53 protein-coding genes and 8 pseudogenes (2 of these 61 running past the window's edge) are annotated in these 56,981 nt (G+C 62.7%); 17 read left to right on the forward strand and 44 right to left on the reverse strand.

The features are described from left to right. From RCP80_RS25420 to RCP80_RS25445, 6 genes and pseudogenes are all read right to left on the reverse strand, one after another. Positions 1-954, reverse strand: the 5' portion of a protein-coding gene (locus RCP80_RS25420) for an MCE family protein (RefSeq protein ID WP_308483018.1). 360 nt of this gene lie to the left of the window's left edge; the window shows 954 of its 1,314 coding nt (coding positions 1-954); the start codon lies at positions 952-954; its stop codon lies beyond the left edge, outside the window. Further along, on the reverse strand, positions 951-1,979 hold the full coding sequence (locus RCP80_RS25425; RefSeq protein ID WP_308480325.1) for an MCE family protein: 1,029 nt from the start codon (positions 1,977-1,979) through the stop codon (positions 951-953). Before RCP80_RS25425 ends, RCP80_RS25420 begins: the two co-directional genes overlap by 4 nt. A 34-nt stretch (positions 1,980-2,013) precedes the next feature. After that, positions 2,014-3,411, reverse strand: a complete 1,398-nt coding sequence (locus tag RCP80_RS25430) for an MCE family protein (protein ID WP_308480326.1) — start codon at positions 3,409-3,411, stop codon at positions 2,014-2,016. A gap of 4 nt (positions 3,412-3,415) precedes the next feature. Further along, on the reverse strand, positions 3,416-4,288 hold the full coding sequence (locus RCP80_RS25435; RefSeq protein ID WP_373693412.1) for an ABC transporter permease: 873 nt from the start codon (positions 4,286-4,288) through the stop codon (positions 3,416-3,418). Between the two features lie 7 nt (positions 4,289-4,295). Then, on the reverse strand, positions 4,296-5,009 hold the full coding sequence (locus RCP80_RS25440) for an MlaE family ABC transporter permease (RefSeq protein ID WP_308483019.1): 714 nt from the start codon (positions 5,007-5,009) through the stop codon (positions 4,296-4,298). Positions 5,010-5,470: 461 nt separating this feature from the next. Beyond that, positions 5,471-5,664: pseudogene (locus RCP80_RS25445) on the reverse strand (IS3 family transposase); the annotation flags it as partial. 346 nt (positions 5,665-6,010) lie between these two features. Here RCP80_RS25445 and RCP80_RS26025 point away from each other — a divergent pair. Beyond that, complete coding sequence (locus tag RCP80_RS26025; RefSeq protein WP_373693560.1) at positions 6,011-6,301, forward strand: helix-turn-helix domain-containing protein; 291 nt, start codon at positions 6,011-6,013, stop codon at positions 6,299-6,301. A 1,038-nt stretch (positions 6,302-7,339) separates the two neighbouring features. Here the strand turns inward: RCP80_RS26025 and RCP80_RS25450 are convergent. The 3 genes from RCP80_RS25450 to RCP80_RS25460 all read right to left on the reverse strand — a co-directional run bounded on the left by RCP80_RS25450 (position 7,340) and on the right by RCP80_RS25460 (position 10,746). Next, positions 7,340-8,344, reverse strand: a complete 1,005-nt coding sequence (locus RCP80_RS25450; RefSeq protein WP_308480328.1) for a ketopantoate reductase family protein — start codon at positions 8,342-8,344, stop codon at positions 7,340-7,342. Next, complete coding sequence (locus RCP80_RS25455; protein ID WP_308480329.1) at positions 8,344-9,321, reverse strand: dihydrodipicolinate synthase family protein; 978 nt, start codon at positions 9,319-9,321, stop codon at positions 8,344-8,346. Before RCP80_RS25455 ends, RCP80_RS25450 begins: the two co-directional genes overlap by 1 nt. A 675-nt stretch (positions 9,322-9,996) precedes the next feature. Continuing rightward, entirely contained in the window at positions 9,997-10,746 is a 750-nt protein-coding gene (locus RCP80_RS25460) for an IclR family transcriptional regulator (RefSeq protein ID WP_308480330.1), read from the reverse strand. A 73-nt stretch (positions 10,747-10,819) separates the two neighbouring features. Between RCP80_RS25460 and pcaH (RCP80_RS25465) the strand changes: the two genes are divergently transcribed. From pcaH (RCP80_RS25465) to RCP80_RS25475, 3 genes are all read left to right on the forward strand, one after another. Beyond that, entirely contained in the window at positions 10,820-11,614 is a 795-nt protein-coding gene (gene pcaH / locus RCP80_RS25465; protein ID WP_308480331.1) for a protocatechuate 3,4-dioxygenase subunit beta, read from the forward strand. Next, the gene (gene pcaG / locus RCP80_RS25470; RefSeq protein WP_308480332.1) at positions 11,614-12,183 is read left to right on the forward strand and encodes a protocatechuate 3,4-dioxygenase subunit alpha; all 570 of its coding nucleotides are present in this window, start codon (positions 11,614-11,616) and stop codon (positions 12,181-12,183) included. The genes pcaH (RCP80_RS25465) and pcaG (RCP80_RS25470) overlap by 1 nt, the downstream gene beginning before the upstream one ends. Before the next feature lie 196 nt (positions 12,184-12,379). Continuing rightward, positions 12,380-12,883, forward strand: coding sequence for a cupin domain-containing protein (locus RCP80_RS25475; protein ID WP_308480333.1), 504 nt, complete (start codon positions 12,380-12,382; stop codon positions 12,881-12,883). A 432-nt stretch (positions 12,884-13,315) separates the two neighbouring features. On the opposite strand, the pseudogene RCP80_RS25480 reads toward RCP80_RS25475, so the two are convergent. The 5 genes and pseudogenes from RCP80_RS25480 to RCP80_RS25500 all read right to left on the reverse strand — a co-directional run. Next, positions 13,316-13,438 (reverse strand): annotated as a pseudogene (locus tag RCP80_RS25480) (IS3-like element ISMyma8 family transposase); the annotation flags it as partial. Further along, positions 13,411-14,312, reverse strand: a pseudogene (locus RCP80_RS25485) (IS256 family transposase); the annotation flags it as partial. The pseudogenes RCP80_RS25485 and RCP80_RS25480, both read right to left, overlap by 28 nt. A gap of 350 nt (positions 14,313-14,662) precedes the next feature. Continuing rightward, on the reverse strand, positions 14,663-15,658 hold the full coding sequence (locus RCP80_RS25490) for an AraC family transcriptional regulator (RefSeq protein WP_308480334.1): 996 nt from the start codon (positions 15,656-15,658) through the stop codon (positions 14,663-14,665). A 415-nt stretch (positions 15,659-16,073) separates the two neighbouring features. After that, complete coding sequence (locus tag RCP80_RS25495; protein ID WP_064961518.1) at positions 16,074-17,393, reverse strand: IS256 family transposase; 1,320 nt, start codon at positions 17,391-17,393, stop codon at positions 16,074-16,076. Between the two features lie 89 nt (positions 17,394-17,482). Next, positions 17,483-17,779 (reverse strand): annotated as a pseudogene (locus RCP80_RS25500) (ATP-binding protein); the annotation flags it as partial. Positions 17,780-18,141: 362 nt separating this feature from the next. Between RCP80_RS25500 and RCP80_RS26030 the strand changes: the two are divergent. Together RCP80_RS26030 and RCP80_RS25510 are read left to right on the forward strand one after the other, a co-directional pair. After that, positions 18,142-18,405 (forward strand): tyrosine-type recombinase/integrase, encoded by a 264-nt coding sequence (locus RCP80_RS26030; RefSeq protein ID WP_373693561.1) that lies wholly within the window; start codon positions 18,142-18,144, stop codon positions 18,403-18,405. A 686-nt stretch (positions 18,406-19,091) separates the two neighbouring features. Further along, positions 19,092-19,810, forward strand: a pseudogene (locus RCP80_RS25510) (integrase core domain-containing protein); the annotation flags it as partial. Between the two features lie 839 nt (positions 19,811-20,649). Here the strand turns inward: RCP80_RS25510 and RCP80_RS25515 are convergent. The 10 genes from RCP80_RS25515 to hcaB (RCP80_RS25560) all read right to left on the reverse strand — a co-directional run bounded on the left by RCP80_RS25515 (position 20,650) and on the right by hcaB (RCP80_RS25560) (position 29,113). Further along, positions 20,650-21,891, reverse strand: coding sequence for an NAD(P)/FAD-dependent oxidoreductase (locus RCP80_RS25515; protein WP_308480336.1), 1,242 nt, complete (start codon positions 21,889-21,891; stop codon positions 20,650-20,652). Next, a complete protein-coding gene (locus RCP80_RS25520) occupies positions 21,888-22,097 on the reverse strand; it encodes a ferredoxin (protein ID WP_308480337.1) in 210 nt (69 codons plus the stop codon). The genes RCP80_RS25515 and RCP80_RS25520 overlap by 4 nt, the downstream gene beginning before the upstream one ends. A 28-nt stretch (positions 22,098-22,125) precedes the next feature. Next, the gene (locus RCP80_RS25525; protein WP_308480338.1) at positions 22,126-23,589 is read right to left on the reverse strand and encodes an aldehyde dehydrogenase family protein; all 1,464 of its coding nucleotides are present in this window, start codon (positions 23,587-23,589) and stop codon (positions 22,126-22,128) included. 74 nt (positions 23,590-23,663) lie between these two features. After that, positions 23,664-24,599 (reverse strand): dihydrodipicolinate synthase family protein, encoded by a 936-nt coding sequence (locus RCP80_RS25530; protein WP_308480339.1) that lies wholly within the window; start codon positions 24,597-24,599, stop codon positions 23,664-23,666. A gap of 139 nt (positions 24,600-24,738) precedes the next feature. Continuing rightward, positions 24,739-24,939: a dihydrodiol dehydrogenase gene (locus RCP80_RS25535; protein WP_308480340.1), complete on the reverse strand. Its 201-nt coding sequence runs from the start codon at positions 24,937-24,939 to the stop codon at positions 24,739-24,741. A gap of 65 nt (positions 24,940-25,004) precedes the next feature. Beyond that, on the reverse strand, positions 25,005-25,523 hold the full coding sequence (locus tag RCP80_RS25540; protein WP_308480341.1) for an aromatic-ring-hydroxylating dioxygenase subunit beta: 519 nt from the start codon (positions 25,521-25,523) through the stop codon (positions 25,005-25,007). A 61-nt stretch (positions 25,524-25,584) separates the two neighbouring features. Next, positions 25,585-26,991: an aromatic ring-hydroxylating dioxygenase subunit alpha gene (locus RCP80_RS25545; RefSeq protein ID WP_308480342.1), complete on the reverse strand. Its 1,407-nt coding sequence runs from the start codon at positions 26,989-26,991 to the stop codon at positions 25,585-25,587. Between the two features lie 182 nt (positions 26,992-27,173). Further along, positions 27,174-27,302 (reverse strand): hypothetical protein, encoded by a 129-nt coding sequence (locus RCP80_RS25550; RefSeq protein WP_308480343.1) that lies wholly within the window; start codon positions 27,300-27,302, stop codon positions 27,174-27,176. Between the two features lie 61 nt (positions 27,303-27,363). Beyond that, a complete protein-coding gene (locus RCP80_RS25555) occupies positions 27,364-28,254 on the reverse strand; it encodes a VOC family protein (protein ID WP_308480344.1) in 891 nt (296 codons plus the stop codon). Positions 28,255-28,267: 13 nt separating this feature from the next. After that, entirely contained in the window at positions 28,268-29,113 is an 846-nt protein-coding gene (hcaB, locus tag RCP80_RS25560; RefSeq protein WP_308480345.1) for a 3-(cis-5,6-dihydroxycyclohexa-1,3-dien-1-yl)propanoate dehydrogenase, read from the reverse strand. Between the two features lie 159 nt (positions 29,114-29,272). Here hcaB (RCP80_RS25560) and RCP80_RS25565 point away from each other — a divergent pair, with 159 nt between their 5' ends. The 3 genes from RCP80_RS25565 to RCP80_RS25575 all read left to right on the forward strand — a co-directional run bounded on the left by RCP80_RS25565 (position 29,273) and on the right by RCP80_RS25575 (position 31,783). Continuing rightward, positions 29,273-29,554 (forward strand): hypothetical protein, encoded by a 282-nt coding sequence (locus tag RCP80_RS25565; RefSeq protein ID WP_308480346.1) that lies wholly within the window; start codon positions 29,273-29,275, stop codon positions 29,552-29,554. Between the two features lie 270 nt (positions 29,555-29,824). After that, a protein-coding gene (locus tag RCP80_RS25570) for an IS3 family transposase (RefSeq protein ID WP_308483020.1) occupies positions 29,825-31,230 on the forward strand; the annotation gives its coding sequence in 2 pieces (ribosomal slippage) (positions 29,825-30,191 and positions 30,191-31,230; 1,407 coding nt in all). A gap of 205 nt (positions 31,231-31,435) precedes the next feature. Beyond that, positions 31,436-31,783 (forward strand): 2Fe-2S iron-sulfur cluster-binding protein, encoded by a 348-nt coding sequence (locus tag RCP80_RS25575; RefSeq protein WP_373693413.1) that lies wholly within the window; start codon positions 31,436-31,438, stop codon positions 31,781-31,783. A gap of 58 nt (positions 31,784-31,841) precedes the next feature. Here the strand turns inward: RCP80_RS25575 and pcaDC are convergent, their stop codons facing one another. The 4 genes and pseudogenes from pcaDC to pcaH (RCP80_RS25595) all read right to left on the reverse strand — a co-directional run bounded on the left by pcaDC (position 31,842) and on the right by pcaH (RCP80_RS25595) (position 35,391). Continuing rightward, positions 31,842-32,996 carry a bifunctional 3-oxoadipate enol-lactonase/4-carboxymuconolactone decarboxylase PcaDC gene (pcaDC, locus tag RCP80_RS25580; protein WP_308480347.1) on the reverse strand — a complete coding sequence of 385 codons (1,155 nt, stop codon included), beginning with the start codon at positions 32,994-32,996 and terminating at the stop codon, positions 31,842-31,844. Further along, positions 32,993-34,040: pseudogene (locus tag RCP80_RS25585) on the reverse strand (lyase family protein). Before RCP80_RS25585 ends, pcaDC begins: the two are co-directional and overlap by 4 nt. Continuing rightward, on the reverse strand, positions 34,037-34,606 hold the full coding sequence (gene pcaG / locus RCP80_RS25590) for a protocatechuate 3,4-dioxygenase subunit alpha (protein ID WP_168140572.1): 570 nt from the start codon (positions 34,604-34,606) through the stop codon (positions 34,037-34,039). The pseudogene RCP80_RS25585 and the gene pcaG (RCP80_RS25590) overlap by 4 nt, the downstream one beginning before the upstream one ends. Continuing rightward, the gene (gene pcaH / locus RCP80_RS25595; RefSeq protein WP_308480348.1) at positions 34,603-35,391 is read right to left on the reverse strand and encodes a protocatechuate 3,4-dioxygenase subunit beta; all 789 of its coding nucleotides are present in this window, start codon (positions 35,389-35,391) and stop codon (positions 34,603-34,605) included. Before pcaH (RCP80_RS25595) ends, pcaG (RCP80_RS25590) begins: the two co-directional genes overlap by 4 nt. Before the next feature lie 74 nt (positions 35,392-35,465). Between pcaH (RCP80_RS25595) and RCP80_RS25600 the strand changes: the two genes are divergently transcribed. Both RCP80_RS25600 and RCP80_RS25605 read left to right on the forward strand, forming a co-directional pair. After that, positions 35,466-36,215, forward strand: a complete 750-nt coding sequence (locus tag RCP80_RS25600) for an IclR family transcriptional regulator (RefSeq protein ID WP_168140574.1) — start codon at positions 35,466-35,468, stop codon at positions 36,213-36,215. A 61-nt stretch (positions 36,216-36,276) separates the two neighbouring features. Beyond that, positions 36,277-37,062 (forward strand): annotated as a pseudogene (locus RCP80_RS25605) (IclR family transcriptional regulator). A gap of 20 nt (positions 37,063-37,082) precedes the next feature. On the opposite strand, the gene phtC reads toward RCP80_RS25605, so the two are convergent. From phtC to RCP80_RS25645, 8 genes are all read right to left on the reverse strand, one after another. Continuing rightward, on the reverse strand, positions 37,083-37,811 hold the full coding sequence (gene phtC / locus RCP80_RS25610) for a 3,4-dihydroxyphthalate decarboxylase (protein ID WP_168140576.1): 729 nt from the start codon (positions 37,809-37,811) through the stop codon (positions 37,083-37,085). A 2-nt stretch (positions 37,812-37,813) separates the two neighbouring features. After that, entirely contained in the window at positions 37,814-39,061 is a 1,248-nt protein-coding gene (locus tag RCP80_RS25615; RefSeq protein ID WP_308480349.1) for an NAD(P)/FAD-dependent oxidoreductase, read from the reverse strand. After that, on the reverse strand, positions 39,058-39,252 hold the full coding sequence (locus RCP80_RS25620; protein WP_308480350.1) for a ferredoxin: 195 nt from the start codon (positions 39,250-39,252) through the stop codon (positions 39,058-39,060). Before RCP80_RS25620 ends, RCP80_RS25615 begins: the two co-directional genes overlap by 4 nt. A gap of 47 nt (positions 39,253-39,299) precedes the next feature. Beyond that, on the reverse strand, positions 39,300-40,109 hold the full coding sequence (hcaB, locus tag RCP80_RS25625; RefSeq protein WP_168140579.1) for a 3-(cis-5,6-dihydroxycyclohexa-1,3-dien-1-yl)propanoate dehydrogenase: 810 nt from the start codon (positions 40,107-40,109) through the stop codon (positions 39,300-39,302). Beyond that, entirely contained in the window at positions 40,106-40,378 is a 273-nt protein-coding gene (locus RCP80_RS25630; protein WP_234904165.1) for a dihydrodiol dehydrogenase, read from the reverse strand. The genes hcaB (RCP80_RS25625) and RCP80_RS25630 overlap by 4 nt, the downstream gene beginning before the upstream one ends. 32 nt (positions 40,379-40,410) lie before the next feature. Next, complete coding sequence (locus RCP80_RS25635; protein WP_168140580.1) at positions 40,411-41,034, reverse strand: 3-phenylpropionate/cinnamic acid dioxygenase subunit beta; 624 nt, start codon at positions 41,032-41,034, stop codon at positions 40,411-40,413. Further along, complete coding sequence (locus tag RCP80_RS25640) at positions 41,031-42,431, reverse strand: Rieske 2Fe-2S domain-containing protein (protein WP_308483022.1); 1,401 nt, start codon at positions 42,429-42,431, stop codon at positions 41,031-41,033. Before RCP80_RS25640 ends, RCP80_RS25635 begins: the two co-directional genes overlap by 4 nt. Before the next feature lie 209 nt (positions 42,432-42,640). Beyond that, a complete protein-coding gene (locus tag RCP80_RS25645; protein WP_308483023.1) occupies positions 42,641-43,747 on the reverse strand; it encodes an IS110 family RNA-guided transposase in 1,107 nt (368 codons plus the stop codon). 39 nt (positions 43,748-43,786) lie between these two features. On the opposite strand from RCP80_RS25645, the pseudogene RCP80_RS25650 reads away from it, so the two are divergent. Further along, positions 43,787-44,461, forward strand: a pseudogene (locus tag RCP80_RS25650) (IS3 family transposase); the annotation flags it as partial. A 26-nt stretch (positions 44,462-44,487) separates the two neighbouring features. Here the strand turns inward: RCP80_RS25650 and RCP80_RS25655 are convergent. After that, entirely contained in the window at positions 44,488-44,742 is a 255-nt protein-coding gene (locus tag RCP80_RS25655; protein ID WP_308480351.1) for an IS110 family transposase, read from the reverse strand. A 137-nt stretch (positions 44,743-44,879) separates the two neighbouring features. After that, entirely contained in the window at positions 44,880-45,389 is a 510-nt protein-coding gene (locus RCP80_RS25660; protein ID WP_308483024.1) for a transposase, read from the reverse strand. Between RCP80_RS25660 and RCP80_RS25665 the strand changes: the two genes are divergently transcribed. Continuing rightward, the gene (locus RCP80_RS25665; RefSeq protein WP_308480352.1) at positions 45,388-46,707 is read left to right on the forward strand and encodes an IS256 family transposase; all 1,320 of its coding nucleotides are present in this window, start codon (positions 45,388-45,390) and stop codon (positions 46,705-46,707) included. The two genes, RCP80_RS25660 and RCP80_RS25665, sit on opposite strands and share 2 nt — an antisense overlap. Positions 46,708-47,421: 714 nt before the next feature. On the opposite strand, the gene RCP80_RS25670 is transcribed toward RCP80_RS25665, so the two are convergent. The 3 genes from RCP80_RS25670 to RCP80_RS25680 form a co-directional block, all read right to left on the reverse strand. Continuing rightward, positions 47,422-48,921, reverse strand: a complete 1,500-nt coding sequence (locus RCP80_RS25670; protein ID WP_308480353.1) for an aldehyde dehydrogenase family protein — start codon at positions 48,919-48,921, stop codon at positions 47,422-47,424. A 189-nt stretch (positions 48,922-49,110) separates the two neighbouring features. Beyond that, positions 49,111-50,148, reverse strand: coding sequence for a dihydrodipicolinate synthase family protein (locus tag RCP80_RS25675; RefSeq protein ID WP_168140588.1), 1,038 nt, complete (start codon positions 50,146-50,148; stop codon positions 49,111-49,113). 27 nt (positions 50,149-50,175) lie between these two features. Further along, positions 50,176-51,186, reverse strand: coding sequence for a cupin domain-containing protein (locus tag RCP80_RS25680; RefSeq protein ID WP_373693414.1), 1,011 nt, complete (start codon positions 51,184-51,186; stop codon positions 50,176-50,178). A gap of 595 nt (positions 51,187-51,781) precedes the next feature. Between RCP80_RS25680 and RCP80_RS26040 the strand changes: the two genes are divergently transcribed. After that, positions 51,782-52,276, forward strand: a complete 495-nt coding sequence (locus RCP80_RS26040; protein WP_417852380.1) for a helix-turn-helix domain-containing protein — start codon at positions 51,782-51,784, stop codon at positions 52,274-52,276. A gap of 512 nt (positions 52,277-52,788) precedes the next feature. On the opposite strand, the gene RCP80_RS25690 is transcribed toward RCP80_RS26040, so the two are convergent. Further along, a complete protein-coding gene (locus tag RCP80_RS25690) occupies positions 52,789-53,592 on the reverse strand; it encodes an IclR family transcriptional regulator (protein ID WP_308480354.1) in 804 nt (267 codons plus the stop codon). Between the two features lie 146 nt (positions 53,593-53,738). Between RCP80_RS25690 and RCP80_RS25695 the strand changes: the two genes are divergently transcribed. The 3 genes from RCP80_RS25695 to RCP80_RS25705 all read left to right on the forward strand — a co-directional run bounded on the left by RCP80_RS25695 (position 53,739) and on the right by RCP80_RS25705 (position 55,831). Continuing rightward, positions 53,739-54,047, forward strand: a complete 309-nt coding sequence (locus RCP80_RS25695) for a transposase (protein WP_308483026.1) — start codon at positions 53,739-53,741, stop codon at positions 54,045-54,047. Positions 54,048-54,410: 363 nt separating this feature from the next. Further along, positions 54,411-54,902, forward strand: coding sequence for a DDE-type integrase/transposase/recombinase (locus RCP80_RS25700; protein ID WP_308480355.1), 492 nt, complete (start codon positions 54,411-54,413; stop codon positions 54,900-54,902). Between the two features lie 140 nt (positions 54,903-55,042). Next, entirely contained in the window at positions 55,043-55,831 is a 789-nt protein-coding gene (locus RCP80_RS25705) for an NAD-binding protein (RefSeq protein WP_308480356.1), read from the forward strand. Between the two features lie 2 nt (positions 55,832-55,833). Here the strand turns inward: RCP80_RS25705 and RCP80_RS25710 are convergent, their stop codons facing one another. Together RCP80_RS25710 and RCP80_RS25715 are read right to left on the reverse strand one after the other, a co-directional pair. After that, the gene (locus RCP80_RS25710) at positions 55,834-56,373 is read right to left on the reverse strand and encodes a TrkA C-terminal domain-containing protein (protein WP_308480357.1); all 540 of its coding nucleotides are present in this window, start codon (positions 56,371-56,373) and stop codon (positions 55,834-55,836) included. Positions 56,374-56,383: 10 nt separating this feature from the next. Continuing rightward, positions 56,384-56,981, reverse strand: partial view of a potassium channel family protein gene (locus RCP80_RS25715; RefSeq protein WP_308480358.1) — the 3' portion only. Its footprint extends 545 nt past the window's final position; the window shows 598 of its 1,143 coding nt (coding positions 546-1,143); its start codon lies off the right edge, out of view; its stop codon occupies positions 56,384-56,386.

Genomic DNA, 56,981 nt, shown 5'->3' on the forward strand with positions numbered 1-56,981 from the left:
TTGGACGAACTGCCCCGGCAGAAGATTCGCCACGTAGACCTTGAAAAAGGGTCCACCCGCGATTGTCTCGTTCAGCTGCATGACGTAGCGATTGAGACCTTTGATGGCTGCTTGCACCTCCTCTTTGCGGTTGTCGATGATTGCGAGAACCCCGTTCAGCTTGTCGAGAGCCGGCTTCAACTGCTGTCGGTTGTCGGCGATGAATCCCTTTAGTTGTTGCGACACTGCCGAAACATTGCCCCAGACCTGGTCCAATGCCGCGCTTTGGGTACGCAGTTGTGCCAGCAGAGCGTTCGTGTCCTTCACTAGGCTGACAATCTGATCAGTGCGGTTGGCCAGCACTCCCGTTGCCTTGGCCGCGTTGTCGAGCAGGTTGCGAAGGTGAGCGTCTCGGTCGTTCAGCGTTTGCGAAAATCGGGACAGCCCGCGTACCGCGCGCTGTAGATCCGGTGCGGTGGTAGAAAAGGTCTGCGCTACGGTGGCCAGCGAGTCGCTCAGCTGATTGGTGTTGAGCCCACCGATCGTGGTCGCCAAGTCGCCGAGTGCGTCGGGCAGTTGATAAGGCGACGTCGTTTGGTCAAGGGGGATGGCGCTCATGAGTTGGACCTCGCCCCGGGGCGTGATGTCAAGCACCTTGGCGCCCAACAGGCTTTCCGTTTTGATTGCCGCTTCGGTGTGGTCCCCGAGGTGAATGTCTTCGGGGACCTTGAACGTTACGAGCACTCCAGGGCCCTCGAGTGCGATGCTGGACACCTTTCCCACCGGATAACCAGAAACTTCGACGGTGGCATCGGGGCGCAGTCCGCCCGCGTCGGCGAAATATGCTGAATAGGTGGCTCCCCGGTTGAAGAACGGCAAGTTTTGATACTGCAGTGCGGCCACCGTAATGGCGACAGCTGCCCCGGCGCCGGCGGCGCCGATGATCAACGGGTTGCGTTGTGAGAAGGGTTTCATTTTGGTGCACACCGTCCCGAGCTTTGGCCGGCAACCTTGACATACACGGGCTGGCCCCCTTTCCCATTGAGCTTCAATACGACATTGCAGAGGTAGAAGCTGAAGTAATCGCCGTAGATCCCTTGGCGACCCATCGCTCGGTATTTGTCTGGCAGCGTTTTGAGCAGATTGTCTAAGTAGTCGCGGTCTGCATCGGCGATGCCCGCGGCCCGGTCGGTCTCATGGACCACTTTCTTGAATGGTTCTCGAGCCTGTACGAGCAGGTCGGCGACGGAGTTCGTTGCGGCGTTTGTATAGGCAATCGTGTTGGAGATGTCGACTTTACGATCAGACAGTCCTTGGATTAGCTCTGAGAGCGACATCACCGCCTTGTCGAGTTGGTCGCTTTGGCTGCCCAACGTTCCCAGCACCACGCTGAGGTTGTCGATGACTTGTCCGATCAGGAGATCGCGGTCGGCCAACGTATTGGTCAGTGCCGCGGCCTGGTCCAGGAATGATCCGATGGTCGGGCCTTGGCCCTGGAACGCCTGTATCAACTGACCGCTCAGCGTATTGACCTGCTCCGGATTCAGCGCGCGAAAAAGGGGCCGGAAACCGCCTATCAGCGCATCCAGATCTAGCGCGGGTTTGGTGCGGACAAGTGGAATGGTCTGGCCGTGGCCCAGCACCTTTCCCCCCCCTGCGCCTTCTACGAGAGCTAGGTAGCGGTCACCAAAGGCGTTGTCGTAACGGATCGCGGCCCCTGATCCCTCGGTGAGGATGACCGAATCAGCGGCAGAGAACGCAACGCGCACGGTCGCATCAGGGTTGATCGAGATGTCCTGCACTTTCCCAACTTCCACCCCGGCTACTCGAACGGTATTACCGATTTTCAGACCCGAAACGTTGGTGAACTCAGCGCTGTACGTCGCACCCTCATTGAAGCGAGCCTGACCATAGATTGTCAGCAACGCGAATGCGCCTAGCACCGTGACCGTCAAAAAGATTGCGACGCGCCAAGCAGCGCCTCTCAGGTCGTATGTCATGGTTTGTCTCCCCAGATCTGTCGATCGTCAAGGGTCATGGTGGAGGTTGCGGACCCGGACTGGGCTCGGCTGCCAGCTGATCAGAGATAGTCGATGACGGGGCGGGCTGGGCGGGCGGTATGCCGGGCCACAACGGCACCCCGTCGGGCCCGTACAGTGGAGCGCCATAAGGGGGTGCCCCGGGATAGGGGATCGGTCCTGGCGCCGGACCGGGAAGGCACTGTCGGATGCTGGGCGGCTTCGGTACGGCGCGGGTCACCGGCAAGTAGTCCGCATAGCACGGGTGCCCGATCCCAGGATTGGGCCGGATGTCCAGGCCGGTTCCCCAACCGGTGTCGGTGACCAGTTGGCGCACCGGGAAGTTCTTGGTGACGTCCGGCAGTGATCCGCATCCCGGTTTTCCTCCGGGTCCTCCCTTGGCAGCGACAACGGGAAGGTTGTCGGGGTAGATGTAAGGGTCGTTACCCAGCGACAGTCCGAAGTCGAGCTGGATGGTGCTGCCGTCGGCTCCCCCCCAAGCGTCACGACCTCCATGGTCCAGATACCACTGAGCGCCCTGCATGAAGCACGTGTACACCGGGTTGTACTTGAGGAGCAGGTTGGTCGTCGGCTCGAGAGTGTTGACTGCTGTGATGAGACTGTCCTTGCTCGTGGCTAGAAGATTCGCACCAGCTTCAGAGAAGCCGATGGCGTTGAGCAGTAAGGTGTCCAGCTCGGTCGAATGATTAACGATGGTTTCGCTAGTCGTGCTGGCAGTATCGAGGACGGTGAGAATGTCTTGCGCGGCCGAATCATAGGTGTTGCCGAAGTCTTTCAGTGAGCGCAAGTTCTGATGGATGGTGTCGCTGCGCTCGTTGAGTGCTAACAGCACCTGATTGAGGTCAGTAGCTGCCTCGCCGATCCGCGCGCCTTGTCCGCGCACGGCATCGGCCACCGCGGTCAACACGCCGTTGAGCTTGACGGGGTCCACCATATTCAGCAGGTCGACCACGTTCTGAAAAACGGTGTTGACCTCCGTGCTGACATTCTTCGAGTGCAGCACCGCACCGGACTTCAGCCGTTCCGCAATCGGATCCTGCGGGTACACCAATTCAACGAACTTCTTACCGAATACCGTGGTGGCCTTGATCTCTGCCTGCACGTTTGCCGGGATGTGTCGAATCTGATCAGGATCGATCTCAAGCCTCAAACTGGCACCGTTCTGGCTTCCGTTGATCTGACTGACCCGTCCTACTTGGACGTCGCGTAACTGGACCTTGGCGCCGGGCTCCAGCACCAGCCCCGCTCGATCTGATGTCAATGTCACCGGTACGGAAGACTTGTACGCGCCGACGAAGAACACTCCTGTCGTAAACACAAACGCGCCGATTACCACTAGGAGGACCAGCGTCAACCACGCGGAATGGATGCGGCGTTCTCTTTCGCGGTTCATCTCTTCAGCCGCCGGCCAAGTGAATATTGCCGGACTGCCCGTAGATTGCAAGCGTAAGCAACACAAGCACGGTGCCCGAAACCACCAACGAGCTACGGACGGACCGGCCCACGGCCTCACCAACTCCGGAGGGCCCACCGGCAGCGTTGAACCCGTAGAAAGTGTGCAACAGCATGACGATAACCGTGAGCGCGACCGACTCAATAAAGGACCAGATCACGTCGGTGGGATTGAGAAACGTGTGGAAGTAGTGGTCATATACACCGGCGGCCTGGCCATAGATCACCGTGGTCGTGACGCGGGCGGCGAAGAACCCCATTATTGCCGCCACGCAAAACAGCGGAATCACCACGACCGTCCCGGCGATGACCCGGGTGGACGCCAAATACGCAATGCTGCGTATGCCCATCGCCTCGAGTGCGTCGATTTCCTCGTTGATTCGCATCGCCCCCAACTGAGCAGTGGCGCCAGCACCGATGGTCGCCGACAACGCGACCGCGGCGGTTCCCGGCACGATGAAGCGGATGTTGACAATCCCCCCCGCGAGCCCGGTCAACGCCTCAACACCGATCGACGCAAATTGGTTATATCCCTGCACGCCCACGAGGGATCCCGTCGCGCCCAGGAGGAGAACGAAGACCCCGACAGCTCCTCCGATGACAGCCAGCGCCCCGGAGCCCATTCCCATCTGTGCGATCACTCGCATTGTCTCGGTCGGGTACTGCCGGGCAGCGACTGGAACAAGTCGAATTGCCGTCAAGTAGAAGCGCATCTGCTCGCCGAGCCGATTCCACTCGCCGACAACGTTTTCGGTCATTCGCCGAGACCGCAGGAAGTATGCGCTCGGATGGATGGTTGCAGGCTTCAGCGCTGTCATGAGGCGGTCACGACACGGTTATCTGGATACCGACCGCGGTCACGATCGTATTGATCGCGAACAAGGCCACGAACGAGAACACCACGGTCTCGTTGACGGCGGTGCCGACGCCAGCTGGACCGCCGCCAGCGGTGACACCCTTGTAGCAGCCGATCAAGCCAGCCGTGAGCCCGAAAAACATTGATTTGACCATCGAGACGACGACGTCACCCGTGCCGGTCAGCAACGTCAGGTGGTCAACGAAGGCTCCCGCCGACACGTTCTGGACGAACACAGAGAAAGCGAAGGTGACGATCAGACCGAAGATGATCACCGAGGAGCCCAGCGCCAATGCCACTGTCGTTGCCGCGGCCACCCGGGGAAGGACTAGCGTCCGAATGGGATCGATGCCCATAACCCGCAGCGCGTCGAGTTCTTCTCGGATATTCCGCGCGCCCAGATCTGCGCAGATTGCGGTGGCGGCGGCGCCAGAGATTACCAATACTGTGCCGACAGGGCCGATTTGGCTGACAACAGCTATCGAGGCGCCAGTGCCGGAGAAATCTGCAGCACCAATTTCTGTCAACAACGAATTAATGGTGAACGTCAGGAGAACCGCGTAGGGAATCGTCAGCACCAACGCAGCGAGAGTCGATACTCGCGCTATGAACCACGTCTGCACAACGTATTCGCGCCAGGCGAACGGCGGCTGTAGCACCGCCAGCAAGGTGTCCAGCGACATTGCGAAGAAACCGCCCAGCGCGCGGATCGGCTTAGTGGCTGGGTGCGTCGTAGTCAGCAAAGCTTTGTCCACCCGCGGTCGTGGCTGCCAAGCATGACCGCATCGATGACTCGTCTCAGGCGGCGACCAATGTCACAGGGGTGGGCCCTTCTGATCATCGGTGATTTCATCCAGTCCTCAATCACTATCGGGCGTGCATACAGCGTTTGCTGAAACACCTCTGGCCAGATCGATCGTGTCTGACCGTGGGGCTTCGGTCTATCCAGAAACCGCGTGTTGTCGTCCTATATGCGCGACTGAAGTGAGCCAAGGGATCCATCTGTCACCGTGCAACTGCACGACCGCCTGGATGCGTTGTCGTGCGCCAAGTTCCGAGTAGACGTGCGCTGGCCGGCGCGGGCGGATGGCCCGATCCCCGGGAGGGACTGCCCCCGAACTTCAGTTGACCGCGGGTATGAATATCAGGCCGCGGTCGCGACCGGGTGTGGAGCAGATCGGACTCTATCGGGATGAGCTTGCCCAGAGCACGCTGTCGGCGCCGTCGTTGGTAGGTGCGCTCAATCCGGGTCACCATGCGCGAGGCGAAGATGGGCCGGGGTAGACCCCGTTGTCAGCCAAGGACGTTGCGTTGCCGGAGCGCGAAGAACGCTTCCATGCCGAGTTGACGACACTCCAGCGCGGCCCATCGATCTGGTCGGCTCGGTTGAATTCTGAGCAGCCTGCTCCGGGGTGGTTCCATGAGTCGATGCAACACAAGCGAAGTCTGTGGAGGTTGGTGTGACGTCGTCTCGTCGTGTTCGCAAACGTCCCGGTCGACGGCGCAGTCGGCCAAACGCCAGCAGTTCATGAAGCTCTTGGCGCAAGGTTCGACGCTCGCGGCGACACGCCGGGAAGTTGGTGTCAGTCGTTCGACTGGCCCACAGCTCGCGCAACGCCATGCGGTGCGCCTCAAGGACGGCAATGCGGTTCGTGCCCCCTGGAGCCCTTGACTACCCGGGTGAATCGCGTCGCGGTTTCTCTCCGGGGACGAACGGACCGAGATCGCCGATCGACGCCATACCGGAGAGACGATCCAAGCCATCGCCACCGCGATCGGACGCTCACCGTCGACGGCGAACCACGAACTACGAACTACGCCGCAACGTCACCGGGCAGGGCGGCGCCACCTTTCGAAGCCCATCGTGCCGCCACAGTACGCCTCCGACGACGGGGTCACTAAACTCGTGGCACATCCGGAACTACTCGCAGGAGTCAAAGAGCTTCTGGCGCAACGATGGCCCATCCAAGACTAGTCGAGCACTGCGCCGCAAGTTCGTCGACCTGACCGACTGGCACCTTGCTGCAGAGACCCATCTGCCAAGAGCTCTACCGGCCCAAGGGCCTGCTACTGCGCTGCCCTGCCCCGCCCCCCGCTGAGCACTGGCCGCGATCACCGCCGCGCTCACATGCGATCACCTGGCGTCGGCGACGTTTCGCGAACCCATCCTCAGCGTGCGCCAGCGTCCGTTCGCTCGAGAGGACCGTTCAGAGGCCGCGCAATGGGAAGGGGACGTCGTCGTCGGCCCCAGCAACGCACGGCGATTGGCAGCGCTCGTCGAGCGGCACACCCGCTTCGTGACTCGTACATCTACCGCCCCGATTCGTTTCAGCTGCGCGACGGACTATTGCGCGAGTTGGCCGGCCGGCCCGCCAAACTATTGCAGTCAATCATCTGGGATCAGGGCAGCGGGATGGCCGCCATCTCGACATCACTGCTGCTATCGGGGCGAAGGTGTACTTCTGCGACGCCGGTAGTCCCGTGGCGGCGGGACTCCGATGAGAGCACCAATAAGACTCTGCCGCAATATTTCCCGAAAAGCATTGATTTGTCGCGGTACACGCGTGTTGATCTTCTACGGGTCGAACTCCAACTCGACCACGGACCATGAGCTATCCTCGACGATCGCACCCCCACCGATATTTTCACACGGTTGCTAACCCCGAAAACGGTATCCGTGTTGTAATGACCGCTGTAAACATTCCTGGAACAGACCTGCTCACTTTTCGACCGGAGCGACAGATCTGCGTAAACCGTTGTGCAACAGCGCATGGATAAACATCTGTGACCGAGATTGACCAGGTTTAACCGGTGGACGCAACGCCTCAACGATGGACGTGCTTTCGATGGGGCAACCACCGGTACAAGATCCCGATCAGAAGAAACCAGCCCACAGAAGAGCGAGTCAGTCCATGGATCGAGGTTTCGACCTGTTTGAACCTGATCACGGCCGCTTGCACCACTTCCCAACAGACTCCCGGGCTGACGACAACCTCAGGAAGTCCTCCGCTAGCTAGGCTAAGAACCGGTCGATTGTCTTGATGATCTGGTAGGCGACTCGCAGTGTCGGCACATCAATGGACAGTTCTTCAGCGGCGGCGAGGTACGGCCCCAACATGAAGTCGACCTCAGTCTTACGTCGTCGCAATACATCCTCGTACATCGAGGGATAGCCGGTGCTTCCCTGTTCGCGCATCACTTTGCCCTGCCCGATGACGAATTCGATCGCCTCAGCAGTCGGGAGGGTGTCGAGTTCCTTAAGGCGCGATAGAGGTGCAAAGAAGTTCATCGGCTCGTACCCTTTTGCCCGGTAGACCGCGAGGAGGTCTTTCGCCAGCCCGACGAAGTACATCGCTCCCTCGCGCACCTCCATCCCCTCGAAGACCGAGGCGCCTCGGACTGCGCCCAGCGCCGTGACCGACCACGCTGCCGCCAGTGCGATCTGGGCCAATTTTTCCCACTCGACCTGTTCGATGTTGGTCACAGCCACTGCAGGAAGGCCCGCATCGGTGAAGGCAGCCGTTATCGCATCAACGCGAGCACTGGATGATCCGTCGAGTTCGCCGAAGTACGCGGTCACCTTGGCTGTAAGGTGGTTTCGCACGAAACCTGGTTCGAGCAAGGTGCCGCCCTCGATGGTGGAGGCTCCGATCACTCGGTCGGGCCCAATCCACCCGGCGAGCGCCGCGTCCTTCTCGACGGTGTTCTGCACTGACAACGCGCTGCTTACGACATCGCGCAAGGCGGCTGCGTCCGCTAAGGCCTGCGCAGTATCTTTGCCCTTCACCGCCAATACTAGGTAATCGAAGTGTCCAGAGGCCTTGGCCGCCTGGTCGACCGCCTTCAAGTTATCCTTTACGACTAGGTCGCCCCGACGGCCCGTGATCCGCAGGCCGTCGCGTGTGACGGCGTCGGTGTGTGCTGGTCTCCCGACCAGGGTGACATCCACACCAGTGTTTGCCAGATAGCCACCCAGGAGCGAACCGAGCCCGCCGGCACCCAAGATCACGACGCGCATCAAATGGCCCCAGCGGCCACTAGTTGCGCCTGCAGAACATCTCGCTCGAGATCGGACAGCCGTGCTTTGACGGGCGGCCGCACCGGTCCTGCACGCAGCCCCAACAGCTCGAACCACGCCTTCAAGTAGGGCATGGCCGCGACGTAGGAACCGGTGGCCGCGATGCGACCGATGAGCACCTCGTCGTACACCTGCCGGATCGAGTCCAGCTTTGCCGACACAGGCTGTGCCCCCGCCAGGTCATGAGCAAACGCAAGGTCAGTGTAGTGGTGCAGGTCCGGCCGCAACTTTCCATAGAGGATCAGGGAGAGCTCACCAAAAAGGACCCGCCCCTCGAAGAGTGCAGCGTCATGAGCCCAATAACGCTCATTCGGCTCGCTAATCACAAGACGGTCCCCGAAGCGGCGGCGTAGGGCGATGCTGTCGGTCCAGCTCAAGGTCCCATTCTTGACCCCGACGACGTTGGAGTGCTCGGCGATCCGAGCGACGGCGTCATGGCTGTACACGAAACTGGATACCGGCGTGCGATAGAGCACGAGTGCCAATCCAGTGGCGGGCGCTACAAAATCGAAGTACGCGACGACGTCGTCGTCGGTCTTGAGCTGCATCGACGGGTTCATGATCTCGGCTCCGGTGAAGCCGAGCGCCTCCACGAGGCGCATTTTCTCGATCGCCTGATAGGCCGACGACTCCAAAATGATCGTAAATAGGGGAAGGCGGCCGGCGGCGGCACTGGCGACGACCTCGTGGTAGCGCCGCCATTCGGCCAGAGTCATGTTCCATCCCTCGGCGAAGAACCCGCCGACGACGAGGCCGGTGCAGCCCATCTCCACAAATGCGTCGATGTTCTGTCGCAGCCCTTCTTCGTCCAGCTCGAACTCGTCGGTGAGGGGCGAAACGGGACACATGTAGAAGCCATTGAGTTTCTCGGTGGCCCATGCTCTGGCGTCGGACCCTAACGGTGTTGTACGGGTCATCTTGTTGGCAACTCCTTAAATGATCGCTGGACCTTTTGGAGAACTCAAGGTGGGACGGAATTGCTCTCCTCCGCTGAATGTTTAAAACGCTGTGCGTGGGCGCCGCTTCGTCAATCGAAGCCGTGGCCAACCATCGTGTCTATCCTTTTAGCGCTGGAGGGACTCCGATTCGCGCGTCGATGGCCGTAATGACTTGCGCGTCAACGACAACCGTGATTCGATGGGCGAGACGGGGTCAGTTTGAGAAGATGCCGACATCGCGCCCAACGTATGGGACCTTCTGTCGGTTCCGGTCGGATGTTGAGCAGTTTCTTCCGGAAACCGACAGTTCACATCGCGACGACTCTGTCCTTGTTGACAGCCTGGTGACGTGTGCGCAATTGGCAGCGATCAACTGAAGCTGGGGCGCCGGCGCCCTAAAAACTCGCTGGCAACCGGTCACAGCCTCAGGGCGAAACTAGCGCCCATGCCGTCCCATTCACTTGGCAACGGACCGCCGGACTCGCGATGAGTCCTGGGCGGTCATCCGCACTTGGCATCTGTCACGGACAGCATCGATGCAATCCCGCACCGTGGACTTCGCGCACTCGTCCAATGAAACGGCGACGCGCCTTCGATGGGTTTCGCGCCAAAGCTGCCCCGATCAGAACGATGGCTGACCATGATGTGCTGTTATCAAAGTGACCGACCGATGCCGCGCGCGGCGACCTGCAAGGCACCGTGCAGTCGACGACGGTCGCGCTTCAGGGTAGCCACCACCACGGCGATGGCGGCGACCACGGTGTCGTCGGAATGCCGGACCACCGGCACTGCCAGCGAACACGCGCCGAGGGACATCTCTTCCACGGTGGTGGCTACCGCCTCCCTGCGGACACGCTCCAGCTGCGCGGTCAGCACCGACGGTTGGATAACTGTGTACGGCGTGACCCGAGTCATACTGGCAAATACTGCCTCCTGGACGTCGGCGGGCGCGTGGGCCAGCAGCACCTTGCCGACTCCGGTGCAGTGCATCGGCAGCCTGCTACCGACCGTACTCACGATCGGAACCGACGCGCGGCCCATCGTCCGTACCAGATACAGCACCTCCTCCCCGTCCCGAATCGCGAGGTGCACGGTGGCGAGGGTGGCCGCGTACACGTCGTGCAAAAACGGCTCGGCGACCTGGCGCAGCCTGCCTTCCACAGGTGCCAGCAGACCAGCCTTCCAGAGCAACCGGCCCACCTCGTAGCGCCCGTCGCCGCGCCGGTGCAACGCCGACCCGGCCACCAGTTCGGCGGCCAGTCGGTGTGCGGTGGCGACCGGCAGTCCGGACCGGTCCGCGAGCTCGGAGAGGGTCAGGCTGCGGTGCCGCTCGTCGAAGGCCCCGACCACGGCCAGCAGACGCGATGCGACGCTAGCGCCCGGCGACGAAGTGTTACCTGCCAAGGCCGAGTCCTTTCCACTCAGTGGAACCATAGCGTTCACTTTGCCTGCAAGGAGTCCCTACCGTGTGAAGACCATGGCAGCAATCGACAACAATCCCGACAGTGCGGCTGCGAGTCAGCAGGCGATCAGCGCGGAGATCGGTGCGATCGAGTCGGAGTATGAACGCGCGGGTGCCGAGGAGACGCAGCCGCGGCTGAGCTACCCGCCGTACCGGAGTAGCCTGCTCCGTCATCCGACGCAGGAACTCCACCACGCCGACCCGGAGGGGGTCGAGCTGTGGACACCCAGCTTCTCCGAACGCGACGTGCATCCGTTCGAGGCCGACCTCACCATCCAGCACTCGGGCGAGCCCATCGGGGAACGGATGGTGGTGACCGGGCGGATCGTCGACGGGGACGGACGGCCGGTGCGCCGTCAGCTCGTCGAGATCTGGCAGGCCAACGCCGGCGGACGTTACATACACAAGCGCGACCAGCATCCGTCCGCGATCGACCCGAATTTTACCGGCGTCGGCCGGTGCCTGACCGACGACGACGGCAACTACCGCTTCACCACCATCAAGCCGGGCCCCTACCCGTGGAAGAACCACCGCAACGCGTGGCGGCCCGCGCACATCCACTTTTCGCTGTTTGGAACGGAATTCACGCAGCGAACGATCACTCAGATGTACTTTCCCGGTGATCCGCTGCTCAGTCTCGACCCGATCTACCAGGCGATCACGGATCAGAAGGCGCGAGATCGGTTGGTGGCCAGCTACGACCACAACTTGACTACCCACGAGTGGGCCACCGGATACCGGTGGGACATCGTGCTCAGCGGCGCGGCACGCACCCCGATCGAGAACCCCGACCACGGAACCGAACACTGATGAGCACGCCGCTGACCGCCACCCCTGCACAGACCATCGGCCCGTTCTTCGGTTACGCCCTGCCGTTCGACCGGTGCAACGAACTGGTTCCGCTCGGTTCCCCGGGAGCCATCCAGCTGCATGGCATCGTCGCCGACGGTGACGGCAGCGGAGTTCCCGATGCGCTGCTGGAGATCTGGCAGGCCGACGCCGACGGCACGGTCCCGGATGCGGCAGGCTCACTGCACCGGGACGGCTGGACCTTCACCGGGTGGGGCCGTGCCGGCACCGATGATGCCGGAAGGTACAGCTTCTCCACCATCATCCCCGGCGCTGTCGATCCCGGTGCGGCGCCGTTCATCCTGATCACTGTCTTCGCCCGTGGTCTCCTCAACCGGCTGTTCACCCGTGCCTACATTCCCGACGAGCTCCTCTCGCAGGATCCGCTGGTGACCTCCCTGGCACCCGAGCGGAGCGACACTCTCATCGCCGTTCATGACGACACCGGGCTGCGCTTCGACATCCAACTGCAGGACACCCCCGGCAAACCGGAGACGGTCTTCCTGCGCTACCCGGGGCATCAGCGATGACCGACAGCAGGTGCAAACCTCAAGTGCAATTGCGCCGCCTCTGCGGTCACCGCAGCGAGTCCCATCGGCGCGGCGAAATATCAACGATCGCCAGAACTGGGCCCATAAAGGGCAAGTTGAGCTTGACCAGGGGTCACTGGTCAGACACCCAGAGTCTTGCTGAATTTTTGAACCCATACCGAAAGGAGCCGGATCGATGACCTTATACCGTAACGAGTTAGACGAATTCGCCAAGACCCTGGCGCGAGCAGAAGGCCGCGAGAGCCAGCACGTCGCGGAAGAGAACCTCGTCGTTAGCTCCGCCGACGCGCACTGGATCCAGACCGGAAGCCCCTCTCAAATTGGGATGCTCCTGCGTATACCCGCCCGCTCCATTGAGTTCTTCCTGCAGAAGATCCCCGCGGGCGAGAGCAGTGACCTTCATCGACACGTACATGAGTCGGTCCACTTCGTGCAACATGGCTCGGGCTGGTCGGAGATTGGCGATCAACGTGTACGTTGGAGCGCTGGCAGCTTCATTTACACACCGCCGTGGATTTGGCATCGCCACTATGCCGACGACGGCCTCGACGTGGAGATGATCGTCATCGAGAACTCCCGGCTAATGGCTGCAGTAGACGCGAACCAAAGGGAGAGCAAGGGCAACGTAAGCTTCGCTGAGGCCTTTGGCGTCGCTGGCGATGGCACCACCGGGCGCTAGTGGTTAATCATTTTGATCAACTTCCGTTCACGTGGTGGATGCAACAACCTCTGGCTGAGGGTTGAGATGGGGCTGTCGGAGTTCGCGCGTGTGGAGCGCCGGTTTTGGGAACTGATTCGAGATGGGCTGTCGCCTCGGGAAGCTGGTGTGGTCCTCGGTGTGTCGGGGCATACGGGTTATCGGTGGTTGCTGATGCTGGCGGGGTAAAAGCACAATTGCAGACCAAAGCGCTGTTCATCGTCGGCCTCGGCTGACCCTCGAGGAACGTAACGGGATCCAAGATGGTGTGCCCGGGGTGACTCGATCCGCTCGATCGCACGCCGGCTGGGCCGGGTCCCTTCAACAGTGATGCGCGAGATCGATCGTAACGGGGTGTTTCGGGGACCGGACGGTATCGGGTGCGGTATACGTTCAGCGCCGGTGGCGTGGAGGCTGGCCATCGGCGGTCGTGTCGAACTGGAAGTCCATCTCCCAGATGACATCCGGCCGGATCAGTGACAGCGCACCAACGGTGACACCAACACCGGTTAACCTCTTCTTCCTCCGGCGCGGCGGGTTCTTCCTCCGGCGCGGCGGGACCCGGTTGATTCGATCGGTTCGTGTCGGTCCGTCGTCGGGGCGATGTCGGTGGAGCGTTTGAGCGGGTTTGCCTTGGTGGAAGATCGCTCCTGCTCGGACAAGGGCAACCAGATGGGGTGCGTTGACGGCACGCCATCGGGCTTGTGCGGCGTCGATCAGCTTGTAGGCCATCGCAATCCCCGCTGCACGAGAGCCGGGACCCTTGAGGACGTTGGTGCGCCGCCGCACCGTGGCAAATGTCCACTCAATCGGCTTCGTGGTGCGCAGATGTATCCAGTGTTCGGCCGGGTACTTGTAGAATTCCAGCAGCACATCGGTATTATCGACGATCTTAGCGACTGCCTTGGGATACTTGGCGCCGTGGTCGATGTCAAAGACCTTGATTGCACCCTGGGCCTTGTCGATGCCCTCGGCGTTGTAGATGTCCTTCATCGCCGCCAACTCAGCCGGATGTGCTGACTTCGATAGCGCGACAACGCCATTCGCCTTCTTATGAAACCAGCACCGCTGCCCACGCGTCGCGGGAGCACCTCCCGCACCGCCTTCCAGAACTTGAGTGCGCCGTCGCCGACGGCCAGCACCGGGGCGGCCATTCCACGGCGACGGCAATCCCGCAGCAGATCAGCACATGACTCGGTGGATTCCCGGTACCCGTCGGTGAATGCGACAAGTTCCTCGTGGCCATCGGCACGCACCCCGAGCATAACCAGGAAACACAGCATTTCCTGCTCGAGACCGACTTTGAGGTGGATGCCGTCGACCCGCAGGTACACGTAGTCGCTGCCGCGTTGCCCGAAGTCCTTGGCCTCGTCCTGCCACTGCTGGTCAGCCGGGTGATCATCGTGGCCGACGAGTTGTGGCGCGAGCTCCTGGCCTCGCTCAAGGCTCGCGGCCTGATTTTCGATTTCGCGATAATCAGGAGCCGTGACGTCGTGGGTATGCCCTGAGTCGGGGGTCTCGCAGCCGGGTCGTCGAGGGTGGGGTGCTGAGTTGGACGTTGTCGAGCAGAACGCGAAACACGGTGTCCTTTATGGCGCAGTCACTCGATCGAACGCGGCAACGAGGGTCCAGTCGTCAAGGCTCTGATGCAAGCCGAACCCACCGTCTTGGCGATCCACCAGGTCAGCTGAAGAACTGGCGCTTGCGCCGCAGATCCTCGTCGACGTTGACGGCGCACCACGTGCGTGAAGTCCAGCCTCCTCACGTCCCACGCAAGGTATGGTGCGGACTAACGCCGAACTTGCGCCGATAGGTCGAAGCGAATCGGCCAAGATGACCAAAGCCCCACTTCATCGCAATGTGGGCCACGGTCACATCATACGGCGACGACGCCGCCAGTTCTGCGTGTGCACGATTCAGACGAACTTCGCGCAGATACGTCAGCGGCGGAAGTCCGATTTGCCGCCTGAAGCCTTCCTGGAGAGCGCGAACTCCTATACTCACCTCGCGAGCAAGATCGGTGGTGGTCCAACTCTGTTCGGGATGCTCCTCGATAAGGTCGACTGCCGCCTTTACCGCCTTCGACGGCGGCGCCGCACGCTCGGCTTCGAGAACCATTGCATGGTACTGAGGTTGGGCGAGTAAGAACCCATGCATGATCAAATGTTCGAAATGTCGCCCCGTCATCGGGTGGTGAACGATGCTCTCGGAGAGAGAGCACTCTTTATACAAAAACGCAAGCAGCGCTAACCAGGTTCGGCTGCTTTCCGAAGTAAGGTCTATGTTGTGCGAAAGGTTCAGCGGCCGTGCTATGGGACGTCCTAGCAGCCCCTCCAGCTCCAACTCAAGATCCGCTCGGCTGAACTTCACGCATAGCTGGGCGCAATCGGCGGGCCATAGGATGCCCGCCGGGCGGCTTGGCAGGAATACCCACGCTTGCCTGGGTGTTGCTAGGCCCTTCTGCGAGCCGCACCAGGACTCGGCGTGGCCGGAAAGTGGGACGTTGATGTGGTAAGCATCCAATTCAGTCGAATTATCGAGCTCGACATCTGCTCCGTACCGGAGGTATCCGACCGTTACGGCACCGATTCGGGCGGCACTGAGCCGAGCGTCCAATAACCGATCCGTCCCAGAGAACCGGAGCCGGTGCGGGGTGAAGACCTGCGACGCGAGGCGTTCTGCCGCGTCTAGCTGTTGCGTGTGAACGCTCTCTTGCCTACCGAAGTACGGCTCGGCAATTCTCGCCACACTCTTCATTGGCCGAACATTCCTTCCTCTTCCCGCGAACTGTGCGGACCCACCTCCTCCCTCGACCACTGTCGAGGGAGGAGGTGGGGAGAATACGGTGTGCTGCGTCACACTAGCGGGCTGCATCGACGACCATAGCGCCTAGGGGGTTCTCTGTCCAGCAGAGGGGTCCTCCGACCATGTCGGGGTCCCATCGTCAGAGTCACGCTGTTCGACGTCAAGACCCCAGGTAGGGACGCTGACGTTGAGGCACCCCAAAATGGATCAACGTTCATGTGAAGCGTGGCGGCCTGCCTGTCGATGGCCAAGTTGAAGGATCCGCTGGTGGGCAGTTAAAAGGTATCCAACCCTTGCAGTAGTTCTTAGGTTGTTTTGGGGGTTCCCCCTTCGGGAGGAATTGTCAATACCTGTGGATCGGCGTGTTTCAGGCGACCTCCGTTCCGGCTTGCTGATCGCCGTCTGAGGGCGGTGTCGGTGGGGTGATTTCGGTGGGGCGTTCGAGCAGTTTGCCCTTGTGGAAGACCGCGCCGGCGCGGACCAGGGCGACCAGGTGTGGTGCGTTGACGGCACGCCAGCGGGCCGCGGCGGCGTCGATGAGCTTGTAGGCCATGGCCAGACCAGCCGCACGTGATCCCGGCCCCTTGGTGACCTTGGTTCTCAAACGTACTGTGGCAAAGGTGCTTTCGATCGGATTTGTCGTGCGTAGGTGGATCCAGTGCTCGGCGGGATAGTGGTAGAACTCCAGTAGGGTGTCCAGATCGTCGGTGATCTTGGCGACCGCCTTGGGGTACTTGGCCCCGAAGTCGACCGTGAAGGCCTTGACCGCGACCTGGGCCTTGTCGATATCCTCGGCGTTGTAGATCTCCTTGAGCGCCGACAACGCCGACGCGTGCGCTGATTTCGGCAGGGCGGCAAGCACATTGGCTTGCTTATGAAACCAGCACCGCTGTTCTTTGGTGGCCGGGAACACCTCGCGTACCGCTTTCCAGAAGCCGAGTGCGCCATCGCCGACGGCGAGCACGGGTGCGGTCATGCCGCGTCGTTTACAGTCGCGCAGCAGATCAGCCCACGACTCGGTCGATTCCCGGTAGCCGTCGGTGATCGCCACGAGCTCTTTGCGGCCGTCCGCGCGCACGCCGAGCATCACCAGCAGACACAGCTTTTCCTGGTCCAGGCGGACCTTGAGGTGGATGCCGTCGACCCACAGGTAGACGTAATCGGTGCCCGACAGGTCCCGGGCGGCAAACGCGCGGGCCTCGTCCTGCCACTGGCTGGTCAGCCGGGTGATCGTGGTGGCCGAGAGCCCGGCACCCGAGCCCAGGAACTGCTCCAGAGCGGGGGTGAAGTCGCTGGTGGACAGCCCGTGCAGGTACAGCAGCGGCAGCACTTCGCTCATCTGCGGTGACTTGCGTGCCCAGGCCGGCAGGATCGCCGAGGAGAACCGTTTCCGTTCACCGGTGTCGGGGTCGACGCGTTTGTCGTTGACTCGCGGTGCTTTCACCTCAACTGCCCCGGCTGCCGTCAGCACCTCGCGGGCCTGGTGATAGCCGTTGCGGACCACCAGCCGATGCCCCTTCTCATCGAGCTGATCGGCGAACTGGGCCACGTAGGCGGCGACCTCAGCCTTCAACGCGGCGGCCAGCATCTGACGGGCGCCGTCGCGGACGATCTCGTCCAACAACGACCGACCAGCACCGCCAGTGCTTTCGTTGGCCTCGATGGCATCGTGAACTACGGTGAGCATGGGCGTACCTTCCCGAACCAGCGCGCCAACGCCGGCTCATGATCGGACCTTCGGATATTCAGATCATCCTCGGGAAGGTGCGCCCACTTTCACGCCCCCTCACCGAGGCTCATCCACAGGTTCTGATCATTGCTCCTCCCCAGGGGCCGACCCCTTCGGTGTTGAGCGTCTTTCATGCGGTAGGAGTCGCCGTCGGTGATGACGACGGTGGCGTGGTGCAGGAGGCGGTCGAGGATGCTGGCGGCGGTGGTGTGCTCGAGCAGGAACCGGCCCCATTGTTCGAAGGGCCAATATGAGCTGATGCGGGGATCGGCGTTCGTAGGCGCCGGCGACGAGCCGGAACATCAGTTTGGTGCGGTGTCATCGAGCGGGGCGAAGCTCAGTTCGATGATCTATGCCGCCTTCGACATAGGTCGATTTATGCCGACCCCTCAACTATGCCGACGACGGCGTGATGACCGGCTGAGGCGCTTCGTGGACCGTTTGGAGCAGTCCGGGCAGTCCGGGCAGTCCACGATCACGGTGACCAATGCGCTGACGTGGTCGCAAAAAACCCAAGCACGACCGGGAAGTTCGGTGCGATCCAAGCGGATGACCGCAGTCCGTGGATTCGCCCGTTGCCTCAGCGGCATCGACCCGTCCACCGAAGTGCCGCCGCAGGGCTTGGTGACCAGCCGCCAGCGGTGGCGCCCGCCGTTCATCTACACAGCCGCCGCCATCGCGATGCTTGCTCGCGACAGCAGCGGCGATGCCGTCACTATTGCGCAGCGCGACGTATTCGACGTTGTTCGGGCTGTTGGCCGCCACCGGGATACGTGTCGGTGAAGCGTTGACACTCGACCAAACCGACATCGACTGGAATCAGGAGGTTCTGCTGATCCGGCAATCGAAGTTCGGCAAGTCACACAAATGTCCCCGTCACGAACAGCACTTCGACGCCTTGCGCCGATACGCACTACTGCGCAATAGTTCCGACCGGTCAAAGGAAACGACAGCTTCTTCGTTTCGCTGACCGGCCGAAGGCTGATCTACGTCTCGGTCTTCGAGGTATTTCGTAACCTGCGCCAGAGCACTGGACTGGGCATCACCTCGACGACCACACCAGCATCCACGATCTACGCCACACGTTCGCGGTCGCCGTGTTGTTGGGGTGGTGCGCGCGACGATGGGAATGTCGCTGCTCGCCTTCCCTGGCTGTCAACGTATTTGGGCCATCGCGATCCACGCTCGACCTACTGGTACCTCTCGGTTGCACCCGAGTTGTCGGCCTAGGCCGCCGATCGCCTCGAACGGCTCCGCGGGACGGTGCCGTCACGACCGACATCGCTGCCACGCTGCAATCCTTCTTCACCGAACGGTTGACCACACAACGCCAAGCCAGCGAACACACCATTGCCTCCTGCCGCGATAGCTGTCGTCTGCTACTGGAGTTCATGCAACGGCGAACGGGCACGTTGCCATCGCGGTTGCAGTGGAGAGCGGCCTCGATGCCGACGTGGTGCCGGCGTTCCTCGATCACCTCGAAGCCCACCGCCACAACTGCCCACGCACCCGCAACGCCGCCTCACCGCGATAAGATCGCTGTTCGTCTACGCCTCGCTGCGCCACCCCGGGCACGCCGCCTCGATCAGACCGAGGCAACCGCACTGTTGGCAGCCCCAGATCGCACCTGGACCGGCCAGCGTGATTACACCCTGACTTCTGACCCCGTACCGTAAGCGCAGTGCCGTTGCGGTGCTGCGTGAGCGGTTCGGGGTTTCGCAGCGCCGTGCCTGCGCGGTCGCTGGCTGGCAGGTAGACAACAGGCGGATCCGCGGGCTTTGGTGTGAGGAGGGCCTGCGGGTCCTGCAGCGCCGGAGGAAGAAGCGGTTAACCCGTATTGGTGTCGCCGTTGGTGCGATGTCACTGATCCGGCCGCATGTCAGGAGATGGACTTCCGGTTCGACACGACCGCCGATGGCCGCACCCTGAAGATACTGCACGTGATCGACGAGTTCACCCGCGAGCCCCTCGCGATCGACGCCGATCGTGCTACCGACGTCGACGTCGACGGCGTTGTCGATGTCGTGAATCACCTGGCCCCCCAACACAGGGCGCCGAACTATGCGCGGTTCGACAACGGCGCTGAGCTCGTGGCGCACGCAGTCATTGATTGGTGCCGATTCCACAGCACCAGTTCTCTTTTCACCGATCCTGGCTCGCCGTGGCAGAACGCCTGGATCGAGTCGTTCAACGGCAGGCTCCGTGACGAACTGCTCAACGTGTGGCGTTTCGACTCTCTAAGGGAAGCCCACGTGATCATCGAAGACTGGCGCTGCGACTACAACGCCAACCGACCCCACTCCGCCCACAGCGAACTCGCCCCAGCAGAGTTCCCCCTACAGTGGACCACGACCCATCAAGCCCAAGCCGCATAGCGACTGGACCACCAAACGGGTCCCCCTCACGTGGCGCGGGGCGGTCCGCCAAGCGGAGCTCACCGAGCGATCCGGGCCGTGCACACCTCTTCCCGGGGAACACCTACGGCGCTTACAAGGTTTATTCCGAACTCACGCTCGGATTGGAGCGGAAGTCCGCCCCAGCCAGATCGAGATGCCGGTAACCCGTGCGCCCATCAAGAGTCTGCCGGGGCACCCGTCGTCCACGCAGTCGACAAGCCTCCCACGCCTACTGATCTTGTCGCGCGGGCGCTTATTCACCCGGCTTCAAATCGGCTGCGGGTCACAGTTATCGGCGTCGTCGCACATACTGCGAGGGCAAGGTGTATCGCACGCGAATCGTGCTGCAAACGTTCTCCCGGCGGGTGTTTGGCTGGTGCCCAACCCGTGGACCAGAACCAAGCATGGCCACGCCACCGAATCTCGGGGTCCACCTGACTTTTGATCGCCGTTGCGGCAACGCCGCAGATTTTCAAGGCGAACCGAAATACTCGCGCGTGGGAAAGCAGACGATCGCTTACCGAATCCTCCAGGCCTCCTGAAGCTAATGCTTGGAGCCGATCTCCGCGAATCTCTTGCTCAAGTCTCCCTCACCCGACCCTCTCCGACTCTTTGGTCGACAACTCTATAGGCCCTTAGCGGACTGGTTCGACATAGCGACGTGTCGTCTAGAAGCCAGGTCCTTCGCGATTAACAGTGCGACTCACACACGCGAAAACCCATGTCTTCGAGGGAATGCAGTGATCGACATCGAGGCGAAAATCGGCTCGTCTAGGACCGAGGTGTTCGGAATCCGCAGCACCTGCTCTACGTCGAAGTCATTTCATCGGCACTCGCGGGGCCGTCACGGCATCGCCAAGTTGCGCGGCTCCATCGGAGAGGACGCCAATATCCAGAGTCGCGCGTTCGCCAATCAGGCGACGACCCAGATGCACCTCTTTTACCGCATTCACTCCGAGAGTAGCCACCAGCGCGGTGCCGTGTAAGTAGTAGGCGGTGAACGCATCCGAGGAGAGGCTGCCCCGTGTGAGAACCCGGTCTGCACGTTGGGGAGATCCGGCGACCTGAACGTTCGAGCCGAATTGGTCGGACCAGAACCACGGCACCTCCACCATGACATCGCCGGATCCCATCATGGCACGCGCAGCCGCGATACCCTGGTGCTGCGCATTCTGCCAGTGCTCGACTCGGGTTCGACCCCCAAAGATGGGATCCGGGCGCCTTGCGACATCCCCTGCCGCATATACGTGCGGTGCGGAGGTCGTACAGCGCTCATCGACCTCCACACCGTCTGCGACCCGCAGTCCGGCGGCCGCAGCCAGTTCGACGTTCGGATCGACGCCCACTCCGATCACAGCCACGTCGACGTCCCATGCGCGGCCATCGGTGGCAGTGATCCGAACCCCGCCGGCCGCCGTGCACAGCTCTGCGATTGGCACGTCTGTCATCACCGCCACTCCACATGTGGCGTAAAACTCGGCAAACATCGCGCCCACCGTGTGACCAAGTGTGCGCTGAAACGGCGCAGGTGCAGCTTCGAACATGATAACTTCGCAACCCAGTGCGCGGGCGCTCGAGGCGAGTTCAGCGCCAATAAATCCGCCACCGACGACGGCGACCGTAGCGCCCGGGACTAGTTGCGACCTAATAGCAAGAGCGTCGTCGAGCGTGCGCAGCGCGCACACCCGCTCCGATCTCACGCACAGCCGACCGGGCCAGCGGATCCGTGCACCGGTAGCCAGGAGGGCGAGATCAAAATGAATAACCTCTCCGGAAGCCAACCGAATAGTGCGGTTTGCGGCGTCAAGGGCGTCGACCCGGGCGCCGAGTACTAGATCGACACGGTTGTCGCTATACCAGGACGGCAACCTTAGTGAGCAGTCACTGACGCTGACCGCTCCAGTTATGATGCCCTTCGACAGCGGGGGCCGATCGTAGGGGGGATGATCTTCTTCCGAGAAGAGAAGTACCTTCCCGTCAAAGCCCTCCGCGCGTAGTGTCTCGGCGGCGTGAATCGAAGCCAGTCCCGCTCCGATCAGCACAATTGTGTCGCGTGTCATTTCGGGGGTTCGGCAGCTCGGATGCTGATAGCTCCGGACGGGCATTCCTGCGCAGCCGCGCGGGCGACCCCTTCTAGAGCGAGGGGAATGTCACCTACCAGTGATTCAGCCTTCCCGGCTGAGTTGATGACAAAGATCTCTGGCGCGGCGTCCGCGCACAAGCGATAACCACAACACCGGCGTGGATCGATTTCAGCATGGATCATTAGTCCGTTCCTCACTTGCGTACGCTGTTTAGGAGATCGGTGGGCCCGGTGGTCCGATGCGCCGACTGATCGTCTGTAGTTCGGTGTAGGCGTCGATGCTTGCTGGCGAGAACTCTCGACCCATTCCGCTACTCTTCACCCCGCCGAAGGGCGCCCGCGGATCGAGTGACCTGAAGCTGTGGCTATTTACGAACACCGAGCCCGAATCCAACCGACGCCCTAGCTCGAAGGCCCGCTCTTCGTTCTGCGTCCAGATTGAAGCTGCTAGACCGAACGCGGAAGAGTTCGCGGCGATGTTGATCACTTCGTCGACGTCGGTGTAGCGAATGATGGGGACGGTGGGACCAAATTGTTCCTTCGCCACGATCGACAGCGATGGATCGGCGTTTGTCACCACACTGGGCATCATGTAATGACCGTGATCCCATGCCGCAGTGTCCAACTTCCTGCCGAGCGTCGTCACGGTAGCATGTCCGGCGACCGCCTCCTCAAGGACCTTCTCGACGCTGCGCAGTTGCGCCGAGTTGTTCAGTGGACCCATTGTGGTCCTGGGGTCGTCACCGGGCCCGACAGCGATGGCATCAACGGCCGCCGCAAAGGCCTCAACGAAACGGTCATGAAGATGGTTGGGCACGTAGATTCGCTTAAGGCCGAAGCACACCTGCCCGGTCGCGGCGAAGGCGCCCTCGGCCATACGACGAACGGTCTCCTCACCGAGGTCGACGTCCTCGAGAAGGATCGCCGGATCGTTTCCCCCGAGCTCCAACGTGACGCGCTTTATGTCCCGGGCCGCCGTCGCCATCACCTTCCGACCCGTTTCCGTGCCGCCAGTGAACCCGATCTTACGTATGAGCGGGTGCGCTACAAGCGCCTCCCCAGCGGTGTCGCCGCCGGTGATCATGTTCAACACCCCGGGGGGAAAGTGTTGCTGGACAGCGCGAATCACTTCAGTGAGTACGAGCGGTGAGTACTCCGACGGCTTCAGCACCACAGTGTTGCCGGCCACCAAGGCCGGAGCAATCTTCATGAACGCCAACACCACTGGGAAGTTCCATGGGGTGATCGCTGCGACCGGGCCCATGGCGCGACGGCGGATTAGAGTCGAGCCGCCAGTATCTCGGATGATCTGTTCCTGAAGGGCTCCTGCAGCAATTCCGGCCGTGTAGCCGCAAATGCCGGAGGCGAATTCGAGGTCTATGTGCGATTCCTCCAGCGTCTTGCCATTCTCCCGACTGAGCACTGGTGAGTACTCTTCGATCATGTCGTGAATCGTGGCGGCGGCCGCGACGAGCGCCGCTTGACGTTCTTCGAGAGGTCGTGCTGACCATGCCGGGAAAGCCGCGTCGGCAGCTCGCACCGCTTCGTCGACCTGCTCGGAACCCGCGTCGGGCACGGTGCCGAGTTCCACTCTGGTGTCCGCTGGGCTGACCACGCTGATCAGGCGATCCGCGGTTTCCTCGCGGCCGTTGATGATGAGTTTAGCTTCAATCATCGGTCTCTCGTTTCTGCTGGTTCGCGGTGGTGTTCGGGCAGGCAAATATCGACCAATACATCTGTGCGCGCAGTTCAAGAGGCTGCTGACGCCGAAGCGGCGCGGCCCTCGTCGGGGTCGTTCGTAGAAGCCGGACTTTGAAGCTTCGTCGCCATCTCGGCCCAACGTTTTCCGTACCGCTGGGCGGATTCGACGACTGATACGGGAACATGCACAAAGGGCGGGCGGGCCGCACCCGCGCGTCCATAGCCTGCCGCGTCGATCGCCACTTTCCACCACGCTGATTGCATGGCCTGGAACTCCTCCATCGTGAGACCCAACGAGCGCATCGGCTCCTGCATCTGATCGGCGATAGTCGCTGCTGCCGTCCAATCGCTACGCTGGCAGGCATCACGCAATGCCAGCGATGGCCACGGGCCCATGCAAACGTCGATGCTCCAACCGCCCACTGCTCCGAACATCATCGCGGGATACATCAACTGGTCTAGGACGAGAACGGCCATCTTGTCCTCTACAGCCTTGATAGCTCCGATGACATTGAAGATGTCCATCGACGTCTGCTTCAGGGCGACAACGTTGGGGATCTGTGCCAACTCGCGAAACATGCTTGGCGTCAGCGTGATCCTGAATGCATGAGGATTTTGGTAGATCATCACGGCCATCTCGGGAACTGCAGCGGCCAGATCTTTAAAGTACTGGACCGCATTGTCCGGTGTCTGCGGCAGGTACATTGGTGGCCCCGACATGATCCCGTCCGCGCCCAGGTCGGCGATCATGCGTGCGCGCGCTATCGAATCGCGGGTGTTAAGGGTGCTTGCGCCTATGAATACCGGCACCCGTCCATTGACGGTCTCCACCACGGTCGCCACGAGTGTTCGGTATTCGTCTCCGGTCAGGGTGTGAGATTCGCCAGCACTGCCTGAGGTCACGATTCCATCAACCCCGTCGCGCACTAATCGGTCAACCAGATCGGATAACGCCTCTGTGTCGACGGTGTCGACGGCATTCACGTCGGCCGCGTCAGGCGTTCCGGGCGTTGGGACGAACGCCCACAGACCTCGCATGTCAGATGGTTCGAGTCGGGCTCTTGTCATATCAAACGTCCTTTCGACGATCTGTGTAGGGGGTTCCCCATCCACTTGCGCGACGTCAATGGCCCGGACCGTAGGGGTCTTGGAGCAGCCGCGAGACACTTTCCTTGCTTTGCCACGCCAGACTCTCGAGCTCTAGGGGGTCGAGCTGGATACGGAAGCCGAGGCGGGGACTGGCAATCTCCAAGCGCTCTCCGTTGCGAGTGTAGATTTTCTCGACGGTGACGACGGCGAATTCGTTTGCAATGGTCGTTGCCATACTGGGGTCCCCGGTCACGGCTGCGCCTTTCTGGCCGTTATGTGATTCAGAATCAACGGAACCCACTAAAAGAAATGGGCAAGATTGTGAGTACCGAGAACGGCGTGATCGAGCACTACCCGTCGTCTCGCTAGTCGCAGACCCATCTGACCACGCCGGATCACGTCTTGGCGTTCAGCGGATATGAGGTCGTGCTGGGGACTGTCGCCTCTATTGCGGAACAGAAGAAGATTGGAACGGACATCGTATTCGTCTGTTCCGGCCTTAGGGCTTACCCGCACGTTCGACACGTGCCGTCGGACCCGCGAGGGTGGATCTTCCGCCCATGCGTATTCGGTGTCCAGACGCAGTACCCGCAGCTGCAAGCCTAGGAAATCGTCATCCCAATGGGTCATTGCTGTTGAAGTTCCATCGCCATTGGCGCGCTCTCTACTTAGGCGCACCGGGATGATGTATCGAATGTCTTCAGAGCACATCTCCAGCCACTTGTGAAATTCGCCGTCGTCTAGCAGTTCCGCTTCTGCGAACAGGAAGTCTTCCATCTCGCTTCGTAGGAATAGTTGCTGTTCGACATTTGCTACCATGGCACACCATCCTTGGTATATAGATGAGAATTGGTTTCAGGCCGATTGATTTCTTGGTGCTTCATGAAGCCACCTCTGCGCCCTCGTCCAGGCTCTGTGCGCGAAGTTTGGGTTGTGAGCCATTTCCGCTCGTGTCATCGCCCGAGTCGGTGAGCAACTCCAGCACGCGGCCCCAGAATTCGCGTTGATTGCGCTCCGCGTATCCGCTTGACAAAGGACGGCCGGGCCCATTCCACGTGTCGTCGCTGGTCAGGATGCCGAGTCCCATTTCGAAGTTGAGCATCTGGCTGCCTGCGAGAATCCCCTGTGTTCCCGCAGTGATAGAGCGCCAGACCTCGGCGTCGTCCTGCTCGAACACACCAGAAATGCCGAAGGTGCGGACGTAAATCTCGTATGACTGCTGTTTGAACTCTTCGGGGGCGTCCTTCTCGACGAGAAACCACGACCACACTTCCATCTTGTCGTGGGACAGCGGACGCCATAGCCGGAACGTCAATATCGGCAACGGCATTGACATGTTGTCCTTACCGATGGTGACGTTCAGGAACGACATATTGGGGAAGACCGTGCCGTGAATGAACGCGGTGCCCTGAAGGATGTCTGCATGCTCTTGATCGCCGTACGCCTCGACGAGTCCGTCGACGACCTCTTGTGGATAGTTCATAAAGGGCGGCATCGGCTGCCCGGGTGGCACACCGAGTACACCGAGACCGTGACCGTTGGCGAGACTGATGTGCGCCGGCTCCGAAGCGAACTTTGGATCGGGCGGAGCCAGACCCAGTTCGACCGCCGAACGGTGCGTCATCAACGTGTGGTAGGCGTCTCCGACAAAGTTGTCCGCACCGAGTTTCCAGTTGGAGTCGATGATCCACCGCTGGGGCTCACCTCGGACCTCCAGTCCACCCTTGGTCTTCTTGGTGATCAGGTCCAAATACCACGCCATATCACCCAGGTAGTCGACAAGAGGTTCTGCCTTTTCGTCGAGGCAACCGAAAATCAATCCACCGTAGTTCTCCAAGCGCGGAACTGGGGTCAGACTCCACATGTCCTTATCCATCTCGACGCCGTAAACCTCATCTTGCGCCGGTACACCCGCTAAAGTCCCGGTATTGCGGTAGGTCCAGCCGTGATAGGGGCAGCGGAAGTGTGATGTGTTGCCCATCTCTGTGCGACACAGCATTGTTCCGCGGTGCCGACACGAATTCGCCATCGCCCGCACTTCGCCGTCCTCGCCGCGGACGACGATTATCGAACCGCCACCCAGATATCGCACCACGTAGTCCCCCGCCTCGGGTACCTCCGTCTCATGGGCCAGGAACTGCCAACACCGGCCGAAGACTCGCTCAGCTTCGAGCTTGTAGAGTTCAGCGTTGGCAACTAGTCCGGCAGGTAGACGGCCCTTTGCCAGACCTTCTATCCCCGCTGCGATCAGTTGCTGGATATCGTTCTTGTCTCCGACGGTAGTCATGCGATCTCCTAAATTTCTCGGACTGGGCTGGGCTACTTGATGGCTTCCTGGTTCGGCTGATCTCGCGGAAGTTTGCTACTGATATTCCAGTTTCAAATCGCTTTCGATCTCGGCAAGACGCTCCTGCGCCTTACCAATGCTCATCATCTTCTTCATGTCGCCTTCGACCTTTATGCGAACCGTCATGGCGGCGGCTTCGCCGCTGCGGTTTCCTTGGGAGAGCGCGACGGGGCGGCGCGGAATTTGTCGTCCGCGTTGGCAGCTGCGCTCACTTCGTGAACCCAGTCATTGGTGATGAATGTCATTGCCATGGCGCCCCTTCCTTGTGTAATTGATAGATACTTACGGGGTGGTGCTCTCGGTGCGACAGCGCTATTCGGTAGCGGGTTCCAGTGCCCCGGGGGGTGTCTGAGCGACCATCTGGTGGCCCCACACGCTGGGCGCGCCATACTGCGCGACCGTCCAGGTTTCGTCGTCGACGGTGGCCGCACCCCAGCCGTACTCGAGGTCGAACCCGCTGGGCGTGCGTACGTAGAACGAGACCATCCGATCGTTGACGTGGCGCCCGAGAGTCATGCTGAGCGGGATGTTGCGCGACATGCACAGGTCATAGGCGATACCGACGTCGTCGAGATCTTCCACCTCGACCATCACGTGGTGCAGTCCCCGCACGCCAGGCATCGGGGTCAGCGCGATGCTGTGGTGGCGGGGATTGCAATGGTAAAACCACAAGTCGATGAAGGTGTAGATTTCATCGCTCTTCTTGAAACCGAGTACGGCCCGGAGGAAATGGTCGGCTTGCTTGAGGTCAGGTGTAGCCAGCACGACATGACCGAGCCCCTGCGAGCCGGTGACGAACTTTGACATCGGCCTTCCGGGGTGGAATGACTTGGGCAAGATCCGTTGCCCATAGAACAGCTCATGTCGCAGTCCCATCGAATCGATGACGGCGATCAAACCCCGGACACCGCGATCAGCGAGCTCGTCGTCGCTTCCGAACTCGAATGGAATACCCTGCGCGCGTAGTGATTCGGCAGCAGCTTCCAGGACTTCTTCGTCACCGACATCCCAACCCACGTAGAGCATCCGATTGCGCTCACCAGACTGCACCGCGATCCGATGGTCAGCGTCGTCCATCCGCAGCCGCACCGACCCGTCGTCGCGTTCGCTGACTTGCATGCCAAGCACCTCGGGGCCAAATTCCAACCACTCCTTTGCGTCAGGTGACGCCACGCCCAAATAACCCAGCGATTTCACCAACATCTCTATGTCCTATCTATTCTGACGTCAGACCGGTACGGGGCGTGCTGTCTGCAAGGCCCAATCCGCCCGATGGCTGGCGCAATCCGCGCACACCCAACCCGCCGTCACTGTTGATGACGACGCCGGTCACAGCGCGCGAATTGTCCGCAGACGCGAGCAGCACGTAGAGGCCGGCATGATCGGCAGGTTGCTGCGCGAATTGCAGAGGATTGGTGCTCATCATCTCGGCGATGTCGGGGACCGATGACAACACGGTCCCGCCCTGGCCGAGGTCACCGATACCCCGCAGGCCCGTGATCGTGCCACCGGGCGCGACTCCGTTCACCCGGATCTTCGGCGCCAACTCGTACGCCAGTTCGCGTACCACGCCAACGACGGCGTGCTTGGAAGCGGTATACAACGGGCCGCCACTGGAGGCATAGAAGCCGGAGTTGGAGACAGTGAAGATGATGCTCGGCGCATCGCTCTTGAGGAGTTCGGAAACGGCTGCCCTGGCGCCAAGCAAATAGCCCTTGACGTTGACCGCGAAGATCTCGTCGAAGGCGCCAGAGAGGTCTTCCCCATCGAAACTCACCAAGGGAGTGAAGTAGTCGAAGATTCCGGCATTGCCGACGAATATGTCGAGCCTTCCAAAAGCATCGACCGTTTCGCGCACCGCCCTGGCGTTGTCTGCGTACGACGTCACGTCACCCGTTACCGCGACCAAGCTGCCGTCTAGGCCGAGGGAAGTCAGGTCCGCCACCGAGCGATCCAGCACACCAACGCATGCGCCCTCGGCCAGGAAACGCTCGACCACGGCCCTCCCGATTCCGGCCGTTCCGCCAGTTATCAGCGCAACCCGCCCAGTCAGCCAAGTCACACTATTGCCCTCCTTGACGCAAAAAGTTTTCATCGGTCTCTGCTTCCGTTTCCTATCGTCGTCGCCGCAGAAGGGTGGGTCTAGCCGCGCAGCGTTGCAAGTACTCCGATTCACGCTGATCTCGCGACCAACAGCCCGAGCGTGTGGGCAAAGAGGGCAATGGGCTCGACCCCGGTCTGCACCGGCCACGGTGGCGAAGTGCTGCAGCTTGCCCATCGGAACCTTGCCGATGGCTCGACACCGCGGCACACCCGCACGTTGACGACCCCGGCCCGGATGCCGCAAGGCCGCTGGTGTGATCGAGACCGCGCAAACCCGACGGCAAGAAGAATCGATTCCTATGAGTTCAAGCGTGACGCGATCGCGCTCTACCGTGACACCGAGAGCGCGGCGATCTCCGCCGAACTCGGTGGCTGTGAGGCGGTGCCGCTGACTGCGTAGTCCAAAGCCCCAGATGTGCCGATCCGGCAAGCCTGGACTTTTCCGCAAGCTACTCCCGGACCTCAGCGCGTAACCAGGCAGGCAAACTCATCCTCAGGGGTTTCCGAACCTAGTGTCATCTCGCTTCTGCCGGGAACACCCCGAGATTCCCTGCGTGCCAGGGTGAGTTGAGTCCAGTGGTTCATAGCAAACCGGCCTGATGCAGGGCGAGATACGGATCAACACTCCATGAGCAGTTCGATGATGACGTCGGTGCATGACAAGGAACGGATGGATGAAGCCCACCCGCGCGCCGACGGGCCGCGCCGCCGGCGTGCGTTCTCGGCGGCCGAGAAGTTGGCCCACCTGGATGCCTACGAGCAGGCCTGCGAGCACGGTGAGGGCGGTGCCTATCTGCGGCGGGAGGGCTTGTATTCGTCGTCGATCAGCGAATGGCGCAGGCAGCGCGATGCGGGTGTGCTGGCGGGCAAACAGCCCGGCGAGAAGATCGGCAAGCTGACCGCTGAGCAGGCGGAAATCGCCCGTCTCAAGCGGGAGAACGCGCAGATGAGCAAGCGCCTGGCCACCACCGAGGCCGCGCTGGACATCATGGGACAAGCACACGCTCTCTTGGAAAGTCTTTCCGAGAGAGCGGATTCCGACGAGCAACCGAAGAAGCGCTGACCGAGGCCTACAGGTCGCTGCTCGCGGTCGGCGTGTCGACCAGGCGCGCAGCGGCGTTGACTGGCATGGTGCGCTCTACGGCGATCCGGCGGCGCAACACCGCCACGGCGCCCACGCCGGCGGTGTCGCCGCAACCGGTGGTCGAGCCGGTCAACAAGCTGACCGAGTTGGAGCGGCAGTTGGTTGTGGCGACGCTCACCAGCGACCGGTTCGTCGATCTGGCACCGTTTCAGATCTATGCCCAACTGCTCGACGAGGGCGTTTATCTGTGTTCGGTGTCCACGATGTACCGGGTGCTGCGCGAGAACAGGCAGGTCAAGGAGCGGCGCCGGCTGGCGCGCCATCCCGCCAAGGTGTGTCCGGAGTTGGTCGCGACCGCGCCGCAGCAGGTGTATTCCTGGGACATCACCAAGGTGCCCGGGCCGGTCAAGGGTGTCTATTTCGACGCGTACGTGATGATCGACATCTACTCCCGCTACATCGTCGGTGTCCACGTCCACGCTCGTGAATCCGGTGTTCTGGCCAAGGAACTCATCGAGCAGGTGTTCAAGGTGCACGGTGTGCCGCACGTGGTGCACGCGGATCGGGACACGTCGATGACCAGCAAGACCGTCGCGACGCTGCTCGCCGATCTCGAGGTCACCCGATCGCATTCGAGGCCTCGGGTGTCCAACGATAACCCGTTCTCGGAGTCGTTGTTCAAGACGTTGAAGTACGGGCCGGAGTTTCCCGAGCGCTTCGGCTCCCTGTCTGAGGCACGGCAATTCATGGATGACTTCGCCCACTGGTACAACCACGAGCATCGTCATACCGGCATCGGTCTGCACACCCCCGCCAACGTGCACTTCGGGCTTGCCACCGACAAAGCCGCCGAGCGATGTGCCGTCCTGACCGACGCCCGTGCCCGACACCCACACCGCTTCAGCACCCACCGTGCGCCGAAGATCCTCGACCTGCCCGACACCGTCTGGATCAACCCACCAGCCCAGGAGGCCGACACGACCGCCGCTTAACACCCGATGGACTCATCCGCCTTGACAAATTCCGTTTCAATCCGATCTGACCGACGTGAGCCGCACCGCGATAAGTGCCCAGTAGGCGCCATGTCGCAACTTGCCGGGGGCCGAGGACGTCACCACAACGTTCCGTTGGCGCCGCCGTCGCTGTCGGAATTGCTCACAGCTCGATCAGCTATGACTACTAGGACCAAGGAGATTGATGTCTGAGCAAGGCGCGCGAGGCGATGTCGCGACAACGGAAGCGACCGGCAGGCCCGGTAACGGTGATGTCCTGTGCCGCATCACTGTTCGGCTGGACCAGCAGGAGACATCTACTCGGGGACTTCCTGGCGAGACGTTGTTGGAAAGCGCGAGACGTGCGGGTTTGGAGCCGCCGGTCTCCTGTGAGGCGGGCAACTGCGGTACGTGTATGGCGCGGCTCACGGAAGGAAGAGCGACCATGCGGAACAATGACGCACTTACCGTTGAGGAGGTAGCAGAGGGCTACGTCCTGACGTGTCAGGCAGTGCCGGAGGCCCCCTCGGTAACAGTTGATTACGATGCATGAGCAATGATTCGGGGCTGCCCCCGCAGAACTCACGGTTCGCCGACAACAGACAGGCTCACTACACACCTCGGTCGTACTCGGCGAGCACCCTGTCAGCGATCCGAAACGCGGTATTGGCATCTGGGACGCCACAGTAGATGGCGGCCTGTAGCAGCAGCTCTTTGATCTCGCCGTTGGTCAGGCCGTTTCGGCGGGCCGCGCGCACATGCATCGCTAGCTCTTCGTGGTGACCTCGGGCGACCAGTGCGGTCAGCGTGATCAACGACCGGCTGCGACGATCCAGGCCTTGCCGGCTCCAGATGGTGCCCCACGCGTAGCGGGTGATCAACTCCTGAAAATCTGTGGTGAATTCGGTGGTGGACGCGACAGCGCGATCGACGTGCGCGTCACCGAGCACCTGACGCCGAATCGCCATGCCCGCGTCGTAGTCGGTCGGGGCGCAAACGGCGAGGTGGCCTAAGATCAGGTCGCTGACCCGTTCGGGTGCCTCTGCAGGGGCCAGGTGCCCCACTTCGTCGAGCACCACCAGTCGGCCGTCCTTAACCCGGGATATCAAGTCCCGCAGACCCTCCGGAGGAGTAGCGACATCCTGTGCTCCCGCGACGGCGAGCAGGGGTGTGGTGATCTCACCGAGTCTGCCGGTCACGTCGAAGTCGGCGAGTGCCTCGCAGGCCGCGGCGTAGGATTCGGCATCGGTACGGCGCAGTGCGTCCAAGAGTGCTGTGGCCACCTCGGGTTGGCGGTCGACGAAACCGGGGGCAAACCACCGCGCCAGCGCGGTGCCGACCACCGGATCGGTACCACCTGCCCGTACCGTGGCGGCACGTGATCGCCAGTCCGCTGGCGTCCCGATTGCCGAGCCGGTGCACAGCAGTGCCGCCGAGAGCAGCCGCTCGGGAGCGTCCAGCAAGAGCTGCAGGCCTACTGCGCCGCCGAGGGAGTCGCCGGCGTAGTGGAACCGCTGTCGGCCGGCGTGGCGATCGGCAACCGCGAGCACCGCGGCGGCCAGCTCGGGCATCGAGAACCCCGCGGCCGGGGCGCTGTAGCCATGCCCGGGTAGATCCCAGCCGACGACGCGAAGGCGGCTGGTCAGGCGCTGGGCTGCTGAGGCCCAGAGCGTGACCGAGGAGGTCCCCAGTGACGGGCCCACGAGCAGCAGCTCCCCGTGTCGGGGGCCACCAAAGTCCGTGGTGGCAATCTGTGGGACGGTCATACGGCTCCATCGAGGTGGCGGTGTGCCCGCTGTAGCGCGGCCTGGACGAGGTGCTCGGACGCACCGGTGTAATCGGGACCGGCAGGGCGGCCGGTCAGAGTTGCCATGGTGCGCTGCTCGCCGAGCAGGTCGCCCGCGGTGTCCAAATTCGCTGCGGCCCGCTCGGTGTCGATGCCCAGTCCGGCCAGTAGCTCGCCGGTGTGGGACGCGGCGACGACGGTGCGTCGGGTCAGGGTGCGCAAGGCCGACCATTCGGCGTGCCAGCCGCCGTCGGCGCGCTCGTCGACACTGGCTGCCGATGCGGAATGGAGGATGGCGGCCAGATGGGGCGCCGTGATCGCAGTGCGGCGGATGAGAACCGACAGCACCGGATTGTCCTTGTGCGGCATCGTGGACGATCCCCCGCCGTTCCCCTCGGCGAATTCGCCGATCTCGCGCCGACTGCCGGTCGCGGTGTCGGCTGCGATGTGTCCCCAGGCGTCACAGCAGGTGACAAGGGCGTCCCCGGTTCTGGTGACGATCGAGCGTGTGCTGTGCCACGGCGCCGAGGACCCCGGTCAGCCAGCTGGCGGTTTTGGCTCCCACTGTGCTCGGCAGGGCGGGCTGGGTGAGGGTGCGGGCCAACATCGGGGTGAGCCGGTACCGGGCGGTGAGCTCGGTCAGCACCCCGATCTGCCGGTCGAGTTCAGTGCGGATGTGCGCGAGTGCGTCGCGCAGGCAGAGGATCAGTGCAGTGTCCAGCACGTCCTGGCTCGTCAGGCCCCGGTGCAACCACTGCGCGACAGGATCGCCGGTGCGCGTCCGCAACAGCTTCACCAGGCCGGTGACCGGGTTTCCGCTGTCCTCGGCGCCTGCGGCCAGCGGTTCCACGTCGGCGCTACCGATGAACCCCGACAAGTCGGTCTCTGCTTCCATTGGGGCTACCTGCGCTTCGACGAGCGCAGCCAGCCACGTGGTTTCCACCGAAACCATCGCTCGCAGGAATGCTGCCCCGGAGAAGAGGTCTCCGGCGCGGTGATCGCCCGGCCAGAAGGGGTCGGTCAACGCCCTGGTCCGGAGTACTGCAAGAACACTGTCTCCTCGGCTTCGTGGTCGCCCTGCAGCCTGATGTCGAAACGAAAGCCGTGCTCATCAGGGATCGCGATCAGCGTTTGGCGGCGGGCTGCAGGCAGTGCGGCCAGTAACTTGTCCCTGCCGAGCTGGCAGCCGGGTAGGTATGCGCGGGTGAACAGCCGGTTCAGCAGGCCGCGCGCGAATACCGTCACAGCGAAGAACGGTACCGAACCCGGTCCGATGGCACCGGGCGTCACCGTGGTGAAACTGTAGTGCCCACCGGGGTCTGTGCTGGCCCGCCCCCACCCGGTGAAGGTCCAGCCGTCGCGGCCGAGCGATCCCGGCGCCTTCTGCAGGACGCCCTCGGCGTCCGCCTGCGAGATCTCCAGCAGTGCGTCGGGTACCGGCGCGCCCTCGCCGTCGGTGACCCGCCCGTGTAACTGGATCGCACCTGGGTACCCGGGTGGCACGAGTTCGTGGGCTTCCCCGACCTGGAGCGCGAAGCCGAAGAATGGGCCGACGGTCTGACCCGGGGTCGCGGTCAACACGGTGCTCATCGAGTCTCCATCGGAGTGCTGGTGCTACCGGTCAGGACTATGTCCCACCGGTAGCCTGTGGACCACTCGTGGGAGGTGACGCCGTGGTCGTAGGCGGCCACGAGGCGGTCACGCGCCTTCTGGTCGGTGATCGACTGATAAATGGGGTCCAGCCCGAACAACGGGTCGCCCGGGAAGTACATCTGGGTGACCATCCGCTGGGTGAATTCGTTGCCGAACAACGAGAAATGGATGTGCGCGGGCCGCCACGCATTGTGGTGGTTGCGCCACGGGTAGGGGCCGGGCTTGATGGTGGTGAAGCGGTAGACGCCGTCGTTGTCGGTCAGACACCGGCCGACGCCGGCGAAGTTCGGATCGATAGGGGCTGGATGCTGGTCGCGCTTGTGGACGTAGCGCCCGGCGGCGTTGGCCTGCCAGATCTCGACGAGTTGACGGCGCACCGCGCGGCCTTCTCCGTCCACGATCCGTCCCATCACCACGATCCGTTCGCCGATCGGCGGGGCGTCCCGCTGGATAGTCAGATCTGATTCCAGCGAGTGCACATCGCGATCACCGAAGCAGGGCGCCCATAGTTCGACCCCCTCCGGGTCGGCACGGTAGAGCTCTTGGGTGGGGTGGCGGAGAATGCTGCTGCGATAGGGCGGGTAGTCCAACCGGGGTTGGGTTTCCTCGACCCCGGCACGCTGGTAGCTCTCGGAGATCTCCGAGATCTCCGAGATCTCGGCGCTGATCTCGGCCTGACTGGCAGATGCGCTGTCCGGGTTGGTGTCGACAGGTGCTGTCATGGTTGGCACGGTAGCCGCCCGCGGCCGTTCGATTGAAGGATAGAATTTCACTCAGCGGAAAAGGTGGGACATTTGTGGCGGGCAACGTTTCGACTCCGGGCGCTACCGTGGCTTCCAGATTGCTGGCGATTCTGGCTGCTTTCGACGAGCGGCACCGGGTGCTGACCCTGACCGATCTGGCCCGGCGGACAGATGTTCCGGTGCCCACGGCGCACCGTCTGGTCGGCGAGCTCGTCGCCGGAAAGGCGCTGCAGCGGCTCGACGACGGTCGCTACGCCATCGGACCGCTGCTGTGGGAGGTCGGTCTGCTCGCCCCGGTATCGGGTCCGCTGCGGCAGCTCGCAGAGCCCTACCTGCACGATGTCTATGCCGCCACCAAGGCGACGGTGCATCTCGCCGTACGCGATGGCGACGAGGTGCTCTTCCTGCACCGGATGCGGGGCCTGGCCTCGTTGCCGATCGTGAGCTCAGTGGGGAGCCGCCTGCCGATGCACGCGACCGGTGTCGGAAAAGTACTCCTGGCCTACGCGCCCGTAGACGTCCAGGCACGCGTGCTCGCCGATCTGACCCGGATCACCCCGCACACCGTCACCCAGCCGCAGGTGCTGTGGTCTCAGCTCGAACGCGTCCGCCGGGACGGCGTGGCGACCACGAGCGAGGAAATGTCGTTGGGGGCGTGCTCGTTGGCCGTACCGGTGAGGCGCTCGTCCGACGGTCAAGTGGTGGCGGCGATCGGCATGGTGCTGCCCTCTCTCAGGCGTGACCGCCAGCGTCTGCAGGGGGCACTGCAGGTGGCCGCCGGAGGCATTGGTCGCAGGCTCTGACCGGCCGCGTTGCGGGGGCCGTTCGGACTAGTATCTCTGTTGTGCAGAAAAGGTGGTCGGCATGAGCGACGCATCCGGTCCTGCCGCAGATCCTCCGGTGCCGCAGTATCCGATCGAATCGGTGGACAAGGCGCTCTAGTCCTGTTGCTGACCGATCGGCCGGAGATCCGGCTGAGCGAGGCTGCGCGGTACCTCGGTGTCGCGTCCTCGACAGCACATCGGCTTCTGGCAATGCTGCAGTACCGCGGATTCGTGCGTCAGGACTCGTCGTCGAAGATCTTCCGGGCAGGTCCCGCTCTGATGGGCTTGGCGTTCGCCGTGTTCGGACGCATCGATGTCGAGGACGCCGCCAAGCCGGTGTTGCACCGCCTCAGTGAGCAGCTCAACGAGTCGGTTCACGTGGGGATGCTCGACGGTGCGAATGTGCGGTTCATCGCTGCCGTCGAAGGTCCTACGGCCGTTCGGGTGGCGTCCCGACTCGGGCGAACGATGCCCGCGCACTGCACCTCGACAGGGAAAGTGCTGCTCGCCGAGCTATCCGAGGCTGAACTCGACAACGTCTATCCGCGTGAGGATCTGGACCGAATCACTGAGCACTCGATAGGACGTCGCACTGAACTGGACCTCGAGCTCGCCCGTGTCCGCGAGCGGGGGATACGCCGTCAACAGGGAGGAAAGCGAGGAGGGAGTGACGTTGTTGGCGGTCCCGATCTCCACTCCAGCGCCCGGTCTGCGACTGGCCTTGAATGCCGCCGCGCCCGTGCACCGGTTGACGGCGTCGATGTATCCGGAGGTGGTATCCACATTGGCCGATGCTGCGGCAGAGATCGGCCGACGGCTCGTCTGAGTGGACGCTGGGAGTCCGAACTACGAGCCCAGCTGCGCCATCTCGAACTTCCAGGCGGCGTCGGTGTTGAATTTCGCTCCGAGGTCGGGCAGATCATCCCAGTCCGCGTCGTCGATGTCGCGAGGGGTGCCACCCGCGGCCACTATCCGCATCGACATGCGAGCGAGCTGGTCGACGCTGATCGCCTGCAAGACTGCCTGCTGAACCGTCTCTGCGGCACTGACGATTCCGTGACCGCGGCAGATGGCCACGGGGTGATCGCCCATCGCGGCCACCATCTCCCTGGCGAGACGGGCATCGCGGATCAAGACCGCCCGTTCATACACCGGCACCCCCGCTCGCGCCATCCAGGCCCCCGGGATGTCGAATGCGCCGTAGATCGGCCGAATGGTGATGCCGGCGAGGCTCGCCGCGACGACCTCGGGTGGGTGCAGATGTGCCACGGCCTGGTTTTGCGGCTTGGCCCGCAGGCATTCGGAATGGATGGGCAGCTCGTTGGGCACCCGGTAGCCGTCGAGTTCTCCTGCTGCGCCGGCTGATCCGTCGAAGTGGACGAGCCGGATGTCCGAGCTCTCGGTGAAGGCGACCCCGCGGTCACCGTCGCTGCGGCACCGCACCAGCATGAGATCGTCGCCGATGCGCAGGCTGACATGGCCGAGAATTCCGTCGACCAGCCCACGTGCGGCAGCCACCCGACAGGCATCGGCCACCAATTGGCGTTCTTCGTGCAGGTGGCCTGCGAATGGCACGGTCACGCTCCTTTGGCGGCGGGGGACGGCCGCTGTGCGAGTTCCAGCAGGGATTCTCTGACCAACGGGTAGGCGGTGCCGGCCGAGAGGGCCTTGCGGCCGGCGATCAACGCGCGGGGCCAGTTGACCACGACCAGCCCGGTGAGCGTATCGCCGTCGTGGTAGAGCGCCGCAAACCGATTGGAGTCCGTTTCCTCCCCGAGGATTTCGACATGTCGGCCCTCGGTGTGACCAGGGTTTCCGGCGACCCGGATCTTCCAGTCGTACTGGTCGCTCCAGACGTATTCGACAGGGGAGTAGTCCAGTTGATCGTCGGGATGGGTGATGTTGTGGGCAACCAGCGCGGCCTGCTCGATGGCGCTGGTCCAGTGCTCGATTCGGGTCAGCCGGCCGGTTTCCGGGTTGCGCCAGCGCGCGACATCGCCGACCGCGAAGACCCCGGGTGCATCGACGGCTTGGCAGCGTTCGTCACACACCACACCGTTGTCGATCAGAAGACCCGACGACGCCAGCCAGTCGTCGTTGGGGATGGCGCCGATCCCCACCAGGACATAATCGGCGTCCACGGTGCGACCGTCGGTCAGGCCGATGCGGAACTCTCCGCGATGCCCGGTGACCTCGGCGACGCCGGCCCCGAAGATCGTCTGCACGCCGTGGCGTTGGTGCAGCGCCGCGAAGCGTTGGCCGACCTCGGGTCCCAGAACTCGTTCCATCGGGGCCGGAAGGATATCGATCATGGTGACCGCCAGGCCCATGGACCGGGCGGTGGCCGCCGCCTCGGCACCGATGAACCCGCCTCCGATGACGGCCAGTCGCCCGCCGCGTTCGAGGTCGGCACGCAGCCGCTGTGAGTCGCCCAGCGTGCGCAGCAGATGCAGGCCCTCGGGTTGCCCCCATGGCGAGGGCCGGGCCCGCGCCCCGGTGGCGATGACGAGCTGGTCGAATCCGACCCGGTCGCCGCCGTCGACCTCGACTTCGTTGCGTGACAGGTTGAGGGTGCTGGCACGGCTGGACAAACGGAGGTCGAGGCCGAGCTCGTTGGCGGCCGCCCGGGACAACAGGGTGACGTCTTCGACGCCGGTGGTGCCGGCCAGCAGGGCCTTCGACAGTGGTGGTTTGTCGTAGGGCAGTTCCGCTTCCTCGTCGAGGATGACGATCGTGCCGTCGAAGGCGTTGCGGCGCAGCTCCTCGGCAACGCGAACACCCGCGACAGAGGCGCCGACGATCACCACGGTCGACCTCGTCGTCATTTGTCCAGCCACAGCGCCGACACCGGGCAGGACCGGGCGGCCTCCTCGACGCGTGTCAGGTCGGAGTCCGGCACATCTGTCTTGAGCAGAACCACGATACCGTCGTCGTCGATGTCGAAATAGTCCTCGGCGCCAGCCACGCAGTTCCCGTAGCCCTGGCATGCGCTCGGGTCGGATCGGACTGTCGCCATGGCTGTTCCTCCTTGCAGTATCGCGGGATATGAGATGTGTGTGCGAGTCAGTTGCGTGGTTGCGGTTTCGGCGCGCCCATCCCCGACCCGCCGTCAGGGTGGGTGCTGGTTGCGGTGATGCCCCGGGATCGATCCGAGGCCAGGAAGACGAAGCTCCAGGCGTGGTCCTCACCGGACAACGCAACCTGCAGCGGGGTGCGCGCGGCCAGGTCCTGTGCACGGTTCGGGGTGTCGTTGAGCCGAATGGTGTCCAGGCCGAGGCTGTCGAGCCCGCGTAGATCGGTGTTGAGGGTGCCGCCCGGGGCCACGCCGTTCACTCTGATGTGGGGCGCCAGTTCGTGGGCGAGCGTGGTCACGAGGCCACGGACCGCGAATTTGGAGGCGACGTACAACACCCCACCGCGTCCGGCGTAGTACGAGGAAGCCGACTCGGTCAGCACGATCGAGGATCCATTGCCCGTTCGTAGCGCCGGCAGCGCGGCCTTGACCGAGTGCAGGTGGCTCAGCACGTTCGTCCGGAACATCTCGTCGAACGCCTGGTCGAGGTGGTCGGCGTCGATATCGCCGATGCCCCGGTAGAAGTCGAAGACGCCGACACAGTTGACCAGCGTGTCCAGGCCACCGAACGCCGCCACGGCCGATGCGACGGCACGGTCGTTGGCGTCGCGGGTCGAGGCGTCGCCCTCGGTGACGGGAACCTCGGGCAGTGCCGCACGCAACGCTTCGCACTTGTCGTGGTCGCGTTCGAGCACCGCCACCTGGGCGCCCTCGGAGCGGAACGCGTCGACCACCGCTCGGCCGATACCCGAGCCTGCGCCCACGACGAGGGCCCGCTTGCCGTCGAGCCACCCCGTCATCGATGCGCTTCCGGACCCGGCAGCAGGGGTGCGTTGATGTTGCCCACCATGGCTTCCAGTGTCTGGGGGTTCTGCCACGTGAGTGCTTCCACCTCGAGCGCGTCGAGGCTGATCCACTGTCCCGTCTTCGGTGAGCAGATCAGTAGTCGCGAACCGTTGCGGGTGTCGACGCGGCGCACTTCGACGTCTGAGAACTCGTTGGCGATCCGCAGGGGCTCGCCCACCGTGCGGCTCACCAGCTCGGCGAACCCACCCGCCCGGGCCGCCACGGTGACACCCTTGGTGTGCGCGTCCGTCGGTATCACAGGAACACCGCCAGGTTCTGCATTCGCAAGACGGATTCGTCGATGGAGATCGTGCGACGCGCCAGTTTCCACCCGCCGTCGTTGCGCAGCAGGTCTTCGCGTCCACAGGACACCAGCGCAGACTCGTTGACGTCGCCGCGACTGCGGAAGAGGAGTTCGGCCGACTCCACAACGAGGTGGTCGGCGTCGTCGGTGGCGAAGGTACGGACGTTGGTCACGTAGTGCCGCAACCGTGACGGCGGATCCTCGGTCCATGCATGTTCGGTGCGAAACCGGGCGACCCGGCGGCTCAGCGAGTCTTTGTTCTCGTCGAAGTGAGCCATTCCTGGTGAGGTGTCGAAGCCAGCGCCAAGGGCGGTCGTGACCTTGACCGGCATGATGTAGTGGATGTCCTCGGTCAAGGTGTCCAGCCACTGCTCGTAGTGCTGGGCATCGAGCAGATAGGCCTCGTCGACCAGGAACTGATGCGCCGCGAGGTGACGTTCGTCGTTGAACGGCAGGGGCTTTCCCGCCCGCTGCTGCCGAGGCGCGTTCTCGCCCAGGATCGCTTGTTCCGAATAGGTCGAACCGTGTCCGGCCCGGCTGTACCCGTTGGGGGAGGGTGTGTCGATCGCGGTCATGACTGTGGCACCGCCTGTCGTTCGGGGCCGCTCTGGCCGTTGGTCTGTGTCAGTGGGGTGATCCCACCGGGGTTGTACGCATCGACAGCCTTCACCGCTGCCTCGACCGGAGGGGCCTCGAGATGCTCGGCCCACAGCCGTAGCAGTGCCCGCTGGTTGCGTTCGTTGTATCCGATATAGGAGGTTCCGGGGCCGTGGAATTGCTCATGGGTGAGCAGTTCGCCGACCGTGCTGTCGTCTTCGAGCAGCCCCATCCTGCTGTTGAGCAGCAGCCGCCTGGCCATGGCGCCGGATGCGGTGTTGGTCAACGACACCCAGTTCTCGACATCGTCCTGCTCGAACATCCCGGTCGAGCCGAAGCACATCAGATACGCCTTGTAGGAGAGCTTCTTGTATTCCTCGGGAGCGCTGGAATCAACGGCGAACCACGAGTAGACCTCTGTTTCGTTCTCGCTGATCGGCTGCCACATCCGGATCGAGATGAACGGCAGGACGTCCTCGTCGGAGCCGTCGACCTTGGGCCAGTTGTGTACGAAACTCAGGTTCGGAAAACACGACGCGGCCGAGATCATGAACCCGTCCTTGCCGATCAGGTCCTGTTGATCGGCCGACCACACGGACTTAGCCCGCTCGATCATGTCCTCGGTGTAGCCGACGTAGCGCATCCGTTCCTCGAAGTCGCCCGGCGGAAGCTTGTAGGTGGTCCCACCACCCTTGTCGGCCCAGTAGGTGGTGCCGTCCTTGCGCTTGTCGGCCTTCGGCTCCCGGAACAGGCCGATCTCGACGACCGACATGTGCGTCTGCGGGGTGTGGTACATGTCGCCGGCGAAGTTCTCGGCGCCGATCTTCCAATTGGACTTGATCCGCCAGCGCTGCGGGCCGCGGACTTCGAGACCGTTGGGGCTCTGTTTGGTGTAGAAGTCCATGTAGAACTTGAAGTCCCCGAGGTAGTCCTCGAGGGGTTCGGCGTCGGGGTCCATGCTGATGAAGATCAGCCCGTTGTAGCTGGCGAGATTCGGTGCGGGAAGAAGGGCCTGTCCCTTCTTCTTGAAGCCGTCCTCACCGCCGTAGGCCTCTTGGTGGAACGGCAGGCCGAGAATGCGGCCGTCGTTGCGGTAGGACCAGCCGTGGTAGGGGCAGCGGAAGTTCGAGGCGTTGCCCATCTCTGCCCGGCACACCTGCATGCCCCGGTGCAGGCACATGTTGAACATCGCCCGGATTTCACCCTTGGAGTCACGGGCGATGATGAACGAGTCGTCGAGTACCCGCCGGACGACGTAGTCGCCGTCCTGGGGGATCTCCGACTCGTGGGCGACGAACAGCCAGGCCCGGCTGAACAGACGCTCCTTTTCCAGCTCGAAGATCTCTTTGTCGTTGTAGATGTGCGCGGGGATCATCCCGCGACGGACGTCGTCGAAGACGTGAAGGTGATCAGTCACTTGCGGGCCTCCAGCTCCAAGGATTCTGTATAGCAGAGACTGGCTTCTGCTCCAAAGAGGAGCGTAGCACGCCTGGGAGGGGCGGCTCAGTGACGTTGACAGGTTCCCTCATCGTCGACGTCCGATTTTCTTGCGCGACCAGCTCTAACCGTCGAAACATTTCATGTTTATGTTGGTGCGGCGACACCTGTTTGAACGTTGGGTGCATGCTGTCGTCTGCGGCGGGGTCGGCACCCCGACCCTGTGTCTGCAGCTCGCCTGAGGGCTTCTTGACGGCGTCGAGGGACTTGGACAGACCGTCGACTAGCAGTGCGGTGCCGGTGCGAGAAACGGATCAGCTTGTACAGCAGCCCGCCGCTGATCTTCTTCGGCGTTGCCGCGATCGCGAGCGTGATGGCCGTGCCGTCTGGGGTTCCGCGCAGTGACGAGGTGCCCATGCCGGTGTGCGGGCCGACGTGCCAGTAGGCGATCAGAATATCGTGGCGGATCGCACCGACTGCTTTAAAGGTGCCCCGCCGGCCCCGGATCGCGTGATATCGCGCACCCAGATAGGTGTTCTTGGTGCGCGCGGCTGCCTGCGCTGCTTCAGTAAGCACCGTCTTGAGTGCAACCGGGCCGTGCCGGGTCCGCCCCGAACGGGCTTTGCCTCCCGAGGCGTTGTTGCCTGGACAGATCCCGGCCCACGACGCCAAGTGTGCTGGCGTGGGGAACACGCGCATATCGACACCGATCTCAGAGATCATGCCGATCGCGCATTTACGGGCCACGCCCGGAATCGTCTGCAAGCGTTCAATGATCGGCTCGAAGGTCGCCACCCGAATGGTGATCTGTTCATCGAGGTCGGCAAGCTGCCCGTCCAAGAAGTCGACGTGGGCCAAGATCTGACGAACGAGCACCCCGTGATGACAGACCCGGAAACTACCGCGCAGCGCGTCGGTCAGTGCTGGGATCTTCGAACGCATCCTGCCCTTGGCCAACTCGGCCAGCACCGCAGGGTCGGATTCACCGGCAAGCATCGCCTCCAACATCGCCCGCGCAGATTTCGACAGCACCGTGGAGGCCACCGACGTCAATTTAATCCCGGCATCCTGAAGTACCTTCTCCAGTCGCTGCACCATCCGGGTTCGTTCTTCGCTGAGCACCCGGCGGTGCCGAGTGAAATCCCGCAGCTCCCGGATCGGGGGCGGCGGCACGAATGAGGGCCGCACCAGTCCGTGCTCCACCAGCTGCGCGATCCAAGCTGAATCGACCACATCAGTTTTGCGGCCCGGCACGTTCTTCAAATGCTGAGCGTTAAGCAGCTGAGGGGCTCACCTCACTGGGGGTGGCGACGGGCGGCCAAGATGGCCCGCCGCGCCGGCTGGCAGGTCAACAACAAGCGCATCCGTCGACTGTGGCGCGCAGAGGGCCTTCGGGTTCCGCAGCGGCGCCGCAAAAAGCGTCTCACCGGTATCGGCGTCGCCGTCGGCGCGATGTCACCGATCCGCCCCAACGTCATCTGGGCGATGGACTTCCAGTTCGACACCACCGCCGATGGCCGCACCATCAAGATGCTCAACGTCATCGACGAGTTCACCCGCCAAGCACTCGCGATCGAGGTCGACCGCGCCATCAACGCCGACGGCGTCGTCGACGTGCTGGATCGCCTGGCGCTGACCCACGGGGCGCCGCGGTACGTGCGTTTCGACAACGGTCCTGAGTTCGTCGCCCACGCCGTGAGCGATTGGTGCCGATTCAACAGTGCTGGTTCACTTTTCATTGATCCCGGCTCGCCCTGGCAGAACGCCTTCATCGAATCATTCAACGGTCGCCTGCGCGACGAACTGCTCAACTCCTGGCGCTTCGACTCCCTACGCGAAGCCCGCGTGATCATCGAAGACTGGAGGATCGACTACAACGCCAACCGACCCCACTCCGCCCACGGTGAACTCACCCCAACCGAGTTCGCTCTACAGTGGGCCACGACCCACCAACCCCAAGTCGCATAACGAGTGGACCACCAAACGGGTCCCCCTCACAGCCACAGCTGATCGACTCGATCCTCGAGGAGATAGAACACCGGTTTCCAATACACACCGGTCGATTCCAACCCGACCCGGCTCACCTGATGCGAAACCAGCCAGTCGCCCAATGCCACCAGTTCGGCGGTATCAGTGCCGAACGTCTTTGTCTCACTGCCGCGTCGACGGCCCTGCGGGAACCGCACGGTGGCGACCACCGTGTCTCGATGCACATCCAGACCCGCGCAAAACTCGACCACCTCATCCACGATCAACCTCCCGACTCGCACCAACAGGACAGGGCGACTGCCGGAGGAAGGTCGTCGATCAAAGGAGTCTGAAGTTCGCGCTCACCGGCAGCACAACCGGGTGCCCACAACCCTCCACGCCATACTTTTTTCCGGGCTCACGGGCACCAAGCGGCGTCGGCGTCAGCCCAGCAGCCACCACTACCAGCATCAACCCACGCCCGCACCAACGCAACACCGGCAAACGCCCGCGAACGCCGGATTCTCATTTTCATCGGGTGCGCCCGCAGCGGGCCCATTAGTACTTTTTTTAAAAACTGGCGGTCCAAACGTAATTCGGCGTTCTCCTTGCGCAGCCGCTCCAACTCGGCACGCTCATCAGCATCAAGCACCGCGCCATTATCGCCGCCGTCGTCGCGGGCCTGGCGCACCCACCGGCCCAGCAACTGCTCACCCACACCGATCTCAGCGGCCACATGAGCGATCGGACGACCCGTCTCGATCACCAGACGGGCCGCCTGCTCCCGAAACGAGCAATGATCAGAACCTGTGGATGAGCCTCGGTGAGGGGGCGTGAAAGTGGGCGCACCTTCCCGAGGATGATCTGAATATCCGAAGGTCCGATCATGAGCCGGCGTTGGCGCGCTGGTTCGGGAAGGTACGCCCATGCTCACCGTAGTTCACGATGCCATCGAGGCCAACGAAAGCACTGGCGGTGCTGGTCGGTCGTTGTTGGACGAGATCGTCCGCGACGGCGCCCGTCAGATGCTGGCCGCCGCGTTGAAGGCTGAGGTCGCCGCCTACGTGGCCCAGTTCGCCGATCAGCTCGATGAGAAGGGGCATCGGCTGGTGGTCCGCAACGGCTATCACCAGGCCCGCGAGGTGCTGACGGCAGCCGGGGCAGTTGAGGTGAAAGCACCGCGAGTCAACGACAAACGCGTCGACCCCGACACCGGTGAACGGAAACGGTTCTCCTCGGCGATCCTGCCGGCCTGGGCACGCAAGTCACCGCAGATGAGCGAAGTGCTGCCGCTGCTGTACCTGCACGGGCTGTCCACCAGCGACTTCACCCCCGCTCTGGAGCAGTTCCTGGGCTCGGGTGCCGGGCTCTCGGCCACCACGATCACCCGGCTGACCAGCCAGTGGCAGGACGAGGCCCGCGCGTTTGCCGCCCGGGACCTGTCGGGCACCGATTACGTCTACCTGTGGGTCGACGGCATCCACCTCAAGGTCCGCCTGGACCAGGAAAAGCTGTGTCTGCTGGTGATGCTCGGCGTGCGCGCGGACGGCCGCAAAGAGCTCGTGGCGATCACCGACGGCTACCGGGAATCGACCGAGTCGTGGGCTGATCTGCTGCGCGACTGTAAACGACGCGGCATGACCGCACCCGTGCTCGCCGTCGGCGATGGCGCACTCGGCTTCTGGAAAGCGGTACGCGAGGTGTTCCCGGCCACCAAAGAACAGCGGTGCTGGTTTCATAAGCAAGCCAATGTGCTTGCCGCCCTGCCGAAATCAGCGCACGCGTCGGCGTTGTCGGCGCTCAAGGAGATCTACAACGCCGAGGATATCGACAAGGCCCAGCTCGCGGTCAAGGCCTTCACGGTCGACTTCGGGGCCAAGTACCCCAAGGCGGTCGCCAAGATCACCGACGATCTGGACACCCTACTGGAGTTCTACCACTATCCCGCCGAGCACTGGATCCACCTACGCACGACAAATCCGATCGAAAGCACCTTTGCCACAGTACGTTTGAGAACCAAGGTCACCAAGGGGCCGGGATCACGTGCGGCTGGTCTGGCCATGGCCTACAAGCTCATCGACGCCGCCGCGGCCCGCTGGCGTGCCGTCAACGCACCACACCTGGTCGCCCTGGTCCGCGCCGGCGCGGTCTTCCACAAGGGCAAACTGCTCGAACGCCCCACCGAAATCACCCCACCGACACCGCCCTCAGACGGCGATCAGCAAGCCGGAACGGAGGTCGCCTGAAACACGCCGATCCACAGGTATTGACAATTCCTCTCCCGAAACTCCGGGGTGTACTTCTTACGCTTGCCCGACATACGGACATCCTTCCCGTGAGACCAGCAGTCCCACCAGTCAGGTGTCCACCATCAGGGGTCAACCCCAAGACCGCCGACCAAATCCTCGAATCCGTCGCCAGCTACTGCAAACGAATTAACAACTCAGGACACTAGCCGACGGACGCTCGTTTCCAGCTGTCGCGGTTGCCACAGAGCAGTGCAGTCATCGCTCGCCAGACCTCGTCCGCCAAGGATCACGCAACACCGGCAGCCTCCCCGCGCCGATCGTTGGCTGCGGTCAGCTGCGGAGCCGAGCGATGCGCGCGCCCCGACGGCGAGTACATTCCGCCATCTGCGACCGCGATGCATTGAAGCACTAACAACCCCGACGTGCCGAACTCCTTGTGAGCAAAGCATTGGGCCGTGCGACGACCACCCCAAGGACAAGTTGAATGCGTTCCGCTGCCTCCGATCCCCAATGCTGCGCTGCGAGCGACTGATCGACCTCGCTATATGTTCGACACAGGAGATCTTTGCCTCTCGAAAACGGAATGGGATTATCGATGCGAAGGGGTCGGCGTCGCCAATAACGCAGAAGGCTCGGTGACAACCCCAGCCCGCTCAACGCCTTCGGCTGAAAATGCGCGCCTCCCGCATACCGCCGACCAGCGATCGGAGCCTAATCCATGGTGATGGTCACTGCTTTGACTTGCGTGTAGGACAGCAACTCCTCCGTTGACTCTTCGGATCCGATACCTGATGACTTCCGACCGCCGAATGGTAGCCCCCAGTAGTGACGTGCACTGCCGTTTATCCACACGTAACCGGCATCAAGCTCCGCAGCCATGCGATGTGCTTGGCGCAAGTTGTTGGTCCACACTGCGGCGGTCAATCCGAAGTCAACGCTGTTGGCGACTTCGACCGCCTCGGCCTCGTCACGGACAGTCAGCACCGAAAGAACAGGCCCGAAGATCTCGTCGCGGGCGACGGCGGCCTCCGGGGTCACGCCGGCCAACACGGTCGGCGCGACGTACCAGCCTTTGTCGCCCACCCCCTCCGCACGTCCCCCACCAGTAAGCACGCTGGCGCCCGCCGCCCGTCCTGAGTCGATAGCCCGCAGCGACTTCGAGTACTGGGCTTGGTCGATGACAGGTCCCATGTTCGTGCCATCAGCGAGCGGGTGGCCCACTTTGATACCCGCGACCTCATCGACGACCAAATCAATGACCTCGTCAGCGACCGCTTCGTGCAGGAGCAGTCGACTAGTTGAGCCACACGATTGGCCGGCTGTGGTGGTGAAGTTCATCCCCACGACCGCACTTCTTGCCGCCGCGGCAAGGTCGGCGTCCGGCATGACGATCATGGGGTTCTTGCCGCCGAGCTCGAGCGTGACGTATTTGACGCCGTGCTCTGCAGCCAAACGCTGGATCCGGCGACCGGTACCCGGGGAGCCGATGAAGCCGATTCGCCGGACCAATGGATGGGCGACCAACGCGGCTCCGGCAATTGCTCCGTGTCCGGTCACCACGCCAAAGAGACCCTCGGGTAGAACCTCCCTGGCCAGCTCTGCGAGCCGAATGGCAGAGAGCGGTGTTTGGTCGGGCGCTTTGAGCACCACGGCGTTTCCCGCCATCAGCGGAGCAGCGATCTTAGATCCCGCAAACAAGACGGGATGATTAAAGGGGACGATTCGAGCGACCACGCCATAGGGTTGCTGCAGTGTGTAATGGAGGTTTGTCGAGAGTGGAATAGTACGCCCGCCGAGGTCCAGTGCGGCGTCGGCCATCATCTCGAGCACTTCGGCGGCCCAGTTGACGTCGTCGCGCATTGCAGGCAGCGGAAAGCCGCCGTCGATTGCGTCCAGCAGCGCAAGTTCTTCGGCGTGATCTCGCATCAGTGTCGCCAAAGCTCGCAGCGCGGTGCCGCGCTGTCGCGGCGTCCGAAGTGCCCAATCATGTTGGGCGGCATGCGCAGTCGCCACCACTTTGTCGACATCTTCGGCACTGCAGTCCGGCACTTGGGTCAACACGTCCCCGGTGCATGGATCGTCTACGTCGTAGACACCATGGGTCCCCAGAGTCGCAGCACCTAGCGGAAGCGTCCACGTCCTAGAGACTGCACGTAGCGCGTCGTCCAGGGACGTCACCTCGTGTCGACCCCGTACATCACTCAAATTCACTTCGTGGCACCTAATTTCTTTCGGCCTATCGATTCTCCGCGGAGAAATGGAACACAAGCGGCGGAACAAGAGCGCGGTGACGCTCGGCAATCGTCGGAATGCCACCCGTCCGCCCAGCCGATGACCGACCACCTGTGCCGTCGTTCGTTTTTAGATTGGGACCGCCGTCCGCGGTCACACGCGCTCTGGTCACGGGGTCTGGGTTAGCGTGACTTCAGACGGCACGTCCAACCCGTCGAGGTGGGGCGCCGCGTAGCGCTGCTGCAATGCGGCCCATCTCCTGCCGGCCTCGCGCGCTCCGTCCAGATACGACTCCGGCACTTCGGTGTAGGGCGGCCGGGTGGGCCCCGTGCGCATGAAACCCGCCGCCTGGAACTGCGCATTGTCGATCTGGATGCTGTACTTCAAAAATTCGGCGAAGTTGCCGCTCGGGTAGAGCGTCTGGAGAGCTGCCTCAAGTTCGTAGGTGAGTGCTTGGCACTCGTCCCAGCGCTCGGCCCTAATCAGGTCGCGCAAGCGGGTCACCGGTGCTGGGCCGCAGGCCACGTTGCCCGACCAGCAGGCGGTGACCTGCTCCGGGAACAGCCGCGCGAAGTAGTACCAGTCGTTTTCGAGCGGCAGCAGCCGTATGCGGCCGTCCACCGCACGGAGGTCGGACAGAAAGGCGGAGCCACTAAGGAGCCCGAGATGCTTGGCCGCGACGACCTGCGGTATATGGCTGAGCGCCTCGTAGGCCGACGTCCCAATCTTCCCCTTGAAAGCACCCGGGTTGTCGTAGACCACCAGCGCCAGGTGGGGCAACGTCTCGGCTACGTCTCGGTAGAACCGCACAATGCCGGCGTCATCGAGGGGCAGCCACATAGGACGCCCGACGAACAGACCATCGGCGCCGAGCTCGCCGAGCCGGTGGCCCCGAGCGATCGTGTCGCGCGTGTTGAGTGTCGTCGCGCCGGCGAAAACGGGGATACGCCCTGCGACGGCGTCGACTACGGTAGCAACGAAACTTTGCAGCTCGTCCCACGTGAGCGAGGCGCACTCGCCGAACGTGCCCGTGGTCATGAGGACGTCGACCCCACCGCGGACCATCGCGTCGGCGAGTTTCGCCGCCTCTTCGAGGTCCACCGAGTTTACGGTGTTAGTGTGGTCGGCAGTCGGGGTGGACGGAGTGGGGATGATGCCCACGACGCCGGTTACATCGTCAGCGGACAATGTCAGTTTAGTGGCCACGTTAGCTCTGTTTCTCTCGGCCGGCCCTTAGCGGGCGCGGAGATTTGCGGGGATCGGAGGGACCGGGTGCGTGCCCACAGACAGCTCAGGCTCTTCGAAGTAGAGATCCAGGGCTTTCAAAGCTGGGATGTCGTTCACCGAGAACAAGACGGCTTCTTTCGCAGACCGGTTGATGAAATGGTGCGTGCTCCAGTTGGGCACCACGAAGCTATCGTGCGGACCCCAGTCGAGCTCCACCCCGTCGACGACCGTCGTTCCTTCGCCGCGCACGACGAAGTACACCGCGCTCGAGGTATGGCGGTGAGCTTCGGTCCGCTGGCCCGGCTGCAGCAACTGCACCCAGCAATCCAGGGTGGGCATGGTTGAGCCACCCGTGACAGGGTTCGCGTAACGCAGGACTACGCCGTCATAGGGACTACCGGCAAGACCCGCCATGCGCCCAAGCTGTCGTTCCACGTCACACCACGGGTAGCGGAACGGAAAATTCGCCATCTTGGCCTGTTCCCAAGCGGGGCGCATCAGCCCACCCCGATCGGAGAGGTGCTCGCCCGGGTTCTCGCGCTGCGGCTGCCTCTCCTCCCCGAAGGACTCGTAGAAAGGCACGTTCAGGCCGAGCACCAACCCGATGTCCAGCACGTCGAACCAGACGACGTTCTCCGAGGTCGTGTTCTCATGATCGTGCCACGCCCAGCGAGGAGTCAGGACCAGATCGTAGTCGTCCATTTGACACGGTTCGCCGTCAACCACCGTTACCAGGCCTGGGCCACCGTGAATCGCGAACCGCAGGGCCGCCATGCTGTGGCGATGTGCATAAGCGATCTCGCCAGGCTTGAGCATCTGCATGCCCATGTTCATTGTATGGGTCGTTCCCCGGGCAGCCGGGTTGATGAAGGAGAGATTGCGACGCGCTGTGAAGCTCTCGGGCATCACGTCACACGACTTCAAAAGCTTCGCGTGTACGTCCTGCCACCGCCACAGAAATGGAACACCAGCCGGCCTAGGTCCACCGACGACACTTTCCAGCATCTCGTCGTACACCCATTGTCCTCGTAGGTTCGCCGCCTCGAGCTCGGCGTCGAACTCGGGAAGCGTTGGGATTTGACTCACAAGCCTTCGTGCCCTTCTCTGCTTTCCAGAACTTACCTCTGTATTAGGAGCTTAACTGCGGGAGAGGGATCTCGTCAATAGCGGTGAACAGGTGGGACGAAGGGTCAGCATGGACCCGATGGTCATCGACTTGATGAGGTACCGGGGCGCAATGCGAGTCGCAAAGGTCGCACAACAGCCGGCACTTCTCAGCCGTCGCGACACCTTCGTAAGTGCGGTTTGTCAAGGGGGTTGGGGCGGCCTGCCCTGTCCTCGTCTCTACGTGGTGCATCAAACGGGTTTGGCTCCCGATATCGTTCAATCGTTTGCCGGCGGCAACTGAATACTGACCAGAGTGCGGCAAGGTGGGGTTTCTGGGCGTTGTCGCAACACATCTCTAGGTTCTGGTGGTTGTGTTGACATTGTTGAGGCGTGTGCAGAAGGGGCCAGGCCGCCGGCCCCAATCGGCCAAGCGTCAGAGATTTATGGAGCTGCGGGCCGGGGGATGGACAGTTTTGGCCGCGGGCCGCGCGGTGGGGGTCCCGCAATGCAGGCAAACAACTGGGCGCGTGGATACAAGACGCACCTGGGCGGTCAGGCCGTCGAGCTCGTGCCAGCGCTGGATCGTCTGGCGGTGCGGCAGATCAGTCCGTGGTACCTACCGCAGGACGAGTGCATCGAGATCGCCGATCTACGACGAGCCGGTCTGACCGTCCGTCAAATTGCCGCCACGATCGGGCCGGCGCCCTCGACGGTGTCTCGGGAACTGCGGCGTAACAGCCAGCTCGACGGGTCGTACCGCCCGTTTGAAGCACATCGCCTGGCGGTGGTGCACCCGAGCACGGCAACATGCTACTACGCCCGGCAGTCTTGCGCTTCCTATGGGCGCGAAAGACTTTGGCGATCAGGAAAGAACCATAGAGTCTCTCGCGCGATCCGTTGGCTTCGTTCGTGGCCGCGACTGGCTGTTACTACTACCGTCAGATTGGCAGGTCGCCGCTATGAGCCTGACGACGATTGGCTGGAGCGTACCCGTCGATGATTTCGGAAGGACTGCTCACTCATCGAGACCGTCATCTGGAACGGCAAACACTGCCCTTGCATTGTCGTTGAGATTTGCGAATCCATCAATTATAGCGCGCGCAACCCGAATATTATTGTCCCCGATGCGAATCAGCCACGTGTGAAAGACCGCGCCGGTGAATTCTTGGCTGACCAGCGAAGGCGCCATCCAACGACGAAGAACTCAAGTCGTGTCGTCAACTCGATGACATCCTCAGTCGCAGGGGTATACGAAAGTACTTGACGCAGTTCGAGGTGTTCGTCGAAGATCCCGTCCCGTTGATCTAAATACATCTGCAGACCGTCGAGGCCTTTCCACTGGTGGCCACCTCGAAAACCGATTTGAAAGTCGTCCGTAAGGACAGTTGCGAACATATGTTCAGCTGTTCTACAGCTTTTCCAAGCGTAGATACTCATCGATCGCCGCTATGAAGGCAGGTAGGTCCGGGGCTTTTGGCATCTCAATTTTCTCTTCTGCATGTCGCGATTTCATTAGACTAGTTTCGTTGCGAGTTCAAGCGCAGCCCCTGTTAAGGTTTCGCCTACTTTGCGGACATGGGACGGCCGTAATCGATAGCTTGGGGCTGATGCATTGAGTGCGAGCCTCATCTCAGGACCTCTTCCGGGAATGACTACAGCAACAGATGCGACCCCTTCTTCGCTTTCCTCCCTGCTCGTCGCGAAACCGTTCTTTCTGACTTCCGCCAACAAACTGCGCAATTCAGCCACGGTACTCACGGAATGGGGGGTGAGTTGCACCAAATTTGGGTCGGGGTACAGTGCATGGACCTCTTCGTCGGACAACTCGGCGAGCATCACCTTACCCGTGGATGTACAGTGTGCAGGCATCGTCTTACCCAGACGCGAAGCTACCCGCACGGCGGAAGGGCTCTCGGCCGCCGCGATGAAGCGGACCATCCCGCCATCCAACATTCCGACGTGGACTGTTTCCTGTAGCTCGTTGCTCAACTGGCGCAGAATGGGACCAGCGGTGCGTGGTACGTCCATCCTGGCGGACACGGCGGACGCCACCCTTGTCAAAGCCGATCCTGGCAGGTAAGCCCTGCTGACCGGATCCTGGCGGATGAAGCCGCGATATTGAAGCATCGATAACAGGCGATGCGCTGTCGATGAAGCGACCTGCAAATACTCGCTGGCCTCGGTGAGGCGGATCTCTGGTCGTTCTCCAAGGAGCAACACTAAGCGGAGAGCGTTGTCAACAGACTCGATCGGATATTGTGGCCTTTTCGCCGCACCCACTTGGTCCACTGGCTGCTGCCATGCTGGCTTCTGCATGGCAGAAAGTGTACTCGTTGGTGAGAACACTAATGATCCGACATGTTGGCTGGGGGAGACTCATCGTGGAGCGGCAGGGTCTGCTGCACGAATAGGTGACATCTGAGTTGGCTTGCCCAGTGCGGGCGGGCTGGAAGGATGTCCTTGTGCCCAGGCCTTACCCTCAAGAGTTCCGCGACGATGTTGTGCGTGTGGCCCGCAACCGCGACGACGGCGTGACGATCGAGCAGATCGCCACCGATTTTGGTATCCATCCGATGACGTTGCACAAGTGGATGCGTCGAGCCGATATCGATGAGAGCACCAAGTCTGGGAAGAGCAGCGGCGAAGCCGGTGAGCTGCGCGAGGCGCAGCGTCGGATCAAGTTGTTGGAGCAGGAGAACGAGGTGCTGCGCCGGGCCGCGGCGTACCTGTCGCAGGCCAATCTGCCGGGAAAAGGCTCTACCCGCTCGTGAAAGAGCTCGCCGCGGACGGGATCCCCGTCGCGGTGACGTGCCGGGTCCTGCAGCTCGCCCGCCAGCCCTATTACCGCTGGCTGGCCCAGCCTGTCACCGACGCCGAGCTCGTCGAGGCCTACCGCGCCAACGCCCTGTTCGACGCCCACCGCGATGATCCGGAGTCGGCTACCGTTTCTTGGTCGCCGAGGCCGGCGATGCCGGTCAGCCGATGGCCGAACGGACCGCGTGGCGGATCTGCGCGGACAATGGCTGGTGGAGCGTCTTCGGCAAGCGTAAGCGCGGTAAGAACGGCAAGACTGGCCCACCGGTACATGACGATCTGGTGGGCCGGGATTTCACCGCTGAGGAGCCAAATCAATTGTGGCTTACCGACATTACCGAACACCACACGGGCGAAGGCAAGCTTTACCTGTGTGCATCAAGGACGTCTTCTCCAACCGGATCGTCGGCTACAGCATCGACTCCAGGATGAAGTCACGTCTGGCCGTCCAAGCCCTCAGCAGTGCGGTGGCCCGCCGCGGTGAGGTCGCCGGGTGCGTGGTCCACAGCGACCGCGGCAGTCAATTTCGCAGCCGGAAATTCGTCCGCGTCCTGGGGTACCACGGCATGGTCGGCTCCATGGGCCGTGTTGGGGCGGCCGACGACAACGCCGCCATGGAGAGCTTCTTTTCCCTGCTGCAGAAGAACGTCCTGGACCGCCGCCGCTGGGATACCCGCGAGCAGTTGCGCATCGCGATCGTCACCTGGATCGAGCGGACCTATCACCGGCGCCGCCGGCAGGTCGGCCTGGGGCGGTTGACCCCCATCGAATTCGAAGCAATCATGACCACACCGGCCAGTCAGGCCGCGTGACCCAAACTGTCACCTGATCGTGCAGCAGACCCGAACTGCTGCTGGTCGGCTTCTTCGTCAGCATCGGGTTTCAGGGGCTGCGCACCATCGAGAACGTCACGGTTGGCCTGCTGCTCCTGCTGCTTCTGCCGCTCCAGGCGGTGCTCTACTGGCTGCTGCTGTGGCTGCTCGGGATGCGCAACCGCACGAGTGTCCTGGCGGGCCTGCTGTTGTCGAACTACTCGGAGTTCGCGCTCATCGTCGTCGCGATGGGGGCCGAAGCCGGCTGGCTCTCCCACCACTGGCTGCTCTCGCTGGTGATCGCCGTATCGGCCGGGTTCATCGTGTCGTCGGTGGTCAACCCTAGAACCGTGTCCTGGGCGTCACGGCTCGCGCAGAGGCTGCCGGCCCGGCCGCCGGACAAGATCCACCCTGAGGACCGGCCCGTCGAGGTCGGGGACGCGTCCGCGATCGTCTTGGGCATGGGACGGGTCGGCCGGGCGACCTGTGCCCAACTTGAGGAGGAGCACGGGTACAAGGTGCTCGGCGTCGAACATGACCCGCACCGCGTCCGCTTCCTGCAAACGCAGGGCTTCAACGTCGTCGAGGGCGACGCCACGGACTACGACTTCTGGACCCGGGTCGTGCACAACCCGAACGTCAAGATCATCGTGCTGGCCATGCCAGCGCAACACGCCAACATCGATGCGCTGCAGGAGCTTCGCCGCATCGGCTATCCGAGCGGCACAGTCGCCGCCGTCGCGCTCTACCGCGAAGATGTCGAGGAGTTGGAGGGGCTCGGCGTGGACATCGTCGTACACCTGTACGCGGGGGCGGGCGAGGCCCTGGGACCGCGCCGCCGAGGCCCAGGAGTCGCGTGGTGCGAAGGAGGAGACCGCCGACGACGATGGGCCATAGCAGGTTCGCTGGGCCCGCCGTCCAAGCTGTGATCTCACCCGGTCTGGGAGCCGGCGCGCCGGCGCTCGGTGAGCACCCGCCACACCCAGGTGGAGGGCACGACCCGAGCCGTCGCAACGTACTCGAGGGTGGCTGGATAGAACAGTGCTTCGGAAAGATCGATCAACCCGTCGCCCTTGCCGGCGAGCAGCAACTGGTCGCCGACGCACAAACTCGTATCATCGTCCGGCGTCAGGATCAGCTCCGTACCGCGCACGATGAGCAGGATCCTGACGGGCAACGGTCTGGAGCGGTCATCGGAATCGCGCAACAGGGCACCTACGGTGAGCTCGTGGTCCGCGAGCCAGCGCACCACGGCCGGCGCCTCGGCGTCCGACAGAGTGATGACGTCGCGCTTCGGAACCCGGCGGCCGCATCGCTCGACCAGCTGATCCCGGGTTCGCATTGCCCACTCATCGTCCTGCTGCACTGCCTCCTCGATGAACCGCCAGAAGTTCGGGTGGACGATCCGCGCCAGCGCCTCCCGGGCCACCAGGTCGGTCGGGACGAACACGGAGTCCACATCCAGCGCCATCAGCAACGGCTTATGCATGCTGTCTTGCTTGCTGGCGGACCGAGACGAATGCATCGCAGTTGGCCAGTCGGGCACTTTCGGCCAGCGCGATGTTGGTCATGTCGTTGTCGGTGCCTGCTACAAGGCCGACCGAGTCGCGGAGTTCCGGCTCGTCGTCGGTAGGCCCGATCTGGTCGACCTCCAGTCCCGAGGCGCGCAGGTCCGACGTCACCTGCTCCGCAAACTCCCCGTCGCCGTACACCAGCCAGCGACCCCGGACCAAGCCGGTGCGCAGATCCGGCAGCTGGTGCTGGTCGTTGTCCATCAGCCACATCAGCAGCTGGTAGATGACGGGTCGGTGCAGCAGCAACGCCAGGTAGCCGCCGTACCGGTCGTGCGGGTTGATCACCGCGGCTGGGGCGAAGTCTTCCATCCGCTGCTGGACCGCCGGGTTGAGGCAGCTGGCGATGACAGGGATGTCGGGACGCAACAGCGTGACCGCCATCACGACAGCGAGATTCGCGTCGTCGTCGCCGGTAAGCGCCAGGACCCCTTGGCAGTTGGCCCGACCGAGTCCGGCCAGGCCCAACACGGCTGGGTTCTGGCAATCCCCCTCCAGCGCAGCCACA

Origin of the sequence: Mycolicibacterium sp. MU0053, from assembly GCF_963378095.1 — a bacterium.
In the GTDB taxonomy this organism is placed as follows: domain Bacteria; phylum Actinomycetota; class Actinomycetes; order Mycobacteriales; family Mycobacteriaceae; genus Mycobacterium; species Mycobacterium burgundiense.

Coding starts and splice junctions, on each gene's coding strand:
- RCP80_RS25425 (WP_308480325.1), bottom strand. CDS start 1,979: ATGACATACGACCTGAGAGGCGCTGCTTGGCGCGTCGCAATCTTTTTG.
- RCP80_RS25430 (WP_308480326.1), bottom strand. CDS start 3,411: ATGAACCGCGAAAGAGAACGCCGCATCCATTCCGCGTGGTTGACGCTG.
- RCP80_RS25435 (WP_373693412.1), bottom strand. CDS start 4,288: ATGACAGCGCTGAAGCCTGCAACCATCCATCCGAGCGCATACTTCCTG.
- RCP80_RS25440 (WP_308483019.1), bottom strand. CDS start 5,009: ATGTCGCTGGACACCTTGCTGGCGGTGCTACAGCCGCCGTTCGCCTGG.
- RCP80_RS25450 (WP_308480328.1), bottom strand. CDS start 8,344: ATGCGCGTCGTGATCTTGGGTGCCGGCGGGCTCGGTTCGCTCCTGGGT.
- RCP80_RS25455 (WP_308480329.1), bottom strand. CDS start 9,321: ATGACCCGTACAACACCGTTAGGGTCCGACGCCAGAGCATGGGCCACC.
- pcaH (WP_308480331.1), top strand. CDS start 10,820: ATGGCAGCAATCGACAACAATCCCGACAGTGCGGCTGCGAGTCAGCAG.
- pcaG (WP_308480332.1), top strand. CDS start 11,614: ATGAGCACGCCGCTGACCGCCACCCCTGCACAGACCATCGGCCCGTTC.
- RCP80_RS25475 (WP_308480333.1), top strand. CDS start 12,380: ATGACCTTATACCGTAACGAGTTAGACGAATTCGCCAAGACCCTGGCG.
- RCP80_RS25490 (WP_308480334.1), bottom strand. CDS start 15,658: ATGAAGAGTGTGGCGAGAATTGCCGAGCCGTACTTCGGTAGGCAAGAG.
- RCP80_RS25495 (WP_064961518.1), bottom strand. CDS start 17,393: ATGCTCACCGTAGTTCACGATGCCATCGAGGCCAACGAAAGCACTGGC.
- RCP80_RS26030 (WP_373693561.1), top strand. CDS start 18,142: ATGCCGTCACTATTGCGCAGCGCGACGTATTCGACGTTGTTCGGGCTG.
- RCP80_RS25515 (WP_308480336.1), bottom strand. CDS start 21,891: ATGACACGCGACACAATTGTGCTGATCGGAGCGGGACTGGCTTCGATT.
- RCP80_RS25520 (WP_308480337.1), bottom strand. CDS start 22,097: ATGATCCATGCTGAAATCGATCCACGCCGGTGTTGTGGTTATCGCTTG.
- RCP80_RS25525 (WP_308480338.1), bottom strand. CDS start 23,589: ATGATTGAAGCTAAACTCATCATCAACGGCCGCGAGGAAACCGCGGAT.
- RCP80_RS25535 (WP_308480340.1), bottom strand. CDS start 24,939: ATGGCAACGACCATTGCAAACGAATTCGCCGTCGTCACCGTCGAGAAA.
- RCP80_RS25540 (WP_308480341.1), bottom strand. CDS start 25,523: ATGGTAGCAAATGTCGAACAGCAACTATTCCTACGAAGCGAGATGGAA.
- RCP80_RS25545 (WP_308480342.1), bottom strand. CDS start 26,991: ATGACTACCGTCGGAGACAAGAACGATATCCAGCAACTGATCGCAGCG.
- RCP80_RS25550 (WP_308480343.1), bottom strand. CDS start 27,302: ATGGCAATGACATTCATCACCAATGACTGGGTTCACGAAGTGAGCGCA.
- RCP80_RS25555 (WP_308480344.1), bottom strand. CDS start 28,254: ATGTTGGTGAAATCGCTGGGTTATTTGGGCGTGGCGTCACCTGACGCA.
- RCP80_RS25565 (WP_308480346.1), top strand. CDS start 29,273: ATGGGCTCGACCCCGGTCTGCACCGGCCACGGTGGCGAAGTGCTGCAG.
- RCP80_RS25575 (WP_373693413.1), top strand. CDS start 31,436: ATGTCTGAGCAAGGCGCGCGAGGCGATGTCGCGACAACGGAAGCGACC.
- pcaDC (WP_308480347.1), bottom strand. CDS start 32,996: ATGACCGTCCCACAGATTGCCACCACGGACTTTGGTGGCCCCCGACAC.
- pcaG (WP_168140572.1), bottom strand. CDS start 34,606: ATGAGCACCGTGTTGACCGCGACCCCGGGTCAGACCGTCGGCCCATTC.
- pcaH (WP_308480348.1), bottom strand. CDS start 35,391: ATGACAGCACCTGTCGACACCAACCCGGACAGCGCATCTGCCAGTCAG.
- RCP80_RS25615 (WP_308480349.1), bottom strand. CDS start 39,061: ATGACGACGAGGTCGACCGTGGTGATCGTCGGCGCCTCTGTCGCGGGT.
- RCP80_RS25620 (WP_308480350.1), bottom strand. CDS start 39,252: ATGGCGACAGTCCGATCCGACCCGAGCGCATGCCAGGGCTACGGGAAC.
- hcaB (WP_168140579.1), bottom strand. CDS start 40,109: ATGACGGGGTGGCTCGACGGCAAGCGGGCCCTCGTCGTGGGCGCAGGC.
- RCP80_RS25635 (WP_168140580.1), bottom strand. CDS start 41,034: ATGACCGCGATCGACACACCCTCCCCCAACGGGTACAGCCGGGCCGGA.
- RCP80_RS25640 (WP_308483022.1), bottom strand. CDS start 42,431: ATGATCCCCGCGCACATCTACAACGACAAAGAGATCTTCGAGCTGGAA.
- RCP80_RS25665 (WP_308480352.1), top strand. CDS start 45,388: ATGCTCACCGTAGTTCACGATGCCATCGAGGCCAACGAAAGCACTGGC.
- RCP80_RS25660 (WP_308483024.1), bottom strand. CDS start 45,389: ATGGGCGTACCTTCCCGAACCAGCGCGCCAACGCCGGCTCATGATCGG.
- RCP80_RS26040 (WP_417852380.1), top strand. CDS start 51,782: ATGCAGGCAAACAACTGGGCGCGTGGATACAAGACGCACCTGGGCGGT.
- RCP80_RS25690 (WP_308480354.1), bottom strand. CDS start 53,592: ATGCAGAAGCCAGCATGGCAGCAGCCAGTGGACCAAGTGGGTGCGGCG.
- RCP80_RS25710 (WP_308480357.1), bottom strand. CDS start 56,373: ATGGCGCTGGATGTGGACTCCGTGTTCGTCCCGACCGACCTGGTGGCC.